Raw genomic sequence first — 57,671 nt, 5'->3', positions numbered from 1 at the left:
TCCAAGAACTCGTCGGAATCCTCCCATGCCCTTGCGCGCCAAACTTGCTCTGAGTTTCCTCTCGGTCGGCCTGATCCCCGTGCTGGTGATGGCCATCGTGGTCTATCTCCAGGCCAGCCGTGCCCTCGAAGAACAAAGCCTGAACGCCCTGGAGGCGGTCGCCAGCATCAAGCAGCGGCAGCTGATGGACGCCTGGAAGGCCCGTAACGACCAGCTCAGCAGCCTCGCCACCAACCTGGGCAGCAACTACGCGGGTCTGGACAGCGAGTCCCTGGTGACCACCGCCAACTACGACCGCCCGGTGTTCGAGAACTTCATCAAGACCTTCGGCTACCGCGAACTGCGTCTGGTGGCCGGCGACGGCAAGGTGGTGTTCAGCCTCGGCCGTGGCGTCGACTACCAGCAGAACATCGGCGATCCGCAGTGGCGCGACACGCCGTTCGGCCAGTTCATCCGCAAGGCGCTGGACAGCGGCAAGGCCAGCATCAGCGACCTGGAGCAGGCGCCCAACGACCAGCAGCCGGTGCAATGGCTGGCCGCGCCGATCAAGGACAATGGCAAGCTGCAACTGCTGCTGGTGCTGGAACTGCCGCTCGCCTCGATCAACGAAGTGATGCAGAACCGCCAGGGCCTGGGCGACGACGGCGAGACCTACCTGGTCGGCGGCGACGGCAGCCTGCGCTCGGACTCGGTGCGCTTTGCCGATCACCACGTACGCCGCGACAAGGAAAGCCCCACCGCCCTGCCCGGCCAGGCCATCGAGAAAGCCCTGGCCGGCGAGCAGGGTCGTCTTTCCGAGACGGGCCTGAGCAACGAGCCGGCGCTCAAGTCCTTCGTCCCGCTGAACCTGGACGGCCTGCACTGGGCGCTGGTGGCGGAAATGGACCAGGACCAGGCCTTCGCCCCGGTGCGCAAGCTGATGTGGCAGATCCTCGTGCTCGGCGTGCTGACCCTGTTCGGCGTCGCCGCCGGCACCTGGCTGGTCAGCCGCAGCGTGATGCGCCCGCTGGGTGGCGAGCCGGCCAGCATGGCCGCCCTGGCCCAGCGCCTGGCCAGCGGCGAGCTGCGCCTGAGCGACGACGCCAGCGCCAGCAGCGGCCTGATGCAGGCCCTGCGCGAGATGACCACGGCCTGGCGCCAGGTGGTCGAGCGTCTGCGCCAGGCCAGCGAGGCCGTGGGTGACGCCAGCGGCGACATCCTCGACGCCGCCGGGCGCACCAGCCATCACCTCGACCAGCAGCAGGAAGCGCTGGAAATGGTGGTCAGTGCCGTCGACCAGATGGCCGCCACCGTGCAGGAAATCGCCGGCAGCGCCAGCCGCAGTGCAGACGGCAGCGCCGCCGCGCGACAGGCCTTCGTCGCCATGCAGGGCACCCTGCAACACATGATTGGCCGCCAGGACCAACTGCTGGTCGGCCTGCGCCAGGCCGATGGCGTGGTGCAGACCCTGGCCGGCGAGAGCCAGCAGATCGGCTCGGTGCTGGACGTGATCCGCTCCATCGCCGAACAGACCAACCTGCTTGCCCTCAACGCCGCCATCGAAGCCGCCCGCGCCGGTGAGGCGGGTCGGGGGTTCGCCGTGGTCGCCGACGAGGTGCGCAGCCTGGCCCAGCGCACCCGCAGCGCTACCGACGAGATCGTCGCCATCGTCGGCAGCCTGGGCGACTCCTCCGTCCAGGCGCAGTCGAGCATGAGCGGCGCCAGCGAACAGGCCCATACCCTGGAGCAGGACACCCAGGCCGTGCTGGAAGCCCTCGGCGCGCTGGATGATTCGCTGCAGGGCGTGCATGCCATGGCCTTCCAGATCGCCGCCGCCGCCGAACAGCAGGCCGCCACGACCCAGGAAGTGAACCAGCACATGCACCGCCTGAGCGACATGACCGTGGAAAACCGCAAGACCGCCGCGCACACCCGCGACTGCGGCGAGCACCTGCGCCGCGTGGCCGGCAGCCAGGAAGAACTGGTGGCGCAGTTCAAGCTGTAAGTTGCGTCATTCCCTGTAGGAGCGGGCCCATGGGGCGCTCCTACAGGCCAGCACTACCGGTTTGAGCCCCGCGAAAACGCATACACCACCCGACCACCTACCCTTGCCGATCAAGACAATAGAGTCCAGAATGGAAAAATAAATCCACACCTGGAGTCTCACCATGTCCGCCGCCACGCCTTTCACCCTCAACCAGGCTGACGCCGAACGCCTGCTGGCACAGGTCGACGTGCTCCAGGCGATGCGCGACATGTTCGTCGAGCTGGCCGCTGGCAGCGCCGTGCAGCCGGCACAGCAACTGGTGGAGTTCCCCAACGGCGGTGGCGACTTCATCAACTACCTGGGCGTGCTGGCCTCGCAGAAGGTCTACGGCGTGAAGACATCGCCGTACATCGTGCGCCAGCCCAAGTCGCTGGTCACCGCATGGAGCCTGCTGATGTCCATGGACAGCGGCCAGCCGCTGCTGCTGTGCGACGCCGGCAGCCTGACCACCGCGCGCACCGCCGCCACCACCGCCCTGGCGGTGCAGGAGCTGGCCCGCCCGGACGCCAGGCGTCTGGCCATCGTCGGCAGCGGCCCGGTCGCCCGTGCACACCTGCGCTACGCGGCCGGCCTGCGTGACTGGCAGAGCATCCGCGTCTACTCGCCGAACCTGAGCGCTGGCGTGCTGGCCCAGTTCGGCGCCATCGATTCCCGCGCCGAACCGGCCACCAGTGTCGAAGCCGCCGTGGCCGACGCCGACGTGGTGCTGCTGTGCACCTCCTCCGGCACCCCGGTGCTCGATCCGGCGATCCTGACCAAGCCGGCGCTGATCACCTCCATCAGCACCAACGTCGCCCGCGCCCACGAAGTGCCACCGCAGTCGCTGGCGCAGATGGACGTGTACTGCGACTACCGCGCCACCACCCCGGCGTCCGCCGGCGAGATGCGCCTGGCCCGCGACGAGCACGGCTGGGACGGTGCCATCCGTGGCGACCTGCCGGAACTGGTCAGCGGCCAGGCCGGCAAACCGGACTACCAGCGCCACGCCTTCTTCCGCTCCATCGGCCTGGGCCTGGAAGACGTCGCCCTGGCCAATGCGCTCTACCATCTGCAACGCAAGAACGCCTGAGCCGGAGACGAACATGATCGAAGTCGACTTCCTCATCATTGGCGGCGGCATCGCCGGCGCCTCCACCGGTTATTTCCTCTCCCGTCACGGCAAGGTCGCCGTGCTGGAGCGCGAGTCCCACGCCGGCTACCACTCCACCGGCCGCTCGGCAGCGCTCTACACCGTCGCCTATGGCACGCCGCAGGTGCGCGCCCTCACCGCCGCCAGCCGCGCCTTCTTCGACAACCCGCCCGAGGGCTTCGCCGAACACCCGATCCTCACCCCGCGCGGGGAGATGACCGTGGACTTCGAAGGCAACCCGGAAGAGCTCCAGCGCCAGTTCGCCAGCGCCCGCGACAGCGTGCCGGAAATGCGCCTGCTGGATGCCGACGAAGCCTGCGCCATCGTCCCGGTGCTGCGCCGCGAGAAAGTCCACGGTGCGATGCTCGACCCCAGCGCCGCCGATATCGACACCGACGGCCTGCTGCAGGGCTATCTGCGCGGCATCCGCCGCAACGGCGGCAGCGTGCAGCTGGACAGCGAAGCCCTGGAGATCAGTCGCATCGACGACGCCTGGGAAGTGCGCTGCGCACAGCAGACCTACCGAGCGCCGGTGCTGGTCAACGCCGCTGGCAGCTGGTCCGACAAGATCGCCGAACTGGCCGGCGCCACTCCCCTTGGCCTCACGCCCAAGCGCCGCGCCGCCTTCCTGTTCAGCCCGCCGGAGGGTGTCGACAGCCACGCCTGGCCGGTGCTGGTGAGCCTGGATGAATCCTTCTACTTCAAGCCCGACGCCGGCATGCTGCTCGGCTCGCCGGCCAACGCCGACCCGGTGGAGCCCCACGACGTGCAGCCCGAAGAGCTGGACATCGCCCTGGGCATCTACCAGATCGAGGAGCACACCACCCTCAGCATCCGCCGCCCGAGCCACACCTGGGCGGGCCTGCGTTCGTTCTTCGCCGATGGCGACCTGGTGTCCGGCTATGACCCGGCCACGCCCGACCTGTACTGGGTCGCAGGGCAAGGCGGCTATGGCATCCAGACCTCGGCGGCGATGGGCGAGGCCAGCGCCGCGCTGATCCGCCGCGAGGCCCTGCCCGAGCACCTCACCCGCCATGGCCTCACCGCCGAAATGCTGTCCCCGGCGCGCCTGCTGGCCGAGTGAGCCGTCGTTCGTGACAGCCTGCGGGCGCTTGCGGCACACTCGCCAGCGCCCGTGCCATCGCCCGCCTAATCGCCCCGAGAGCCTTGCCCATGACCGCCGCTGATCCGCTGGACAACTACAAGGCCATCGCCGACGCCATCGCCGCGCTGTTCTTCCCCCACGCCGAAGTGGTCATCCACGACCTGCGCAACCAGCGCGTGGCCTACCTGGCGAACAACATCTCCAAACGCGAGATCGGCGACGACTCGGCGCTGGAAGACATGCTCGAAGGCGGCAGCGAGGAGCGCAACATCGGTCCCTACGAGAAACTCAACTGGGACGGCCAGAAGATCCGCTCCATCAGCACCGTGCTGCGCGACGGCAAGGGCGAACCACTGGCGGTGTTGTGCATCAACCTCAACATCACCCTGTTCGAGACCGCCAAGGCGGCGCTCGACCTGTTCCTCTCCTCCAGCAAGGTCATCCCGCAACCGGACGCGCTGTTCCGCGACGACTGGCAGGAGCGCATCAACACCTTCCTGCACGGCTGGCTGCAGCAGCGCCAGCTGAGCCTCTCCACCCTCAGCCGCGACCACAAGCGCGAACTGGTCCTGGCGCTGCATGCCGAGGGCGCGTTCAAGGGCAAGAGCGCGGCGAACTACGTGGCCAACGTCCTGAACATGGGCCGCGCGACGGTGTACAAGCACCTGAAGGAGTTGAAGGAGGAGGTCTGAGCGGCTTGCCTCTCAACCTGCAGGACGGGCGGGGGCGCCTAGCCCATGCCCGCGATGGGCCCCATGGGGCGCGCCTGCCAGTCGCTTTCGGTATTCCCCGCCATGATGTGAACCCGCCTGAAACGTCGGCTCTGCCGACGGATCGCGGGCATGTCCCGCTCATACAGGGGACGTCGCCGGCGACGCTTTCGTAGGATGGTGTGGAGCACAGCGATACCCATGCTGACGGTGCACGGGAAATGATGGGTATCGCTTCGCTCCACACCATCCTACGTTCGTGCTCCGCCGTGAGGTGGACGTGGGTGGGCGCTCGGATCGCGGGCATGGCCCGCTCCTACAGGAAGGCGCCGGCGCAACGAAAAAGGCCGCCCGAAGGCGGCCTTTTCCATGACTCGGCGGAGGATCAATCGCCGTAGATATCGCTCTTGAAGTACTTGCCCTCGATGGCCTTGTACTTGCCATTGGCGCGCAGCGCGTCGATGGCGGCGTTGAGCTGGCCGACCAGCTCGGTGTTGCCCTTGCGCACTGCAATACCAGCGCCCTCGCCGAAGTATTTCGGGTCCTTGAACTCCGGCCCGATGAAGGCGAAGCCCTTGCCGCGCGGGGTTTCCAGGAAACCGATCTCCAGTGGGATGGAGTCGGCGAAGGTACCGTCCAGGCGGCCCGCCAGCAGGTCCAGGTAGATCTCGTCCTGGCTGGTGTAGCGCACCACGTTGGCGCCGGCCTTGCCCAGTACCTCGGTGGCGAAGCGGTCAGCCGTGGAGCCGCGCTGCACGCCGATGTTCTTGCCCTTGAGCTGGCTGAACTGCTCGTCCAGCTGCGAGCCTTCCTTCATCACCAGGCGGCCCGGGGTGAAGTAGTACTTGTGGGTGAAGTCCACCGAGTGCTTGCGCTCTTCGGTGATGGTGATGGAGGACAGTGCGGCGTCGATCTTGCGCACTTTCAACGAGGGGATCAGGCCGTCGTATTCCTGCTCGACCCACTGGCACTTGCGCTTCATCTCTTCGCACAGCGCATTGCCTATGTCGTAGTCGAAGCCGGCGATGCCGCCTTCCGGGGTCTTGTAGGCGAAGGGCGGGTAGGCGGCTTCGATGCCGATGCGCAGCGGCTTGTCGTCGGCGTGGGAGAAGGTGGCGAAGGCGGCCAACATCAGGCCGCCCAGCAGGGCTTTGCGATTCATCGATGAACTCCGTTGTGTGGTCGCCGGGGCGAGCGCCGGCCGGTACATCCTGGCAGTGAGTACGGCATGTCTGGGTTCGTCCAGGGGCGCAACGCGGGAGGTTGCGGCGGCATTGCCTTGCCCTGACCCAGGCGAACGACTTCTTGTTCTGGCTTGTTCTGCTCCGTCCACGCGCGGGCGCGCGTAAACTTAAAATCCAATCTGGACTAAAAAGTACACAACGTCAATCGCCCCTGCCGCGGTCGCGACAGTAGGGCGCATAACGCCCCAAGCGTTATCCGCCGCGTTTGGCCATCGGCGCCGGGACGGCGGATACAGCGTTCCGCTTTATCCGCCCTGCGGGTGTGCGGAGGTCTACTGCGGCAGGGCGGCGCACTCTCCTTTGCGGCCGGGCCGCTACTCCTTCGGAGGGATGTGGCGCAGCGCACTGCAGCCTTAGTCTGGAAGCGTTCCGAAGCGATCCGAGGAGGATTCGAAACGATTCTTTCGCATGATTTACCGTAGCTTCCACGGTTATACATTTGGCAGATGCCCGAAGCCCCCGCGATACGCTCATGTCGCAGGGGCTTTTTTATGCCTGACTATTTTGGTGCCCAAGAAACCCGCGACCGACCTGTAGGAGCGCGCCGTGCGCGCGATCGCGGGCATGGCCCGCTCCTACGAGTGGGCGCTCGGAGTCGTTTATCCGCTCCGGGGGATGTTTAGGAACGCAAGGCAAGAGGCGGGCGCGAGGCCCGCCGAGGGAGGTCGGTTTCAGCCGCCGCTGAGGTTCATGAAGCGCAGCACCTGCACATCGCCGACGGTGAATTCGTGGCGCGCCGGCTTGCGCTGCAGGGCGCCGCGCAGGGCTTCGAGGATGGGTTCGTCGTGCAGCGGATGGCGGCGCAGCAGCCCGCGCAGGTCCAGGGAGTTCTCGTGGCCCAGGCACAGCAGCAGCCGGCCTTCGGCAGTCAGGCGCAGGCGATTGCAGGTGGAGCAGAAGTTGTGCGAGTGCGGCGAAATGAAGCCGATGCGCGTGCCCGGATGCTGCGCCAGGCGCACGTAGCGCGCCGGACCGCCACTGTGTTCGGCGCTATCCAGCAGCTCGTGCTGCTCGGCGATCAGCGCGCGGACCTCGTCGCTGGAGCAGAAGCTCTCCTCGCGCTCGCGGCCGACCTGGCCCAGCGGCATCTCCTCGATGAAGCTGATGTCCAGCCCGTGGGCGATGGCGTAATCCACCAGCGCCGGCACTTCGTCGGCGTTGCGCCCCTTCATCACCACGCAGTTCAGCTTGATGTGCTCGAACCCGGCTTGCTGGGCGGCGTCGATGCCACGCAGCACCTGCTCCAGGCGCCCGGTGCGGGTGATGGCGGCGAAGCGTTGTGCATCGAGGGTATCGAGACTGATGTTCAGGCGGGTCAGGCCGGCAGCATGCAGATCACCGGCCAGTTTGCTGAGCTGCGAGCCGTTGCTGGTCATGCACAGTTCGCGCAGGCCGGGCAACGCCGCGAGGCGTTCACAGAGATGGACGATGCCAGGGCGCACCAGCGGTTCGCCGCCGGTGAGGCGCAGCTTCTTCACGCCACGCTCGACGAAGAGGCGCGCTACCCGTTCGATCTCTTCCAGGGTGAGCACCTGCTGACGAGGCAGGAAGCGCATGTTCTCCGACATGCAGTAGACGCAGCGAAAGTCGCAGCGGTCGGTTACGGACAGGCGCAGGTAGTCGATCTTGCGACCCTGGCCGTCGATCCATTCGGACATGGTGTTTCACTCCGGCCGGCCTTCACTATCCACGGTGAAAGCCGAAATTCATGGCCGTTCCCGAAGCCCCTCTCTCCTCTGGGGGAGGAATTGGGAGAGAGGGGCCCGGAACCGGTTCACTGCACCAGCGGCGACTCTGCTCCGTCGAAGACGAAGCCGTCGATCTGCGCTTCGCCGGCCAGCACGCTGATGTACTGGCTGACCGCGCGCTGCAGCACCTGGGCGCGCAGGTAGGCGGCGATGCGCGGACGCGCCTGCGCGAAGTCCAGCGGCTCGCCGCCATCACGCTCGATCAGCTCGACCACGTGCAGGCCGTAGCGGCTTTCCAGCGGATGACCGAGCAGGCCGGGTTGCTGTTGCAGCAGGCGTTTCTCGAACTCGGGGACGGTCTGTCCCGGTTCGATCCAGCCCAGGTCACCGCCGTCGTCCTTGGACGGGCAGTCGGAGAAGCGCATCGCCTTCTCAGCGAAACGCTCGGGGTGTTCACGCAGTTCGGCCAGCAGCTCCTCGGCCTGTTCGCGGGCCTTGGCGCGGCCTTCCAGGTCGTCCGGCGCGCAGCCCAGCAGCACATGGCGCAGGCGCATGCGCCAGGGCGCGGTCAGGCGGGTGGGGTTGGCTTCGTACCATTGGCGGCAGCTGGCCTCGTCGGCTTCGGGCACGCCGACTTCACGGTCGATCAGGGCGCGGATGCGCGCTTCTTCCGGGGCCTCGCCCTCTTCCGCGTCGGCCGCCAGACCCAGCGCGTCAGCGCGCTGCACCAGCAACTGGCGAACCACCAGCGCACGGCAGGCGGAGTACAGCGCCTCGGCGTGGCTGGACGCGGGATGGTACTGCAGCTCGCGGGCCAGTTCGTCCTCGGCGATGGCGACGCCGTTGACGGAGATGGCAGGCAGGTCGACGTGTTCGACCTTGGATTCGTAGTGGGAGCAACTCATTTCGCTTACCTCCGGTAACCCTCTCCCCTGCCCTCTCCCTGAAGGGAGAGGGGGAAGAGCTTCAGGTGGGGCGGACGGCGCGCCAGCGCCATCCGCCGCTTCATCACGCTGCGCGACGCTTGGTGCGGACCACCTGGTAGCGGCGGCCGAAGTACCACACCGGGGCGCTGACGATGTGCACCAGACGGGTGAAGGGGAACAGCACGAACAGGGTCAGGCCGAGGGTCACGTGCAGCTTGTAGACCAGCGAGACCGGCGCGATCGCTTCGGCGGCGGCCAGCGGCTGGAAGGTGACGATGGACTGTGCCCAGTTGGCCAGCATGACCATCACCGAACCATCCAGGTGATGGGTGGAGGCGACGATGGTGGACAGGCCGAGGATCAGCTGGACATAGAGCACCAGCAGGATCATCAGGTCCGACGCGTTGCCTGTGGCGCGTACACGGTCATTGGTCAGGCGGCGCAGGATCAGGCCGGTCAGGCCGATGAAGCAGAGGATGCCGAAAAAGCCGCCGGAAACCATCGCCAGCAGTTGCTTCTGCTCGGTGCTGATCAGGTGCTCGTAGACCGAGTGCGGGGTCAGCAGGCCAACGAAGTGACCGGCGAGGATGAACAGCACACCGACGTGGAACAGGTTGCTGTAAACGCGCATGCCCTTCTTGCTCAGCATCTGGCTGGAGCCGGCTTTCCAGGTGTATTGCGAGAGGTCGAAGCGCGCCCAGCTGCCGATCAGGCAGATAGCGAGCGCGACGTAGGGATAGATCCCGAACGCTAGAAGATCGAGGGACATGTTCAGACTCCTTCTCTGGCCGCCCGGTACTGCATCTGCGGCACCGGCTGGGCGACCCACTGCATGGGTTGTTCTGCGGCGGAGGAAATCCGCCGGGCGCTGGTGGACGGGCAACCGACGGCGGGTTCGGTAAAGCTCACCGGGGTTTCCTCCCAGGCCTTGTCGATGGCTTCCAGGCTGTCGTCGCGCACTTCCTGCTCACGGTCGCGCTTGAGCGCGCCGAGGTCGGGCTGCTCGCCGGACAGCTCCAGCAGGCTGTTGAAGATCGCCGCGTAGCTGCTGCCGCGCTCTTCCAGGCGCAGGGCGATCAGCGCGAGGATGTGGGCGACTTCGGCGAGGCCCACACGGGCCGACTCGGCGTTCTGCAGGGCGAGGAACTCCAGGTACAGCGGCAGGTAGTCCGGCAGCTCGTTGACGTCGATGACCAGGCCCGCCTGGGTGTAGCGGTCCATCAGGTCGACCATCGCCTGGCCACGGTCACGGCTTTCGCCGTGCACGTGTTCGAACAGCAGCAGGGAGACCGAGCGACCGCGCTCGAACAGCCCGTCGTAACGGGCCTGGACGTCGAGGATGTCGCCCTTGCACAGCTCGTTGAGCAGCGCGGCGAGGCCGTCGCGCTGCTTTTCCGAGAGGTCGCAGGTGCGGATCAGGGCATGCAGCGCCAGGCTTTCCTCGCGCAGTTCGACGCGCGGGTAATCCAGCATCAGCGCGCTGAGCTTGAGCAGTTGGCTATGAGTGTCCATATCGATCACTCCTGTATCTGCACGGTCTGGATGACGTTGCGCTTGTCCACGGCCTTGCCGCCGAACAGGTTCACGCCGGAGTTGCTGGAGCAACCGTTGCCGAAGCTGAAGCCACAACCCGAACGCTCGGCGAAGGCATCCGACAGCGCTTCTTCACGGTGCGCAGTGGGGATGACGAAGCGGTCTTCGTAGTTGGCGATCGCCAGGTAGCGATACATCTCTTCCACCTGGTTCACGGTCAGGCCGACCTTCTTCAGCACTTCCAGGTCCTGCTTGCCTTCCACGTGCTCGGAGCGCTTGTAGGCACGCATGGCCAGCAGGCGCTTGAGCGCCAGCAGCACCGGGGCGGTGTCGCCAGCGGTCAGCAGGTTGGCCAGGTACTGCACGGGAATGCGCAGGGACTCGACGTCCGGGATCACGCCATCGTTGCCGATGTGGCCTTCGGAGGCGGCGTTCTGGATCGGCGACAGCGGCGGCACGTACCAGACCATCGGCAGCGTGCGGTATTCCGGGTGCAGCGGCAGGGCCAGCTTCCAGTCCATGGCCAGCTTGTACACCGGCGATTTCTGTGCGGACTCGATGACGCTGTCCGGTACGCCGTCCTTGCGGGCCTGCTCGATCACTTTCGGGTCGAACGGATCGAGGAAGATCTCCAGCTGCTTCTGGTACAGCTCGCGCTCGTTCTCGCAGGTGGCCACTTCGTGGATGCGGTCGGCGTCATACAGCAGCACGCCGAGGTAGCGGATGCGGCCCACGCAGGTTTCCGAGCAGACGGTCGGCTGGCCGGCCTCGATGCGGGGGTAGCAGAAGATGCACTTCTCGGATTTGCCGCTCTTCCAGTTGAAGTAGATCTTCTTGTACGGGCAGCCGCTGATGCACATGCGCCAGCCGCGGCACTTGTCCTGGTCGATCAGGACGATGCCGTCTTCCTCGCGCTTGTAGATCGCACCGCTCGGGCAGGAGGCCACGCACGCCGGGTTCAGGCAGTGCTCGCAAAGGCGCGGCAGGTACATCATGAAGGTGTTTTCGTACTCACCGTAGATGTCCGCCTGGACCTGGTCGAAGTTCTTGTCCTTGCGGCGCTTGGCGAACTCGGTACCGAGGATTTCCTCCCAGTTGGGGCCCCACTCGATCTTCTGCATGCGCTGGCCGGAAACCAGCGAGCGCGGACGGGCGACCGGCTGGTGCTGGGCCTTGGGTGCGGTGTGCAGGTGCTGGTAGTCGAAGTCGAAGGGCTCGTAGTAGTCATCGATTTCCGGCAGGTCCGGGTTGGCGAAGATGTTCGCCAGCACGCGGAACTTGCCGCCGATGCGCGGAACGATGGAGCCGTCGGCATTACGCTTCCAGCCTCCCTTCCACTTCTCCTGGTTCTCCCACTCTTTCGGGTAACCGATGCCGGGCTTGGTTTCGACGTTGTTGAACCAGGCGTACTCGACGCCTTCGCGGCTGGTCCAGACGTTCTTGCAGGTGATGGAGCAGGTGTGGCAACCGATGCATTTGTCGAGGTTCAGCACCATGCCGACTTGCGAACGAATTTTCATGGCAGTAATCCTCAAATGTCCTGGGGCAGCGGTTGCGGCAGAGCGTCACCGCCCAGTCCGCCCTGCTCCGGCTCGTCGAGCCAGTCGACCTTGTTCATCTTGCGCACCACGACGAACTCGTCGCGGTTGCAGCCGACGGTGCCGTAGTAGTTGAAGCCCCACGCCTGCTGGGCATAGCCGCCGATCATGTGGGTGGGCTTGAGGACCACGCGGGTCACCGAGTTGTGGTGGCCGCCGCGGGTGCCGGTGGTTTCGCTGCCCGGCAGGTTCACGATGCGTTCCTGGGCGTGGTACATCATCACCATGCCGTCCTTCACGCGCTGGCTGACCACGGCGCGGCAGGTCGCGGCACCGTTGGCGTTGAAGACCTCGACCCAGTCGTTGTCCTCGATGCCTACGCTTTTCGCGTCGTGCTCGCTCATCCAGATGATCGGGCCACCACGCGACAGGGTGAGCATCAGCAGGTTGTCGCTGTAGGTGGAGTGGATGCCCCACTTCTGGTGCGGGGTGATCCAGTTCAGGGTGATCTCGGCGTGGCCGTTGGGCTTCTTGTTGAACAGCTTGTCGGTGCTGCGGGTGTTGACCGGCGGCCGGTAGCTGACGAAGCCTTCGCCGAAGGCCTGCATCCAGGGGTGATCCTGGTAGAACTGCTGGCGACCGGTGATGGTGCGCCACGGGATCATTTCGTGGACGTTGGTGTAGCCGGCGTTGTAGCTCACGTGCTCATCTTCCAGGCCCGACCAGGTGGGGCTGGAGATGATCTTGCGCGGCTGCGCCTGGACATCGCGGAAGCGGATCTTCTCTTCTTCCTTGGGCAGCGCCAGGTGGGCGTGCTCGCGGCCGGTGAAGACCGACAGGGCCTCCCAGGCCTTCACCGCGACCTGGCCGTTGGTTTCCGGCGCCAGGGCGAGGATCACCTCGGCGGCGTCGATGGCGCTCTCGATGCGCGGACGGCCTTCGCTGATGCCAGTCTCGGTGACCTTGTGGTTCAGCTCGCCAAGCAGCTTGATTTCCTTGTCGGTGTTCCAGCCGATGCCCTTGCCGCCGTTGCCGAGCTTGTCCAGCAGCGGGCCGAGGGAGGTGAACTTCTTGTAGGTGTTGGGGTAGTCACGCTCGACCACGTGCAGGGTCGGCATGGTGCGGCCGGGAACCGGTTCGCACTCGCCCTTCTTCCAGTCGCTGCCGCCGAACGGCTGCGCGAGTTCGTTGGCGGTGTCGTGCAGCAGCGGCACGGTCACCAGGTCCTTCTCCACGCCCAGGTGGCCGACAGAAACCTCGGAGAACTTCTTGGCAATCGCCTTGTAGATCTCCCAGTCGCTCTTGGCTTCCCAGGCCGGGTCGGTGGCGGCCGACAGCGGGTGGATGAAGGGGTGCATGTCGGAGGTGTTGAGGTCGTCCTTCTCGTACCAGGTCGCGGTCGGCAGGACGATGTCCGAGTACATGCAGGTGGAGGACATGCGGAAGTCCAGGGCGGTGACCAGGTCCAGCTTGCCTTCGGCGCCTTCGTCGACCCAGTCGACTTCGCCCGGGCAGGGACCGCCGTCCTTGCCGAGGTCGGCGTTCATCACGCCGTTCTTCGCGCCCAGCAGGTACTTGAGCATGTACTCGTGGCCCTTGCCCGAGGAGCCGAGCAGGTTGGAGCGCCAGATGAACATGTTGCGCGGGAAGTTCTGCGGATCGTCCGGCTGTTCGCTGGCCACGCGCAGGTTGCCGGCCTTGAGTTCGCGGACGACGTAGTCCTGCACCGGGATGCCGGCGCGTTCGGCGTCAGCGGCGATGTGCAGCGGGTTGCGGTTGAGTTGCGGGGCGGACGGCAGCCAGCCCATGCGCTCGGCGCGGATGTTGTAGTCCAGCGCGTGCTCGGGGAACTGCTTGGTGTCGGCCAGCGGCGAGAGCACCTCGTGCATCGAGATCTTCTCGTGGCGCCACTGCGAGCTGTGCAGGTAGAAGAAGCTGGTGCCGTTCATCTGGCGCGGCGGGCGGCTCCAGTCGGTGCCGAAGGCCAGCGGGACCCAGCCGGTCTGCGGACGGAGTTTCTCCTGACCCACGTAGTGCGCCCAGCCGCCACCGCTCTGGCCGATGCAGCCGCACATCATCAGCATGTTGATGACCGCGCGGTAGTTCATGTCCATGTGGTACCAGTGGTTCATCGCCGCGCCGATGATCACCATGGCCTTGCCGTGGGTCTTGTCGGCGCTGTCGGCGAACTCGCGCGCCACCTGGATGGCGCGGGCAGCCGGAACACCGGTGATGCGGGCCTGCCAGGCCGGGGTGTAGGGCACGTCGGCGTCGGTGTAGGAGGCGGCGACGTTGCGACCACCCAGGCCACGGTCGACGCTGTAGTTGGCCATCTGCAGGTCGTACACGGTGGCGACGCGCAGGGTCTGGCCCTCGGCACCGGTCACTTCGCGGAAGGGTACGCGGCGCACCAGCACCTCGTCGTTTTCCACGCCCTTGAAGTGCGGGTGCTCCTGGCCGGCGAAGTATGGGAAGCCCACGTCGCAGGCTTTTTCCGGGCCGTCGATGAGGGTCAGGGCCAGACGGGTTTCACGCTTCTCGCCGCCTTCGGTTTCCTCGATGTTCCACTTGCCCGACTCGCCCCAGCGATAGCCGATGGCGCCTGTGGGCGAAACCAGCTCGCCGGAGATTTCGTCCAGGCCGATGGTCTTCCACTCGGGGTTGTTGTCCTGGCCGAGGTTGTTCGCCAGGTCCGCCGCGCGCAGGTAGCGGGTCGGCTTGAGTACGCCGTCGGTGTGCGGTTCGAGCAGCACCAGCATCGGCATGTCGGTGTACTGGCGGCAGTAGTCGACGAAGTAGGCGCTGGGTTTCTCGAGGTGGAATTCCTTGAGGATGACGTGACCAAAAGCCATACCCAGTGCAGCGTCGGTACCCTGCTTGGGGTTGAGCCAGAGGTCGGTGAGCTTGGCCACTTCGGAGTAGTCCGGGGTGACGGCCACGGTCTTGGTGCCCTTGTAGCGGACTTCGGTGAAGAAGTGCGCGTCGGGGGTGCGGGTCTGCGGGACGTTGGAGCCCCAGGCGATGATGTAGCTGGAGTTGTACCAGTCGGCCGACTCCGGCACGTCGGTCTGCTCGCCCCAGATTTGCGGGCTGGCCGGCGGCAGGTCGCAGTACCAGTCGTAGAAGGACAGGCACACGCCGCCGATCAGCGACAGGTAACGGGCGCCGGCGGCGTAGCTGACCATGGACATGGCCGGGATCGGCGAGAAGCCGACCACGCGGTCCGGGCCGTAGACCTTGGCGGTGTAGACGTTGGCCGCAGCGATGATCTCGGTGACTTCGCTCCAGCTCGAACGGATGAAACCGCCCAGACCGCGCTCGCTCTTGTAGCTCTTGGCCTTGGCCTTGTCCTCGACGATGCTGGCCCAGGCGTCCACCGGGTCGTTGTGGGTGGCGCGGGCTTCACGCCAGAGCTTGAGCAGCGGCTTGCGCACCTTGGGGTACTTCAGGCGGTTGGCGCTGTACATGTACCAGGAGTAGCTGGCGCCACGGGGGCAGCCGCGCGGCTCGTGGTTGGGCAGGTCCGGGCGGGTACGCGGGTAGTCGGTCTGCTGGGTTTCCCAGGTGATCAGGCCATTCTTCACGTAGATCTTCCAGGAGCACGAGCCGGTGCAGTTCACCCCGTGGGTAGAGCGAACGATCTTGTCGTGCTGCCAACGCTGCCGGTAGCTGTTTTCCCAAGCACGGCTTTCGTTGGTGACCTCGCCATGACCATCGGCGAATTCACCCTGCTTCTTCTTGAAGAATTGCAGGCGGTCGAGTAGGTAACTCATCTGTATCTCCTCACCCGGTCTGCGCCGGGCGTTCAAACGCTAATCAAGCTCGCGGAACGGTTTGGCGGCGGGCGCAGGCGCGCCCACCACGGCAATCAGCAGGGGCTCTCGGCCCCCTTGCGCGCATACCACCACCAGGTGGCGACGATGCAGCTCACGTAGTACGCGACGAACACATAGAGGGCGCCCTCGGCGCTGCCGGTCATGGCCAGCGAAGTGCCGAAAGCCTTGGGAATGAAGAAGCCGCCGAAGGCGCCGATGGCAGCGGAGAAACCGATCACCGCCGCTGATTCCATGCTGGCGCTCTTGGCTGCCTGAGCCTCGGTGCAGCTGCCCTGCTTCAGGCGCGCGGCCCACTCGTTGCGGAAGATCACCGGGATCATGCGGAAGGTGCTGCCGTTGCCGATGCCGGCGAAGAAGAACAGCCCGATGAAGGAGCCGAGGAAGCCAAAGAAGCTGCCCGCACCGTTGGCGTCCGGCAGGAAGCTGATCACCGCGAACACCCCGGCGACCATTGCCACGTAGTTCCACAGGGTGATGCGCGCGCCACCGAACTTGTCCGCCAGCCAGCCGCCCAGCGGCCGGCTCAGGGCGCCGACCAGCGGGCCGAGGAAGGCGTACTGCAGCGGGTTGATGTCCGGGAACTGGGTCTTGCTGAGCATGGCGAAGCCGGCGGAGAAGCCGATGAACGAGCCGAAGGTGGCCACGTACAGCCAGCACATCAGCCAGTTGTGCTTGCGCTTGAAGATCACCGCCTGGTCGCGGACGGACGCCTTGGCATCAGCGATGTCGTTCATGCCGAACCAGGCGGCCACGGCCACCACGGCGATGAAGGGCACCCAGATCCAGCCAGCGTTCTGCAGGAACAGGCGACCACCGTCGGACAGCTCCTGCGGCTCACCACCGAAGGCACCGAACAGGCCACCGGCCACGGCCAGCGGTACGGCGAACTGCATCACCGAGACGCCCAGGTTGCCCAGGCCGGCGTTCAGGCCCAGGGCAGTGCCCTGGGAGTTCTTCGGGTAGAAGAAACTGATGTTGGACATGCTCGAGGCGAAGTTGCCGCCGCCGAAACCGCACAGCAGGGCAATGGTCGCGAACACCCAGTACGGGGTGGTCGGGTCCTGCACGGCGAAGCCCAGCCACAGGCAGGGGATCAGCAGCGAGGCGGTGGACAGCGCAGTCCAGCGGCGGCCGCCGAACACCGGCACCATGAAGGAGTAGAACACCCGCAGGGTGGCGCCGGAGATCGATGGCAGCGCGGCGAGCATGAACAGCTGGTCGTTGCTGAAGCTGAAACCGGCGGCGTTCAGGCGCACGGTGACGGTGCTCCAGATCATCCAGACGGCGAAGGCAAGCAGCAGCGCGGGGATCGAGATCCACAGGTTGCGCGCGGCGATGCGCTTGCCGCTGCGCGCCCAGAACTCGGAGTCCTCGGGGCGCCAGTCGATCAGCAGCGGACCGCTGGCGGCTTTGAGTTGGGAGTTGATCATGCCCATGACGGCACTACCTCAGGATTGACGAGAAGGAATGGGAGTGGCGTCGACGTCGGCCGCGTGAGCCTGGCCATCGAGGCGTTGCTGCTGTTTGATCGCGTAGTGCATCCAGACCATGCAAATCACGGTCAGGCCGAACAGCAACATGAAGCAGGAGGAGCGCACGCCGATGTGGTCGGCGGCGTAGCCGAACAGGATGGGCAGGCAGAAGCCGCCGAGGCCGCCGATGACCCCGACCATGCCGCCGACGGTGCCCATGTTCTGCGGGTAGTAGTCGTGGATGATCCGGTACACGCTGGCCTTGCCGAAGCCCTGGGCGATGCCCACGACGAACACCAGGAAGGTGAACAGCCAGACGTTCAGGCCGATGCCGAGGCTGACGTCGCCCTTGATGCCGTGAATGGTCATGGTGGTCGGCGGGTACGAGAGGAAGAACAGGCAGACCAGGCAGATCCAGAACACGCCCCAGTTCACCGCACGGGCGCCGTAGTTGTCGCTGAACCAGCCGCCCAGGGCGCGGATCAGGCCCGACGGCAGGGTAAACAGCATGGTGATGAAGGAAGCGGTGCGCAGGTCCAGGCCGTATTCGGCGATGTAGTACTTGGGCAGCCACAGGGCCAGGGCGACGAAGCCGCCGAAGACGAAGAAGTAGTACAGGCCGAAGCGCCACACGCGCAGCTCGCCCAGCGGCGCCAGTTGCTTGGCCAGGGTCGGGCGCGGACGGCTCGGGTCCGCGTCGCCGCCCTTGGTGTGGGCGGGGTCGGTCCAGGTGCAGAACCAGAACAGCAGCGCGGTCACCAGCATGGCCACCGAGTAGATCTGCGGGACCATGCGCCAGCCGAAGGCGACCACGATCATCGGCGCCACCAGGTTGGTGATCGCCGCACCGGCGTTGCCGGCGCCGAAGATGCCCATGGCGGTGCCCTGGCGTTCCTTCTCGAACCACGAGGAGGTGTAGGCGATGCCCACGGCGAAGGAGCCACCGGCCAGGCCGACGAACAGGCCCAGCACCAGGTAGTGCCAGTAGAGGGTGGCGAAGGCCAGGCCGTAGATCGGGATGGCCACCAGCAGCATGTGGATGAAGAACACGATGCGCCCGCCGAAGCGGTCGGTGATCAAGCCCAGCGGCAGGCGCACCAGCGAACCGGTAAGAATCGGCAGCGCCACCATCAGGCCGAACTGTGCCTCGGACAGGCCCAGCTCTTCCTTGATGCGGATACCGATGATCGAAAACATCGTCCAGACCGCGAAGTTCACGGCGAACGCCAGTGTGCTCATGCCGAGCACGGAGTACTGTTTCTGACGGTGGGACAACATGGCTAAGCTCACTTCCTGACAGCCTTTGCCCGCACGTTAGGTAAGGACTAGCCGCCTTCTCTTGATCGCCATCAATGAGCCAAACGGCGATTCGTGAGCAGATGCGCGCCGCTACCTCCTTGTGGGTATCACTGAAATGAATGCTTAACTCATTGTTTTAAAAGGCATTTCTTATGAATACGGCACACACTGCCGACCCTGCCGGCCACGACCGACTCTTTGTGGGTAGTCCCCCCGCCGGGCGCCCTTCCCTGCGCAAATCCATCGTCGTGCGCTTCGGCTGCTACCTCACGCTGCTGGTATCACTGGCCCTGGCCGGGATGTTCAGCGCCCTGCTGTTCGCCGACTATTCGCACCAGGATGCGGCGGTGATCAACCAGGCCGGCTCGCTGCGGATGCTCACCTACCGCCTGGCGCTGGACCCGTCGCCGATCAACCGCCAGGCCCTGCAATCGACCCTCGCCGCGCGCCTGGACAACGACGAGATCACCCGCCTGTTGCGCCGCTCCGATGCCGACGCGCCGATCCGTCAGCAGCACGACCGGTTGCGCGAGGAACTGCAGAACCTCGACCTCTCCGAAGCCCCGGCCCTGGCCACGCTGGACACCTTCGTCGGGCACATCGACGGCTTCGTCGGCACCCTGCAGCGCAATGCCGAGTACCGCTCGCAGATGCTCAGTACGGTGCAGGGCCTGTGCCTGTTCCTCAGCCTGCTGGTGGTGTTCATCAGCCTCTACGACCTGAGCTACCATGTGGTCGGCCCGCTGCGCGAACTGACCACCACCGCGCGCCGCCTGGGCGAAGGCGACCTCGACGCGCGCGTCAGCAGCAGCGGCGAAGACGAGCTGAGCCAGCTTGGCGAACGCTTCAACCAGATGGCCGCGGAACTGCAGGCCAGCTACCGCGAACTGGAAGCGCGAGTGGAGGACAAGACCCGCGACCTGTCCAACAGCCACCAGCGCCTGGAGCTGCTCTACGACAGCGCCCGCCGCCTGGGCCAGGACCCGTACGACGAGCGCTCGCTGCAGCCGCTGCTGAACCAGCTCGAACGCGTGCTGCAGGCCGGCAAGGTGACGCTGTGCCTGAACAAGGACGGCGTCGAACGCGCCTACTCCTCGCTGACCGCCGACGGCATCACCGGCAGTTTCTGCCTGCAGGGCAACTGCGGCGAGTGCCGCGCCCAGGCCGACCACTGCAACAATCCGATCCGCGGCATCAATCCGCTGCTGATGCAGCCGCTGTCCATCGGCGAGCACCGCTTCGGCGAGCTGTTCATCGAGACCCCCGACGGCCACCTGGAAGACTGGCAACAGCAGTTCGTCGAAGGCTTCTGCGACAACATCGCGCGCACCTTCGCCCTGTCGCTGCAGCAGGAACAGGAGAACCGCCTGGCGCTGTTTGCCGAACGCAGCACCATCGCCCGCGAACTGCACGACTCGCTGGCGCAGTCGCTGTCCTACCTGAAGATCCAGGTCAGCCGCCTGGCCACCCTGCTCAAGCGCGACGTGCCGGTGGAGAAGATCGACGAGACCCTCGACGAGCTGCGCGAGGGCCTCAACAGCGCCTACCGCCAGCTGCGCGAGCTGCTCACCACCTTCCGCCTGAGCCTGGAGCAGTCCAGCCTGGAGGCGGCGCTGGTGAAGACCGTGGAGGAGTTCGGCGAACGCGGAGGCCTGGCCATCGAACTGGACAACCGCCTGGCGCACATTCCGCTCAACCCCAACGAGGAAATCCACATCCTGCAGATCGTCCGCGAGGCGCTGTCCAACGTGGTGCGTCACGCCCAGGCGAAGCAGGCGAAGGTCACCCTCTTCGAGGATGCCGAGGACCAGGTATGCATTACCGTGGACGATGATGGCGTGGGCTTTGACCCAGCGCAGAGCCGCAATGGGCACTATGGGCTTAGCATCATGCGGGAGCGCAGTCAGACCCTGGAAGCCACCTTCAACATCGCCCCGCGCGAGCCTCAGGGCACCCGCGTCAGCGTGCGCTTCGCCCACAAACCCCTGTCGCAATACCCGGAGACCCACCCATGACGGCCACCCCCACCGATGACCGCGCACGCATCCTGCTCGTCGACGACCACCCGATGATGCGCAAGGGCGTCGTCCAGTTGCTGGAGTTCGAAGAGGACCTGCAGGTGGTGGGCGAAGCCGGCAGCGGTGAGGAAGCGCTGCGCATGGCCGCGGAGCTGGAACCGGACATGATCCTGCTCGACCTCAACATGAAGGGCATGACCGGCCTGGATACCCTGCGCGCCATGCGCGAGAACGGCGAAGATGCGCGCATCGTGGTGTTCACCGTCTCCGACGACCGCAACGACGTGATCAACGTGTTGCGCGCCGGCGCCGACGGCTACCTGCTCAAGGACATGGAGCCCGAGCGCCTGCTCGAGCACATCCGCCAGGCCGCCACCGGCCAGCTCACCATCAGCCCGCAGCTGACCCAGGTACTGGCCCAGGCCCTGCGCGGCGACGACCGCCCCAAGGGTATCGATGAGCTCACCGATCGCGAGCGGCAGATCCTCCGCCAGCTCGCCCACGGCTACAGCAACAAGATGATCGCGCGAAAGCTCGACATCACCGAAGGCACGGTGAAGGTCCACGTCAAGCGCGTGCTGCACAAGCTGGGCATGCGCTCGCGCGTCGAGGCGGCGGTGTGGGCGGTGGAGAACCACCTCGTCTGACCGCACTTCCCCCCCCCTACGCAAAGCTGATCCCGTACGTAGGGCGGATAACGCCCCAGGCGTTATCCGCCAACTGCCTGCGACGGCGAATAAAGCGTTCCGCTTTATTCGCCCTACCTACCAGGTAGTAGTCCACTCGCCGACTTGATTCAGATCATGTCGCGACAAGGCGTCGCGGCAGGACACTGCGGGACTCACCCTGGAGGTCCCCATGCCGCCCTCGCCGCACCTGCCCCTCGTCTATTCCTGTTCCGGCTGCTCGAACCTCGCGCAGCTGGCCAACGACCTCGCCCTGCGCCTGGACCGTGACGGCCTGGCGGAGATGTCCTGCATCGCGGGAGTCGGCGGCGACGTGCCGGCACTGGTGAAGAAGGCCTGCTCCGGCCGGCCGATCATCGCCGTGGATGGCTGCCACCTGCACTGCGTGCAGAACTGCCTGGCGCGCCACGGGGTGAAGGCCGAGCACGAGATCACCCTGACCGAGTACGGCCTGAAGAAGCGCTATGGCCAGGACGCACCGGTGCAGGACTTCGAGATGCTCTACGAGGAACTGCAGTTCCTCGTGCGCGTCCCGGCCTGAGCCTTAGTCAGTCGCCCAGACCCGGCTCAAAACCGAAGGACGGCTCCAGCGTAGGATGGCGTGGAGCGAAGCGATACCCATCGATTGGCGCACCAAAACAGCATGGGTATCGCAGAGGGTGAGCGACTCAGGCGTTCTCCTGCACCACCCGGCTGGCGCGGCGCATGGCGCTCCACAGCCACGCCGGCAGGCTGTCCGGGTCGAGGCTGTCGATCAGGTTCTTCACCGCCAGGCCCAGCTCGGTATCGCCCTCGATCACCAGACGGCGGCGGAAGAACAGCGTGTCCGGGTCCTCCTGCCGCCCCGCCAGCAGCAGGAAATCGCGCCAGCTGCCACGGATGGTCACGCTGGGCGAGCAGGCATCGGCGAAGCGCAGGCCGTTACGGTCGTGGGTGAAGCTCCAGGCCAGACCGAGATCGCTCACTTCCAGGCGCAGCCAGTGGCCGTCGAGGATGTCGAAAGCACCGTCCGCCAGCGGCTCGGCGAACAGGCGATTGGCGGCTCGCTGCAGCACCGCGCGCTGCAGCCCCGAAGGGACGCGCGCGGCCAGTGGCAGCAGGCGGTCGGCGGCGCGCAGGGCTCCAGTTTCGAGTGTCAGCACAGGTTCACCTCATCGCTGCGCAGCATGCCCGGACGGCCATGCCAGTATCCGTTGCAACCCTCCACCGCCAGGGGCGGCGTCGCGCCCTTGCGCACGCGGTCGAAGGCCTGCACGACCTCCACCATGCCTTCCGCACGCGGGCTCAGGCGCAGCAGGTCGGCGCCGCAATCACGCAGCGAGGCGTAGTCCGCCAGCAGGTTGCTGGCCTCGCCGGACATGGTCTGGATGCCGTTGAGGGTGAACAACGGCATGCCTTCCTGACTGAGCATCGACATGCCTTCGGGGTAGTTCATGCAGCAGAACTGGCAGTCGTCCTTGGGCCGGTTCTCCGCCCGGGCGGTGAAGCAACGTGCCGAGTAGGCCAGCGGCAGATGACCGTAGGCGAACACCTCGGTCTCCACGTCGTTGATGCCCAGCTCGCGCGCCTGCTCGATCACCGCGTGGATCTGCTCGCCGGAGCATTCCACCGGCGGCACCCAGCGGCGCAAGCCGGCGGCGTGCAGCTCAGCCAGCGTGTGGCCGTTGTAGACGTTGAGCGCCGGGCCGCCGACGAATTCGACGCCCAGAGTGCCGAGAATCTGCACCGCGCCCATGTCACTGGCTTCGACCTGCAGCTCGCCATTGGCGCAGAGGCGACGCAACGACGACAGCTCGGAGGCCGCCTCGATCAGCGCGAGGCCCGAGATGAGTATCTGCGCCCCGCTCTGCTGCTGCAGCTCGCGCCCCAGGCCTAGCCAGTTGTCCAGCGACATGGCGCGGCGCTTGGAGCAGACGGTCTCGCCGATGTAGATGGCGTCCAGCGGCTGTTCGGCCATCTGCGCATAAAAATCCAGGAGTGTCCGGCGGTCCCAGTAGAACAGCACCGGTCCCAGGCTGAGTTTCATCACGAGGTCCTCACTGCCAGGAGCGATGGTAGGCGCCCAGGGTCGTCTGGTGGCCTTCGGAAAGCTTGTCCAGGGCGTCCTGCCACTGCGTCAGCGCGCGGTAGTTCTCGGGTGCGCGCTGCCACGCATCCAGCGCCTGGCGCCAGACGCGGGTGACCTGCTCGACATAGGCCGGGCTGCGTTGCCGGCCTTCGATCTTCACTGCCGCCACGCCGATTTCCGCCAGCTGCGGGATCAGGTCGATGGTGTTCAGGCTGGTGGGTTCTTCCAGGGCATGAAAGCGCTCGCCATTGACCACGAAGCGGCCCTTGCACAGGGTCGGGTAGCCTGCCGGCTCATCCGGCGCGTAACGGTCGATCAGCACGTCATTGAGGCGCGAGGTCAGGCCCTCGGGCTCCTCGCTCCAGCGCACCGCCTTGGCCGGCGAACAGACGCCACAGAGGTTGGGCGACTCGCCGGTGACATAGGACGACAGGTGGCAGCGCCCCTCGGCCATGATGCACAGGCTGCCGAAGGCGAAGACTTCGATGGGCACCGGGCTGTTCGCCGCCACCTGGCGCACCTGCGCCAGCGAAAGCACGCGCGGCAGCACGGCGCGGCGGATACCGTAGCGCTCGTGATAGAACGCCAGCGCCGCCACGTTGGTGGCCGAGCCCTGCACCGAGAGGTGCAGCGCGAGCTTCGGATGGCGCCTGGCGGCGTAGCCGAGCACCGCGCAATCGGCGGCGATCAGTGCATCCACGCCGAGATCGGCGGCGTGGTCCACCGCGCGTTGCCAGCGGGCCCAGCCGGCCGCGCCGGGATAGGTGTTGACCGCCACATACATCTGCTTGCCGGCGCTGTGGATAAGCTCCACACCCTGGCGCAGCTGGCGGTCATCGAGGTTGAGGCCGGCAAAGTGCCGGGCGTTGGTGTCATCGCGAAAGCCGACGTAGATCGCGTCGGCGCCCTCGCGCAGGGCCGATTTCAGGGCGGGCAGACTCCCCGCCGGACAGACCAGTTGCATGCTTCCCCCGGGCATTGCGGTGGCCGCCGGCCCCCGCCGGCAGCCGGGAACGGCGTCAGGCGCCGAGTTCGCTGAAAGACAGGAAGGGCAGCGGCTCGCCGGCGTGCAGGGTGCGCCCGGCCTCCACCACCGCCAGGCCATCGGCCCAGCTCGCCGCGCGCAGCATGGCCGAGCCCTGCTGCGGATGTAGGCAGATGCGAGCGACGCCGCTGCTGTCCAGTTCCAGACGCGCACGCAGGTACTGGCGGCGCGAGTTGGCCGTGGGCCAGTCGAACCCCGCCGGCAGCGTCACCGGCAAGGTATCGGCCGAGCTGCGCCCCTGGGCACGCCAGAGGAACGGCCGCGCCACCACCAGTGCAGTCACCAGCGCGGCGGCCGGGTTGCCCGGCAGGCCGATCCACGGCTTGCCGGCGATGCTGCCGAACGCCAGCGGCTTGCCCGGCTGCATCTTCAGCTTCCACAGGTGCAGCTCGCCCAGTTCGCGAATCGCCTGCTTGAGGTAGTCGCGGTCGCCCACCGACACGCCGCCACTGGTAATCAGCACGTCCCATTCGGAGGCGGCGAGGCTCAGCGCATCGCGGCTGGCCGCCAGGGTGTCGGCGAGCACGCCGTAGTCGTGGACTTCGATGCCCCAACCGCGCAGCAACGCGCCGACGCTGAAGCGGTTGGCGTTGTAAATCTGCCCCGGAGCCAGGGGCTCACCGGGCTCGCGCAGCTCGTCGCCGCTGCTCAGCAGACAGACACGCAGCGGGCGATAGACGCTGACGCGGTCCAGGCCGACACTGGCGAGCAGGCCGAGGTCCTGGGCGCGCAGTTTCTTCCCGGCACTGAGCAAGGCATCGCCTTCGCACAGCTCTTCACCGCGGCGACGCACATGGCTGCCATGCCCGACCACGGGCACCTGCAACCAGTCACCATCGACCTCGCAGTCTTCCTGGGCGATCACGCTGTCCGCCCCCGGCGGCAACGGCGCGCCGGTGAAGATGCGCATGGCCTGGCCAGGTTGCAGTTCGACCTGGGCGGCATCGCCGGCGGCGATGTAGCCGGCGATTCGCAACCGTGCGCCTGCCGGCCCCATGTCGGCGCTGCGCAGGGCGTAGCCGTCCATCGCGCTGTTGTCCCACAGGGGCAGGTCGATAGGTGAGTGGATGTCCTCGGCGAGGATGCGGCCCAGGGCGCTTTCAAGGTCGACGCGCACGGTCGGCGGCGCCAGCGGAACGAAGTCCATCAGCGCGGCGATGGCCTCGTCCACCGGACGCAGACCGGTGCCGGAACAGCCGCAGGCGCTCACGAACGTGTACCGCAGGCCAGCACCGGGCGCTCGGGCAGGCGCTTGAGATGAGGGACGAAATTGCAGGGTTTGGTGCGGCTGTCGAGCTGTTGCAGGAGGATCTTCTCCCAGGCGGTGAGGCAGGCGCCGGTGGAACCGGGCAGGCAGCAGATCAGCGTGCCGTTGGTGATGCCGGCGATGGCGCGGGACTGGATGGTGGAGGTGCCGATTTCCTCGCGGGAAATCTGCCGGAACAGCTCACCGAAGCCATCCACGGTGCGCTCGAGCAACGGAGCGACGGCTTGCGGGGTGTTGTCGCGGGCGGTGAAGCCGGTGCCGCCGGTGATCAGGCCGACCTGGACCTTGGGGTCGGCGATCCAGGCCGAAACCACGGCGCGGATCTGGTAGATGTCGTCGATCACCAGCTGGCGTTCGGCGAGGGCATGGCCGGCGCGTTGCAGCGAGGTCACCAGGGCTTGGCCGGAAGTGTCGTTGTGCAGGCTGCGGGTATCGCTGACGGTGAGGACAGCGATCTCCAGCGGCAGGAATTCCGGGGTGCTGAGATGGCTCATGAGGGGCTCTCCGATTCGGAGCAAAAAGGGCTGGCGCCAGCCTGCGCCCCTTCCCTTCTACCGCCCATTCCTCCTAGGAGGTACTGCCCCGGCGCGAGCGGGGCAGTACCTGCCGTCGGCGCACTAGAGGTGCTTGATCTTCTCCAGCTCCTCAGCGCTGTAATTCTGCTCGGTGGACTTGGTCAGGTCGGTGAGGATGTTGGCGCGCAGCACGCCGGCCTGGTCCAGGGCCCACAGCGCGGTGCCGTTGCTGAAGCGTTCGGCGGCGGCGCGGGCGACTTCACCGTCCTTCTGCGCAAGGGTCTTGAGCATGTCGTCCTGCGCCGGTTGCGCAGCGCGCAGGCTGCCTTCCAGACGATCGCGCCAGCCGTGCAGCAGTGGCATGTACTGCTTGTCGTTGGCATGGGCCAGGGAGGTCAGGCTGCGGAAGGTCCACCAGGCCGAGTGCTCGTCGAAATCGTCGCTGCCCTGCTGGAACACCCGCGGCGTGCTGCGCAGGCTTTCCAGGTAATACGGCAGCAGCAGGCCGTCGCGCACGTTGCCCAGGGACTGCCAGGACAGCACCTGCAAGCCCTTGGGCATTTGCGGGCGGACCTGCAGGATGTGCGCCTCGACGTTGCGCTCCATGGCGATAGGCCGCTGCTTCTGGTCACCGGCCGGCTTCTTGCCGTCCAGCGGGGTGCCGGCGTAGTTGTCGATGCGCAGGATGGCCGCCACCTGCTCGACGCTGATGGGCTTCTCCGGCTGGGTATAGAAGGGATACTGCTGCTGGCGGATGTCCTGCTTGCGGCCCGGCTCCAGCTTGCTCTGCACCAGCCATTCACGGTCGACGTTGTAGGCGTCGCCGACGATGCCGAAGGCCTTGGCGAAGTTGAATTTCGCCGGGTCGACCTTGTCCAGCAACTGGTGCTTCTCGGCGAACTCGGCGATGCCTGCGCTGCTCAGGACATTGGCCTTGTCGTTGAGGTCGGCGTCGTGCACACGCATGCCGTTGGCCATGACCACGTACCCGTCGTCCGGCACGCGCACGGCGATCCAGTGGTGCCCGGAGCCGATCTCGAACAGCCAGGCCTCCTTGTCGTCGGCGATCTGGATACCGTTGGTTTCCCCGGCGCCGAGGGCCTCGACGTACTTGCCCAACAGCTCCACGCCTTCGCGGGCAGTCTTCGCCTGGGGCAGGATCAGGTCCGGCAGAATGGCCTCGATCACCCCGCCCTCGTCCGCCACCAGCGGGTCGGCCTTGGCTGCCTTGTCATTGGGCTCGGTGCTGTTGGTGGCGGAGAGGATCACGCCTGCCTCGTTGGCGCCGAACTCACTCCACGGGCCAAGGGCGCCAAGCTGATCGCCGTTCCAGTCGCGCATGGCGGTGTAGCGCAGGCCTGCCTTGGGCGCGGGCACGCTGACACCGTTGTCGAAGCTGAGTTTGTCGCCGTCCTTGTAGGTCTGCGGCGGCACCACGACGAAGCGCTTGGCGTGGTTGTTGTAGGTGTAGTCCTCCAGCCGCGCGACCAGCACGGAGCCGTCGGCGGTGGCGTTGCGCCCGGCGATGATGGTGGTGCAGGCCAGCGCGCCCTGGCAGAAGCCGCCCGCCAGCAGGGCGGCGGCGAGGGTCTTGAGCGCAAAGTTGGGCTTGGTCATGGAAATCTCCTCGGCTTGCGATTCGCCGCGCGGCCAAGGCAGGCACGGCGGCGGAGCCAGGAGATGTACAACATGGCGAGGAACGCGTCCTTGGCGTAGCGCAACGACACCTCCCTGGCATCGCCCCTGAGCATAGACAAGCTCCGCGAATGCGCCCCCGCAGGGACGCAGGCGCGACGAAAGGACTCAGCCCTTCCAGCGCTCGGCAGCGGCCTTGTCGCTGCAGCGCCCTTCGACCCAGCGCGGGCCGTCGGTGGTGTCTTCCTTCTTCCAGAACGGCGCGCGGGTCTTCAGGTAGTCCATGACGAAATTGCAGGCGTCGAACGCGGCCTGGCGGTGCGCACTGGCGGCGCCGACGAAGACGATAGGCTCGCCCGGTTCCAGGCGGCCGATGCGGTGGAGGATTTCCAGGCGCAGCAGCGGCCAGCGCTCATTGGCCTCGACTTCGATCTTCGCCAGCGCCTTTTCGGTCATGCCGGCGTAGTGCTCGAGGAACATGCCGCCCACCTCGCGGCCGTCGTTGAAATCACGCACGTAGCCGACGAAGCCGACCACCGCGCCGACGCCGACGTTGGCGGCGTGCATCGCATTGAGTTCGGCGCCCGGATCGAACGCCGCCGGCTGGACGCGGATCGCCATGGGCTCAGCCTCCGGTAACGGTGGGGAAGAACGCCACCTCGTCGCCATCGGCGAGGGGCTCGTCCAGGGAGCACAGCTCCTGGTTGCGCGCGCACATCAGGTTCTGCTCGCCGAGCACATCCCAGGCGCCACCGCGCTCCAGCAGCAGGCGCCGCAGGTCGTCCAGGCTGGCCAGGGACTGGCTCCAGTTCAGCTGCTCGCCATCCAGGCCGAGGGCTTCACGGTAGCGGGCGAAGTACTGCACGCGGATCATGGGGTGTCTCCCGCAACGCTTTCTGTAGCAACGTAATGACCGCTCTTGCCGCCGAGCTTCTCCAGCACGCGCACGCTGTCGATGGTCATGCCACGGTCCACGGCCTTGCACATGTCGTAGATGGTCAGCGCGGCGACGCTGGCGGCGGTCAGCGCTTCCATCTCCACACCGGTCTGCCCGGCCAGTTTGCAACGGGCGACGATGTGCACGGTGTCTTCACCCTCGGCGGCCAGCTCGACCTTCACGCTGGTCAGCAGCAACGGGTGGCACAGCGGGATCAGGTCGTGGGTCTTCTTCGCCGCCTGGATACCGGCAATGCGCGCCACGGCGAACACGTCGCCCTTGGGATGGCCGCCGTCCTGGATCAGCTGCAGGGTGGACGGGAGCATGCGCACCCGGGCTTCGGCCACGGCCTCACGGGACGTCACCGCTTTTTCGGTGACATCGACCATGTTGGCGCGGCCCTGGGAATCGAGATGGGTCAGCACGGTGGGAACTCTCCGGTGAATCAGGGGAACAGTGTACTCCCGGTGGACGCGGCCTGCGGAGCGGAGGGCGGCGCGTTGGGGGGAGGATTGTATACAAGAAGAGGTATGAGCGGGATGGTCGCCGGCACCAGCGCTGGGCGGGTTCGCCACCAGGCTCACTTCTGCGAGGAGAGCAAGCGTCCGGACCTGTAGAACCGAGGGGAACGCCCAGTCCTCGCTCGCGAACAGCCTCGAACAGAAAGAAAAGGCCCGCCGGACGGCGGGCCTTGGTTGCCTTACATGTGGGCTTCGGCGAATTCCGCCAGCACCGAGCGCGGCACCCCTTGCAGGGTCACGTGCACGCCGTGGGGGAAGTCCTTGAAGCGTTCGGTCAGGTAGGTCAGGCCGGAGCTGGTGGCCGACAGGTAGGGGGTATCGATCTGCGCCAGGTTGCCCAGGCAGACCACCTTCGAACCGTTGCCCGCGCGGGTGATGATGGTCTTCATCTGGTGCGGGGTGAGGTTCTGGCACTCGTCGATCAGGATCAGGCTCTGCTGGAAGCTGCGGCCACGGATGTAGTTCAGCGATTTGAACTGCAGCGGTACCTTGCTGAGGATGTAGTCGACGCTGCCATGGGTGCACTCATCATCCGAATGCAGCGCTTCGAGGTTGTCGGTGATCGCGCCGAGCCAGGGCTCCATCTTCTCCGCCTCGGTGCCGGGCAGGAAGCCGATGTCCTCGTCCAGGCCCTGTACGCTGCGGGTGGCGATGATGCGTTTGTAGCGTTTGGTGACCATGGTCTGCTCGATGGCGGCAGCCAGGGCGAGGATGGTTTTGCCCGAGCCGGCGGCGCCGGACAGGTTGACCAGGTGGATGTCCGGGTCCAGCAGCGCGTACAGCGCCAGGGACTGGTACACGTCACGCGGACGCAAGCCCCAGGCTTCCTGGTGCAGCAGCGGTTCCTGGTGCAGGTCGAGGATGGTCAGCTCGTCCTGGTCGATGCCCTTGATCCAGCCGACGAAACCCTGCTCATCGACGATGAACTCGTTGATGTGCACCGCCGGCAGGTTGTCGGTGAGTTGCACGCGGTGCCAGGTGCGACCGCGGTCCTGGCGGGTCTCCACCTTGCTGACGCGGTCCCAGAACGATCCGCTCAGCGAGTGATAACCACGCGAAAGCAGGTTGATGTCATCGACCAGCTGGTCGGTGTGGTAATCCTCGGCGAATACCCCGCAGGCACGCGCCTTCAGGCGCATGTTGATGTCCTTGGTGACCAGCACCACGCGCTTGCTGCTATGGCGACTCTTCAGCTCCACCAGCTGGTTGATGATCTTGTTGTCGTTGAGGTGCTCGGGCAGCCAGGTGATCGGCTCGGCGCGCTTGCTCATGAGGATCGACAGGCTGCCGCACGGCCCGCTCTTGCCGCGCTGGATGGGCACACCATCCTCTACCTGCTCGGGCGAGGCCTCGCCCAGCACCGAATCGATCAGGCGGATTGCCTGGCGGCATTCCGCGGCCACGGTGTGTTTTCCGGTCTTGAGCTTGTCCAGTTCCTCCAGCACCGTCATCGGAATCGCGACGTGGTGCTCCTGGAAGTTCAGCAAGGCGTTGGGATCGTGGATCAGGACGTTGGTGTCGAGGACGTACAGGGTGGGCTGGGTGGGGCGGGAGCGTCCGTGGTCATCCATACGCAGGTCACCTCTTGTAGGAGCGTTACGACGGAATGCCTTTACAGCGCTCCGCCGTGCGGTGAGCCACCGGCTCTCGGGTTCCTGGGATCGGCAGGATTCGAGAGCACTGCATACAAGGGACTGGCCGGGCCGGGGCCGCCACCTGTCTGCAGGGTTCGGCGGTCTACGACTCAACAAATACAGGAAAAAACATGACGATAAAAAGTCTTTTTCCTTCCTACGAAAGTTTTTTTCGTCGTACGACGAAATACCTTGGCGGGGGCTCCGGACAGCGCTAGTTTTAGGAGTCCTACCCCTCGTAACGCCCTCCGCTTTTTTCGCCGGATCAGTCCCTTAGCCCGCCGAAAAAGGCCTGCGCATTGGCCTCCAGCGTCTGCAGGTGATAGCCGCCTTCCTGCACGATGACCTGCGGCAGCCCCAGCGACGCTACCTCGCGTCCGAGCCGCGCGAAGCCCTCGGTGGTCACTGCCACTTTCGACTGTGGGTCATCCTTGTAGATGTCGAAGCCCAGGGACAGCACCAACGCCTGCGCACCGAATTCGCGGACCGCCCGCAGCGCTGTCTCGACCTGCGCGAAGAAGTCCTCCTCACTGGCGCCATGGACCATCGGCAGGTTGAGGTTGAAGCCTTCGCCCTGCCCCGCCCCGCGCTCGTCGTCGAAACCGGCGACCACCGGGTAGAAGTTGGTCGGGTCGCCATGCACCGAGACATAGAGCACGTCGTCGCGGCCATAGAAGATTTCCTGGATGCCCTGGCCGTGGTGCATGTCGGTGTCGAGGATGGCGACCTTACCGAAGCGCGCACGCAGCTCCGCGGCGGCAATAGCGGCATTGTTCAGGTAGCAGAAGCCACCGGCCCCCTCCTCCCGTGCGTGGTGGCCTGGCGGGCGACACAAGGCGTAAGCCGATGGGGCACCGTCGCGCACCACCCGCGCCGCCGCCACCGCGCTCTGCGCCGACCAGTACGCCGCGCGCCAGGTATGCTCGCCCACCGGGCAGCTGCCGTCAGCGAGGTAGCGCGCCGCCTGGGCGAGGATGCCTCGCAGCGGGTTGCCCTCGCGGATGAAGACGTTGGACATCACCTCGTCGCCCCAGTCTTCCGGCACTTCGTGCCAGCGCTCGTAGGCGTGCTCGAGAAACTCCAGGTACGCCGCGCTGTGCGCGCCCAACAGCGGCTCACGACCGAAGTCCTGCGGTTCGGCGAGCGGGAAGCCCAGTGCGCGCACGGCGTCCAGCAGGTGCTCGGCGCGCTGTGGCACTTCCTGTGGGGTACGCATCTGGCCACGGGAGAAGTAGCTGCGCGGGACGTGCAGCAACTGGTCGGGGTGGAAGAAGGTCTGCATCGGTGTCTCCTTCAGTCGATCCGGCCGGCTCGGGCCAGCACAGCGTTGAGCAGTACGTCGGCGCCCTGGGTCGCCTGTTCGGGGATCACGTCTTCGGCCTCGTTGTGGCTCAGGCCGCCGATACAGGGAATGAACACCATGGCAGTCGGACACCTGCGCGCCAGGTGGATAGCGTCGTGACCGGCACCGCTGACAATATCCTGGTACGAGTAGCCCAGCGCCTTCACGGCCTCGCGCACATGGCCCACACAGTCGGCATCGAAGGGCGTGGCCGGGCTGATCCAGTGCAGGCCGATCTCCAGTGCCAGTTCACGGCGCGCGGCGATGGCTTCGAGCAGTGCACGGGCTTCCTGCTCCATGGCGGCGATCACATCGTCGCGGTGGTGGCGCAGGTCGATGGTGAAGTCCACCACGCCGGCAATGGTGTTACGCGAGGACTTGGCGATGTCCAGCTGTCCGACAGTCACCAGTCCGTGGGGCGAGAAGCGCTGCGCCAGCGCTTCGAGGGCCTGGATCATCTCAGCAGCGCCGAACAGCGCATCGTGGCGCAGCGGCATCGGCGTGGTGCCAGCGTGGGCGGCCTGGCCGCCCACGCACACATCCAGCCAGCGGATCGCCTGGCCGCCGGTAACCACACCGACGTCGATGGCGTTGTCCTCCAGGATCGGACCCTGCTCGATGTGCGCCTCGAAATAGGAGTCCAGGCGCCGGCCCAGCGGCAGGTCGCCCTGCCAGCCGAGCGCTTGCAGCGCATCGCCCACACTCACGCCTTCGGCATCCCGCGAGGCCAGCGCGGCCTCCAGCGGCATGGCGCCGGTAAAAGCCGCCGAGCCGAGCATGGCCGGGGTGAAGCGCGCGCCCTCTTCGTTGGTCCAGACCGCCACTTCCAGCGGGCGGCGGGTGCCGATGTCATGATCGTTCAGGCTGCGCAGCACTTCCAACCCCGCCAGCACACCGTACACGCCGTCGAAGCGGCCGCCCTCGGGCTGGGTATCCAGATGGCTGCCCATCACGACCGGGTCGAGACTGTCATCCTCCCCGGCGCGGCGGGCGAACAGGTTGCCCACCGGGTCCCGGCGCAGGCTGAGGCCAGCTTCGCGGCACCAGCCTTCGAACAGCTCGCGGCCGGCGCGATCCTCTTCCGAGAGCGCCAGACGGCGCGAGCCGCCACGGGCGGTGGCACCAATCCGGGCCATCTCCATCAGGCTCGCCCACAGGCGAGCGCCGTCGATCTTCAGCATTGCAGTCTCCTGGAAATCACGTGGCGGCCGACGCTACGCGCACACGCAATCGGCGGTCGAGACCGATGATGCACAGCAGCGAGAGGCTGGCCAGAAGGGAATAGAAAAGCGCCAGCGGTAGCCATTGGCCATCGAAGCGGTGCGCCAGCCAGGTACCGATCAGAGGCGTAAGACCGCCGGCGATAGCGCCGCAGACCTGGTAGGCGATGGAGATCGCCGAGTAACGCACACGGGTGTCGAACACCTCGCTGACATAGCCGGCGATCACCGAATAGAAGCTGGACATGCACACCACGGCGGTGGCGATACCCAGCACGATGGCCAATGCGTGGCCCTGGCTGACCAGCAGGAACATCGGGTAGGGCGAGGCCACAGCCAGCAGCGCCGCCAGCTTGAGGAAGCGCGCCGAGCCGATGACCTCGGCCAGCCGCGCGGCCAGCGGCTGCACACAGAACTGGATGAGCGCCACATAGAACAGGCAATCGAGGATCAGCTTGCGGTCGATGGCCAGATTCTGCGTGGTGTAGGAGATCATGAAGGTATTGGTGAAATAGACCCCGGCGATGCCGATGGTATTGGCGCCGATGCACAGCAGCAGCGGCCGCCAGGCCGTGCGCACAACCTCCAGCGCCGGCAGCTTGTGCTGGCGGGCCTGCTGCTTCACGCGGGCGAACTCGGGGGATTCGTTCACCCCCAGGCGAATCGCTAGACCGACGATCAACAGCGCCGCGCTGGCGAGGAAGGGCAGGCGCCAGCCCCAGTCGAGGAAAGTCTGGCTGTCCATGCTGGTCACGGCCTTGAACGCCAGCAGCGAGAGGATCAGTCCGGCCGGGCTGCCCAATTGGGCGAAAGAAGCGAAGAAGGTGCGCCGGCCGCTGGGTGCATGCTCGCCGGCCATCAGCACGGCGCCGCCCCATTCGCCGCCGACGGCGATACCCTGGACGATGCGCAGCAGCACCAACAGCACCGGCGCGAGCAGGCCGATCTGTCCGTAAGTAGGCAGCAGGCCGATGCATACCGTGGCCACACCCATCATCACCAGCGTGACCAGCAGCGCCTTCTTGCGCCCGATACGGTCGCCCAGGTGGCCGAAGATCAGCCCACCCAGTGGCCGCGCGAAGAAGCCGACGGCAAAGGTGCCGAAGGCAGCCATGGTGCTGAGGAATTGACTATCGGAAGGGAAAAACAGCGTGCCGAACACCAAGGCGGCGGCAGTCGCGTAGATATAGAAGTCGTACCACTCGATCATGGTACCGATGAACGCGGCCGTGGCGGCGCGGACCGGCTGCGGTGCGGGCTGTGACATCTCAGGCTCCCGGATCTTGTCGATTGTTTTTGGGCAGCTAGCGAATAAGGCTCGACGCTCTCCGGCGCCTGCGGACGTTATCGCCCCCGGCCCGATAATCAGTCAATTTTCTAATCGTTATTCAAAGAATAATTACTGCTTATAATCGGAGGATTCCCCCAACGGAGCCCCGTCATGGAGCTTGGCCGCTTCCTCAATGACCGCCTGGACTGGAACCTGCTGCGCACCTGGCTGGTGATCGGCCAGGAACGCAGCATCAGCCGCGCCGCTGCGCGCCTGCACCTGACCCAGCCGGCGGTCAGCCAGGCCCTGCGCCGGCTTGAGGAGCAACTGGGCGCCGCCCTGGTGCAACGTCGCGGGCCGCGCTTCGAGATCACCGCGCTGGGCGAGGAAATCCTGCGCATCGCCGGCGACATCAATGGCAACGTCTCGCGCCTGGCCGCCGCCCTGGAGCAGCCGGCCGATCAGGTAGTAGGCAAGGTCCGCCTGCTGAGCATCAGCCGCATCCAGTCGGACTTCTATGACGACTTCCTCACCGACTTCCACCGCGCCCACCCCGGCGTCGAGCTGGATATAGAAGTGATGCGCAGCGCCGACGTGCTCAGCTCGCTGCAACAGAAGACCGCCACCCTCGGCCTGGCCCTGTGCCGCCAGCCTTCGCCGCGCCTGGAGCAGCGCGCTTTCCTGCGCCAGCGCTACGTATTCCTCTGCGGCCGCCATCATGCCCTCTATGGCCGCCGTGACCTGCGCCTGGCCGACCTGCAGGGCGAGGACTACGTCACCTTCACCAGCGACCAGATCGGCGAAGTGCTCTCGCCGCTGACCATCTTCCGCGACCAGCAGGGCTTCACCGGCAAGCTGGTGGCCTCCTCCCCGAGCCTCGAGGAAATCCGCCGGCTGGTCAGCTGCGGTTTCGGCATCGGCTGCCTGCCGCAACACATAGTCGCCGACGACCTCGCCCAGGGCCGGCTCTGGGCGCTGCCGCCGGTAGAGGGCGTGGCCGACGTGGACATCCACCTGCTGTGGAACCGCGAGCAGAAGCACACCCAGGCCGAGCGCTGCTTCCTCGGCGAATTGCTCAAGCGCATGGAACAGGTACCGGTCGAGCAGCGGCTCCTATCGTCCCCATAGGTGGAGCCAGGCGCCGCAACTCCTTACAATCGCGCCTCGATTGCAGGAGCGCGCTTGTAGGAGACCGCACGATGCTGATGGTGATTTCCCCCGCCAAGACCCTGGACTACGACACCACGCCGGTGACGCAGCGCTTCACCCTGCCCGAGCACCTGGACGACGCCCAGGAGCTGATCGGCATCCTGCGGGAACTGGCCCCGGCGCAGATCGCCGAGCTGATGCACCTGTCGGACAAGCTGGCCGGCCTCAACGCCGCGCGCTTCGGCAGCTGGCACCCGGACTTTACCCCCGCCAACGCCAAGCAGGCGCTGCTGGCCTTCAAGGGCGACGTCTACACCGGCATGCAGGCCGAGGATTTTGGCGAAGACGACTTCGATTTCGCCCAGCGCCACCTGCGCATGCTCTCCGGCCTCTACGGCGTACTGCGCCCGCTGGACCTGATGCAGCCCTACCGCCTGGAAATGGGCACCAAGCTGGCCAACTCCCGTGGCAAGGACCTCTATGCCTTCTGGGGCGAGCGCATCAGCGCCTGGCTGAACGAATCCCTGGCCGAGCAGGGCGACGACGTACTGCTGAACCTGGCCTCGAACGAGTACTTCGGCGCGGTGAAACGCAAGGCCCTGAACGCACGGGTGATCGACACCGAGTTCAAGGACCTGAAGAACGGCCAGTACAAGATCATCAGCTTCTACGCCAAGAAGGCCCGCGGGATGATGGCGCGCTACGTGATCAAGGAGCGCCTGACCAACCCCGAAGGCCTGAAGGACTTCAACTACGCGGGCTACGCCTACAGCGCCGAGCACTCCAAGGCCGACCAGCTGGTGTTCCTGCGCGACCACACCGAAGACTGAAGCGCCTTTTCTGCTGCACCAAACGGGAGCCCTGAGGGCTCCCGTTTTCGTTTCCGCGCAGAACCTGCGGGAACGCCCCATGGGTGCGGTTGCGGGCATGGGCCAGGCGCCCCGCTCGTCCTGCCGGGACGTCCGGCGTTGGGCAGTTCGCAAGCAAGCTCGCTCCTACGAAAGCCCCTGCAAGACCGAAGCTGGTGCAACCGCCAGCCCTGCCGACGGTTCGCGGGCGCGGCCCGCTCCTACAGGGGGCGATTAGCCGCACCGCTTCGCCTCTGTTTCACCCCGAAAATAACCGCTGATTCCAAGTGGCCTGTAAGCCATTGACCATGGAACTGCCCGGTCACGGGTGGCGGATCTGTACGTTTCCTGCCCAAAACACCCCCTGAAGACCACACTGGTAAAAGGGGCAAAATGACCGTTCGTCTGCTTCAGGATTAATCGTGAGAAAATTTTTCGACCGCCCGGACCGGTCGGAAGGATGGAAATCGTCCTGATTCGCCCTCTCCGTTGTAATCCATTGGCCATTAACAGCCTTTGGCCATGACATGCATTTCACGATTGCACTTTGCAATAGAGAAAGCTGAACGGCAGCTGAACGAATGTCTTGACGACGATACACGGTCGTTTTTAACGAAAATTTCAATGGAACTTTCCCCGACCTTGCACTTTGCATTGACGGAAATGACCTGTGTTTTGCCATTAGCGCAGCATCAGGTGATATCAATTGGATATTTCACATTCTTTCAGGGACGGGATGGGCGGAAGGAACTAACCGCATTTCGGATAAATCCTATTTGCGCAACGACCATCGTTGGCGAAACAGAAATGCCCCGATGGAAATTGGAGTTTTGCTTCCAAGGTTATTTCGATCAGCTCTTGTCGATTCATCCTTGAAACGCAACCCAATGAAATAACTGAACTTTTCAGATGACGAGGCAATCATCTAACCAGACTGGAGCACGCCAGGCAGACATTGCACCAACTTTGCAATCTGCCTGAAACATAACAGGGCAAACATCCAAAGTTTGCGCCAATACCGTGCTCGAAAGTTTAGCACTCGATTCCCATGCCTGCCTGAAAGGAAGTACGGAGAACACTTTGACAGTGAACTCCGGGGATTCACTCAACCTGAATAAATCGCCCTACCGGGCAACTTTAAACAGTTCGACCATTGAAGAGGTGAATGCGATGCGTATCAGCATCTTTGGTCTTGGGTATGTTGGCGCAGTATGTGCCGGCTGCCTGTCCGCACGGGGCCATGAAGTCGTTGGGGTGGATGTGTCCACCACCAAGATCGATCTGATCAACAACGGGAAATCGCCCATCGTCGAGCCGGGCCTGGAGCCTCTGCTGCAGCAGGGCATCCGCACCGGTCGCCTGTCGGGCACCACCGACTTCAAGAAGGCCGTACTGGACACCGACGTGTCGTTCATCTGCGTCGGCACCCCGAGCAAGAAGAACGGCGACCTGGACCTGGGCTACATCGAGTCCGTCTGCCGCGAGATCGGCTACGCCATCCGCGAGAAGAAAGAGCGCCACACCGTGGTCGTGCGCAGCACCGTGCTGCCGGGCACCGTGAACAACGTGGTGATCCCGATCATCGAAGACTGCTCGGGCAAGAAAGCCGGCGCCGACTTCGGCGTGGGCACCAACCCCGAGTTCCTGCGCGAATCCACCGCGATCAAGGACTACGACTTCCCGCCGATGACCGTCATCGGTGAGCTGGACGCCCAGACCGGCGACCTGCTGGAAGAGATCTACCGCGAGCTGGACGCGCCGATCATCCGCAAGACCATCGAGGTCGCCGAGATGATCAAGTACACCTGCAACGTCTGGCACGCTGCCAAGGTCACCTTCGCCAACGAGATCGGCAACATCGCCAAGGCCGTCGGCGTCGACGGCCGCGAAGTGATGGACGTGATCTGCCAGGACCGCAAGCTGAACCTGTCGCGCTACTACATGAAGCCCGGCTTCGCCTTCGGCGGCTCCTGCCTGCCCAAGGACGTGCGCGCCCTCACCTACCGCGCCAGCCAGCTGGACATCGAGCACCCGATGCTTGGCTCGATCATGCGCAGCAACCAGCACCAGGTGCAGAAGGCCTTCGACATCATCGCCGCCCACGGCAGCCGCAAGGTCGGCCTGCTCGGCCTGTCGTTCAAGTCCGGCACCGACGACCTGCGCGAAAGCCCGCTGGTGGAACTGGCCGAGATGCTCATCGGCAAGGGCTACGAGCTGCAGATCTTCGACCGCAACGTCGAGTACGCCCGCGTCCATGGCGCGAACAAGGAGTACATCGAATCGAAGATCCCGCACGTCTCCTCGCTGCTGGTCTCGGACCTGGACGCCGTCGTGAAGTCCTCCGATGTCCTGGTCCTGGGCAACGGTGACGAGCTGTTCGTCGACGTGGTGAAGCAGGCGCCCGAAGGCAAGAAGGTCGTCGACCTGATCGGTTTCATGCCGAGCGTCACAGACGAGCGCGCCGAAGGCATCTGCTGGTAATTGGGTTTCGATTGGCTGCGCGTCGGCCCGGTGTCGTTGGAGAGGAACTCGGAAATGCTCATTCACTTCAGTGAACTCCGCTTCCTCGTCCCTCTCCGCCTAACCGGACTCTAGCTCGCTCAATCGAGTCCATGCCTTCAGACCCTAAAAGCGCCGGTCACCGGCCCGCCCAGGCGGGCCGATGACCAAGCCCAACCAGACGGATAGACGACGATGGAAACCTACAAACGAATCATCGGTGAGGCCACCGGCTGGCTGGTCTTTCTCAGCCTGCTGATGCTGCTGGCACTGCTCGTGCCGCCGACCGTATTCGACGCCGAATCCAAGGACTTCCTGCTGCTCATCGGCGCGGTCGGCATCTGGCGCTATTCCATGGGCGGCCTGCACTTCCTGCGCGGCATGCTGTTCCTCTACGTGGTCTACCCGCACTACCGCCGCAGGATGCGCAAGCTCGGCGAGGCTGCAGACCCGTCCCACGTGTACCTGATGGTCACCAGTTTCCGTATCGACGCGCTGACCACCTCGATGGTCTATCGCTCGGTCATCGAAGAAGCCATTGCCTGCGGCTACCCCACCACCGTGGTGTGCTCCATCGTCGAGATGTCCGATGAGGTGCTGATCAAGCAGCAGTGGCAGAAGCTCAACCCGCCGGAGCACGTCGAACTCGACTTCGTGCGCATCCCCGGCACCGGCAAGCGCGACGGCCTGGCCCACGGCTTCCGCGCCATCTCCCGCCACCTGCCGGACGAAGACGCCGTGGTCGCGGTGATCGATGGCGATACCGTGCTCGAACCGGGCGTGGTGAGAAAGACCGTGCCCTGGTTCAAGCTCTTCCCCAACGTCGGCGGCCTGACCACCAACGAATTCTGCGAAGTGCAGGGCAGCTACGTGATGAGCGAGTGGCACAAGCTGCGCTTCGCCCAGCGCCACATCAACATGTGCTCCATGGCCCTGTCCAAGCGCGTGCTGACCATGACCGGGCGCATGTCGGTGTTCCGCGCCGCCGTGGTCACCGACCCGGACTTCATCACCGACGTGGAAAGCGATCACCTGGACCACTGGCGCCTGGGCCGCTTCCAGTTCCTCACCGGTGACGACAAGTCCAGCTGGTACAGCCTGATGCGCCTGGGCTACGACACCTTCTACGTGCCGGACGCGGCGATCAACACGGTCGAGCACCCGCCGGAGAAGAGCTTCATCAAGGCCAGCCGCAAGCTGATGTTCCGCTGGTACGGCAACAACCTGCGGCAGAACTCCCGCGCCCTGGCCCTGGGTCCGCAACGCCTGGGCTGGTTCACCAGCGTGGTGCTGTTCGACCAGCGCCTGTCGATGTGGACCTGCCTGCTTGGCCTGGTGGCCGCGATCATCGCCAGCATCAAGTACAGCATTGCCTTCCTGCTCATCTACCTGCTGTGGATCGGCATCACCCGCTTCGTGCTGACCCTGCTGCTGTCGCTGTCGGGCCACCACATCGGGCCGGCCTACCCCGCGATCCTCTATTACAACCAGATCGTCGGTGCCCTGGTGAAGATCTACGTGTTCTTCCGCCTCGACCAGCAGTCGTGGACCCGCCAGAACACCAAGCTCGACCGCGGCCTGGCCAGCTTCCAGCGCTGGTTCAACACCTGGTCCTCACGAGCCATGACCTTTTCCGCGGCCAGCGTTTTCGTCGCCGTACTGCTGACCATCGTCTGACCCGACTTCTATCTACGAACAGGACTCGACCTCATGAATACCGCCGTCAACGTCAATGTCGTGCATGAATCCGAAGCCCAGCGCCAGCACGCCCGGGTCAAGCTGCCGGCACGCATCCGCTACATCGCCACCAATCGAGAAGGCGCAGAGGCACGCCTGCTGGACCTGTCCGCCGGCGGCTTCGCGTTCACTTCCGCGAACAACACCCCGGTGCAGGTCGGCGACCTGCACAAGGGCAAGCTGCTGTTCCAGATCGACAGCATCAGCTTCTCCCTGGAAGTGGAATTCCAGGTGCGCTCCTATGACCGCGAAAGCGCCCGCGTCGGTTGCGAATTCCAGCACCTGAAGCCGCGCGAGATCGCCGCCCTGCGCTACCTGATCACCTCCTACCTGGCCGGTGAAGTGGTGAGCGTCGGCGACATGCTCAACACCCTGCAGCGCGAGAACTTCACCAAGGCCCGCAAGCACGGTGCAGGCTCGGGCGGCATGGGCTTCTTCGGCCGCTTCCGCGCGGTCACCGTGAGCACCGCGATCTTCGTGGTCGGCGTCGGCGCCTTCGCGGTGATCCTCAACCAGATCTACAACCTGTACTTCGTCACCCATGCCGACTCGGGCGTGGTCAGCGTGGCCAACCAGCAGATCACCATGCCCCGTGAGGGCACCGTGGAAAGCCTGGTGGAGCCGGGCGCGGAAGTCGCCAAGGGCGCGCCGATCGCTTCCTTCTCCGCCAACCTGCTGGACCTGCTCAAGGGCAACCTGACCGAAGAACAGCTCAACCCGAGCAACATCGAGAAGCTCTTCGGCCACCAGATGAAGGGCACCCTGACCAGCCCGTGCGACTGCCGCGTGGTCGAGCAGCGCGTCGCCAACGGCCAGTTCGCCAACAAGGGCGACGTGATCTTCACCCTGACCCCGCGCGACAGCCTGGCCACCGTCGAGGCGCGCTTCCCCTACCGCAACGCCGCCGAGCTCTCGCCCGGCACCCACGTGAACTTCCAGGTCGCCGGCGACAGCGAAGTGCGCGGCGGCCGCATCCTGCGCACCGCGCCGGTGGACGGAGACCTGTCCTCGGAAATCCGTGTGCAGATCACTCCCGACCAGCCGCTCGACAGCCAGATGGCTGGTCGCCCGACTGAAGTCAGCATCGGCGGCCTGCCGGGCCGCACCCTGCTGAACAAGGCGATGGCCCTGGCCACCGCCCGCTAAGAGGACCGCCCGCATGAATCGACCTGTCTTCCGACACGCCCCGCACCTGGCACTGGCGCTGGCCATCGCTGCAGCGGCCGGTTGCGCCGGCCTGCCTGACCAGCGCCTGGCCCAGGAGGCCCTGGACCGCGGTGACATCGCCACCGCCCAGGCCAACTTCCAGGCTCTGGCCACCATGGGTTACGCCGACGCACAGGTCGGACTGGCCGACATGCAGGCCGCCACCGGCGACCCCGATGAACAGGCCCGCGCCGAGAAGCTCTACCGCGAAGCAGCCGAGAGCTCCCCGCGCGCCCGCGCCCGCCTGGGCAAATGGCTGGCGGCCAAGCCCGGCGGCACCGACGCCGAGCACCGCGAAGCCGAGCAGCTGCTGACCCGCGCCTTCGACGAAGGCGAGGACAGCGCGCTGGTTCCGCTGATCGTCCTCTACCTGCAGTACCCGCAGGCCTGGCCGAACGTGAACCCGCAGCAGCGCATCGACCAGTGGCGCGCCCAGGGTCTGCCGCAGGCGGACCTGGCGCAGATCATCCTGTACCGCACCCAGGGCACCTACGACCAGCACCTCAGCGAAGTCGAGCAGGTCTGCCAGCGCTGGCTGAACCGCATGGACGTGTGCTGGATGGAACTGGCCACCGTGTACCAGAAGCAGGGCAATGCGGATAAGCAGAAGGCCCACCTCGAAGCGCTCAAGGCAGGCTGGAAGGCCGGCCGCGTACCGTCCGAGCGCGTCGAATCGGTGGCTGGCGTGCTGGCCGATCCGAATATCGGCACCGCCGACCCGCAGGCCGCGCAGGCATTGCTCACCGAGATCGCGCCGACCTACCCGGCCGCCTGGGTCAGCCTCGCCAAGCTGCAGTACGACAACCCCGACCTGGGCGACCTCGACCAGATGCTCGACTACCTGAAGAAAGCCCAGGACGCCGCCCAGCCGCGCGCCGAGCTGCTGCTCGGACGCCTCTACTACGACGGCAAGTGGGCCCCGCAGGAGCCGCAGAAGGCCGAGCAGCACCTGCTCAAGGCCGCCGCCACCGAACCCCAGGCGCACTACTACCTGGGCCAGATCTACCGCCGTGGCTTCCTCGGCCAGGTCTACCCGCAGAAGGCCGTGGACCACCTCATCATCGCCGCCCGCGCCGGCCAGGCCAGCGCCGACATGGCCCTCGCCCAGCTCTATTCGCAGGGTCGCGGCATTCGCCCGAACCTGGTCAACGCCTACGTCTTCGGCGAGCTCGCGCAGCGCCAGCAGGTGCCCACCGCCAGCGACCTGATGGCGCAGATCGAACCGCAGATCCAGCCGGCCGACCGCAGTGCGGCCCAGCAGTTGCTCAAGCGTGAAGAACAGGCTCGCGGCGCCAACTGGCAAGCCACCGTCAGCCTTCTGCAGAACAACCAGGAACAAGAAAATCTATGAAGCGCACCGACCCGATGACCACCCCGCTGTTTGCTCTCGTCGATGGAGTTCAGCCGCGCGCTCTGGCTTCCGCTGTCCGCCGCGCCCGCCTGTTCCCCGCCATGCTCGGCGTCGGCCTGAGCCTCGCCGGCACCCTGTTCGGCAGCCTCGCCCATGCGGCAGAAGAGCCACCGAAGAACTTCGGCATCGACATCAAGGTGACCGCCGAATCCGAGGACGACCGTGACCTGGGCACCGCCCACGGCGGCGACCTCAATGGCCTCGGCCTGGACGTGCGCCCCTGGGCCTTCGGCCAGTGGGGCGACTGGAGCGCCTACACCATGGGCCAGGCGGTGACCGCCACCGACACCATCCAGACCGATACCCTGCAGGAGGACAACAGCGCCTCCAACGACTCCGACAACCAGGACGACGGCCGCGAGCGCGACGACAGCTACCTGGCCCTGCGCGAGTTCTGGGTCGACTACGCCGGCCTCACCCAGTATCCGGGCGAGCACCTGCGCTTCGGCCGCCAGCGCCTGCGCGATGACAGCGGAATGTGGCAGGACACCAACATCGAAGCGCTGAACTGGACCTTCGACACCACCCTGCTGCGCGCCCACGCCGGCGTCGCCCAGCGCTTCTCCGAGTACCGCACCGACCTCACCGAGCTGGCCCCCGAAGACAAGGACCGCACCCACTTCTTCGGCGACATCTCCACGCAATGGCTGCCCAACCACTGGGTCGGCCTGCGCCTGCACCACGCCGACGACAGCGGCCACCTGAAGGACCCGGGCGAAGAAGTCGATTCCCTTGACAAGACCTACACCGGCGACCTCACCTGGGTCGGCATCGAGGCCAACGGCGACGGCTACAACTACCGCTCGCAGATGCCGCTCAACTACTGGGCGAGCGCCACCTGGCTGACCGGCAACCGCGACCGCCTGACCAGCACCACCGTGGGTGACGACCGCATCGCCACCGGCAAGCAGAGCGGCGACGTCAACGCCTACGGCGTCGACCTCGGCCTGCGCTGGAACATCGACGAGCAGTGGAAGACCGGTATCGGCTACGCCCGTGGCAGCGGCGGCGGCAAGGATGGCGAAGACCAGTTCCAGCAGACCGGCCTTGAGAGCAACCGCTCCAACTTCACCGGCACCCGCTCGCGCGTGCACCGCTTCGGTGAGGCCTTCCGCGGCGAGCTCTCCAACCTCCAGGACGCCACCCTGTTCGGCGCCTGGCAGCTGCGCGACGACTACGACGCCAGCCTCGTGTACCACAAGTTCTGGCGCGTGGACGGCGACTCGGATATCGGCAACAGCGGCATCAGCGCGCCGATGGTCAACAACTCCAAGGACGTCGGCCAGGAAGTCGATCTGGTCGTCACCAAGTACTTCAAGCAGGGCCTGCTGCCGGCTTCCATGAGCCAGGCGATCGACGAGCCGTCGGCGCTGATCCGCTTCCGCGGCGGCGTATTCAAGCCCGGCGACGCCTACGGCAGCCACGTCGACTCGACCATGCACCACGCCTTCGTCGACGTGATCTGGCGCTTCTGAGGACTGTAGCGATGACCCTCCACCCGATTCCCAGACTTGCCCTGCACCGCCCCCGCGGCGCGGCCGGGTATCCGGTGGAGGTCCGCGCGCAAGGAGACACGGCCATGAACCGCCACCCGATACACGCCCTGCCGCTGACCGCATTGCTGCTCGGCGGCCTGCTCAGCGCCGGCGCACCGGCCTGGGCGGCGCAGCCCGCGGCCAAGGCCCAAGCCAGCGCCGCCCACGCGAAGAAAGCCGAAGCCGGCAAGACCACCGAGGGTGAGAAGGCCCCGGAAGAACAGGCAGGCAGCGAGCCCGGCCATACCCAGACGCTGAAGGAATCCGGCAACTACACCGTGACCGCCGCTCCCATCGAGCCGCTGCACCTGGAGCCGCCCAAGCTGCCCGACCTCACCGGCTACACCGCCGAGGCGGTGGAGAAGAAGATCGAGCGCAACAAGCGCGGCAAGGCGCAGGTCCAGCGCATGGTCCAGCAGCAGCCGCTGAAGGAATTCACCGGCGGCAAGAACCGTCTCGCCGAGTGGGTGAAGCGCCAGCGCCAGATGCCCCAGGCAATCTTCATCGACGGCGGCTACGTCAATCTCGCGGAGCTGGCCGGCAAGCTGCCCAAGACCGCGCTGGAGCAGGTCGAACCGGGCGTCTACATCGCCCGCCTGCCCATCGTCGTCAGCCAGGGCGCGACCCTGGAGATCGACGGCAAGGTCAAGGAACTGCGCCTGTCCCAGGACCGCGGCGCGTTCCTGGTCAACGACGGCAAGCTGTTCGTGCGTGACACCAAGGTCACCGCGTGGAACGAGGCGAAGAAGGAACCGGCCTGGTACAAGACACCCAACGAGTTCCGCCCCTTCCTGATCTCCTGGGGCGGCGCCGAGGCCTACCTGGTGAACAGCCACTTCACCAGCTTCGGTTACAACGCCTCCAAGGCCTACGGCATTTCCATCTCGCAGTACAGCCCGGGCATGGACAAGACCATGAAGCGCCCGCGCCCCAAAGGCTGGGTCATCGGCTCGACCTTCGAGGACGCCTGGTACGGCTTCTACTGCTACGAGGCCGACGACCTGGTGGTACGCGGCAACACCTACAAGAACAACATCGTCTACGGCATCGACCCGCATGACCGTTCGCATCGCCTGATCATTGCCGAGAACACCGTCTACGGGACCAAGAAGAAGCACGGCATCATCGTTTCCCGTGAGGTCAACGACAGCTGGATCATCCACAACAAGACCTACGACAACCACCTCTCCGGGATCGTCCTCGACCGTAATTCCGAGCGCAACCTGGTGGCCTACAACGAGGTGTACCGCAACCACTCCGACGGCATCACCCTCTACGAGTCGGGCGACAACCTCATCTACGGCAACCAGGTGCTGGCCAACCTGCGCCACGGCATCCGCATCCGTAACAGCGTGAACATCCGCCTGTACGAGAACCTCGCGGCCGGCAACAAGCTGATCGGCGTCTACGGCCACATCAAGGACCTGTCCGACACCGACCGCAACATCGACCTCGACCCCTTCGACACCAAGGTCTCGCTGATCGTGGTCGGCGGCAAGCTGGCCGGCAACGGCTCGGGCCCGCTGTCGGTGGATTCACCGCTGTCGCTGGAGCTCTACAAGGTGGCCATGCTCGGCCCGACCAAGTCCTCCGGCATCTCCTTCAACGGCGTGCTCGGCGAGAAGCAGGACCAGATCCTGGACCTGCTGGTGCGCCAGCAACGCGCGGTGCTGATCGACCCCGTCGAAAGCCAGGCCGAACTGCAGAATTGAGGACCGACACATGAACAAACTGACCATCAACCTGCTGCGCCTGTCGGGCCTCACCGCCGCCCTGCTGCTCGCCCACCAGGCCAGCGCCGCCGATGCGCCGAGCTACTCCGCGCAGCCGGCTGCCGGGCTGTGCCCCACTGCCGCCAACAACGCGGCGTACAACACCAAGTACCTGGGCTTCTTCACCCACCTGGTGCCGGCCCAGGAAGACTGGCTGTTCCGTACCACCTACGACCTGCGCACCGACTTCGGCACCAGCGCCGAAGGCTGGCGCGAGCTCAAGCAACTGCGCGACGAACTCAAGCGCAAGGGCATCGACCTGGTCGTCGTCTACCAGCCCACCCGTGGCCTGGTGAACCGCGAGAAGCTCAACCCGCAGGAGAAGGCCAGCTTCAACTTTGACCTGGCCAGGCAGAACTACCAGGCGACCATCGCCCAGTTCCGCAAGGCCGGTATCTACACCCCGGACTTCTCGCCGCTGTTCGACGAGAAGGAAGAGCACCCGTACTACTTCAAGGGCGACCACCACTGGACCCCGTACGGCGCCATGCGCAGCGCGAAGATCGTCGCCGAGACCCTGAAGGAAATCCCCGCCTACAACGACATTCCCAAGAAGGAATTCGAGAGCAAGCGCGTCGGCCTGCTGTCCAAGCTGGGCACCTTCCACAAGGCCGCCGCGCAACTGTGCGGCAGCAGCTACGCGCCCCAGTACGTCGACCGCTTCGAGACCGAGCCGGTGGGCGACTCCGGCGGCGGCGACCTGTTCGGTGAAGGCGGCGATGCCCAGGTCGCGCTGGTGGGCACCTCCAACAGCGGCCCGGCGTACAACTTCGCCGGCTTCCTGGAGCAGTACGGCAAGGTCGACATCCTCAACAACGCCGTGTCCGGCGGCGGCTTCGACAGCTCCCTGCTGGCGTACATGACCAGCAAGGAATTCCACAACAAGCCGCCGAAGATCCTCATCTGGGAATTCGCCACCCACTACGACATGGCGCAGAAGAGTTTCTACCGCCAGGCCATGCCGCTGGTGGACAACGGCTGCGCCGACGGCAAGCCGGCGATCAGCCGCAAGGTCAAGCTGCACGCGGGCAGCAACGAGGTGCTGCTCAACAGCGGCGCCCTGCCGATCCGCTCGGGCAGCTACACCGCCGACGTCACCTACTCCGACCCCGGCGTGCACGAACTCAAGAACACCATCTGGTACATGAACGGTCGTCGCGAGCAGCTGAAGATCGAGCAGTCCAAGGCCGTGGATACCGGCGGACGCTACGTCTTCGAACTGCGCAACGACGAGGACTGGTCGAACCAGCAGTTCCTCTCCCTGGAGATCGAGGCGCCGGACGACATGCCGGCGGGCCTGGAAGTCGAGGCCAAGCTCTGTCAGACGCCCAAAGCCAAGTCGGCCGACGTGGCCGCCAACTGACGCGAGGGAGTGAATTCCATGCCCAGCCTACGCAAGATCAAGACCCCCGTGGTCGCCCGCATCGGCCTGACCATCGCCGTGCTCGGCGCCCTGTTCGGTGGCGAGAGCGCCACCTACGCGGCCGACCTGATGCCGCCACCGGGATACTTCTCCGCCGTCGGCGACAAGGGCAGCAAGAAGGACGCCGACCGCTGCCCCACCGCGCCGACGCCGTACACCGGCAGCCTGCAGTTCACCAGCAAGTACAAGGGCTCGGACTCGGCACGCTCCACCCTGAATGCGGATGCGGAGAAAGAGTTCCGCAGCCAGATCAAGGACATCACCGACATGGAGCGCGGCGCCACCAAGCTCATCACCCAGTACATGCGCAGCGGCAACAAGGGCGACCTGGACTGCGCCATGAGCTGGCTGGATAGCTGGGCCAAGGCCGGTGCGCTGGAAAGCAGCGACTACAACCACACCGGCAAGTCCATGCGCAAATGGGCGCTGGGCAGCCTGTCGTCCTCCTACATGCGCCTGAAGTTCTCCAGCAGCCGCCCACTGGCCTCCTACTCCGAGCAGTCGAAGGAGATCGAGAACTGGTTCAGCACCCTGGGCAGCCAGGTGGTGCGCGACTGGAGCGACCTGCCGCTGAAGAAGATCAACAACCACTCCTACTGGGCCGCCTGGTCGGTGATGTCCACCGCCGTGGTGACCAACCGCCGCGACCTGTTCGACTGGTCCGTGCAGGAGTTCAAGGTCGCCGCCAACCAGGTGGACAACGACGGCTACCTGCCCAACGAACTCAAGCGCCGCCAGCGTGCCCTGTCGTACCACAACTACTCGCTACCGCCGCTGACCATGATCGCCGCCTTCGCCCAGGTGAACGGCGTCGACCTGCGCCAGGAAAACAACGGCGCCCTGCAGCGCCTGGCCAACCGCGTGATGCAAGGCGTGGACGACCAGGACGCATTCGACGAGAAGACCGGCAACGACCAGGACATGGGCGACCTGAAGGAGAACAGCAAGTTCGCCTGGCTGGAACCCTACTGCGCGCTCTACAGCTGCGCGCCGAAGACCCAGGACTGGAAGAAGAAGATGGAGCCGTTCAACAGCTTCCGCCTGGGGGGTGAAGTGACCAAGGTTTTCAACCGCCAGGGGGCGGGGAGCTGAAGCAGCGCCCGTCTCCTTGAAAGCGGAACTCCCGTAGGGCGGATAACGCTTCGCGTTATTCGCCCTACCAGAGCGGAGCGGCAACACCGAGCCATCCGACAACACCGGACGGCCCCCTCTCCCACTGGGAGAGGGCTGGGGTGAGGGCAAGCCCTCGCTCCGAAGCAACGGCAACACCACCCGACCCACGCAATAAAGACGCGGGCGGGCGCAACAGATTGAGCACCACATGGGGAGGAATTGGCGGGTTGCCCCGGCCTTTCCTCAGGGCGTCGCGAAGACGCCGGAAGGTCCGGAGCCACTCAAGGTTTGAAGCTCCAGAGAGAGACGCGGAATGGTCTTTTCTTCCAACGTGTTCCTGTTCCTGTTCCTGCCGGTCTTCCTCGGCCTGTACTACCTGAGCGGGAACCGCTACCGGAACCTCCTGTTGCTGGTCGCCAGCTACATCTTCTACGCCTGGTGGCGGGTGGACTTCCTCCTGCTGTTCGCCGGCGTGACCGTCTTCAACTACTGGATCGGCCTGCGCATCGGCGCCGCCGGTGTCCGGACCAAGGCTGCCCAGCGCTGGCTGCTGCTCGGCGTGGTGGTCGACCTGTGTGTGCTGGGCTACTTCAAGTACGCCAACTTCGGCGTGGAAAGCCTCAACGAGATCATCACCTCGTTCGGCATGCAGCCCTTCGTGCTGACCCACATCCTGCTGCCCATCGGCATCAGCTTCTACACCTTCGAATCGATCAGCTACATCATCGACGTGTACCGCGGCGACACGCCGGCCACGCACAACCTGATCGACTTCGCGGCGTTCGTGGCGATCTTCCCGCACCTGATCGCCGGCCCCGTGCTGCGCTTCAAGGACCTGGTCGACCAGTTCAACCACCGCACCCACACCGTCGACAAGTTCGCCGAAGGCTGCACCCGCTTCATGCAGGGCTTCGTCAAGAAGGTGTTCATCGCCGACACCCTGGCCGCGGTGGCCGACCACTGCTTCGCCCTGCAGGACCCGACCACCGGCGATGCCTGGCTCGGCGCGCTGGCCTACACCGCGCAGCTGTACTTCGACTTCTCCGGCTACAGCGACATGGCCATCGGCCTCGGCCTGATGATGGGCTTCCGCTTCATGGAGAACTTCAACCAGCCCTACATCAGCCAGTCCATCACCGAGTTCTGGCGGCGCTGGCACATCAGCCTGTCCACCTGGCTGCGCGACTACCTGTACATCAGCCTGGGCGGTAACCGCGGCACCACCTTCCAGACCTACCGCAACCTGATCCTCACCATGCTGCTGGGCGGCCTGTGGCACGGCGCCAACGTCACCTACATCATCTGGGGCGCCTGGCATGGCGTGTGGCTGGCCATCGAGCGCGCCCTGGGCGTGAACGCCGCGCCACGCGTGCTCAATCCGCTGAAGTGGGTGTTCACCTTCCTGCTGGTGATCGTCGGCTGGGTGATCTTCCGCGCCGAGAACCTGCACGTGGCCTGGCGCATGTACGAAGCCATGTTCAGCTTCGGCGACTGGAAGCTCTCCGAGCTCAACCGCGCCAGCCTCACCGGCCTGCAAGTCGGCACCCTGGTGATCGCCTACCTAGTGCTCGCCTTCTTCGGCCTGCGCCAGTTCTACAACCAGCCGATGCAGAGCAAGGCGCCCAAGGCCGCCGCGAAGACCGAACAGGTCGACGCCGACGGCCCGGCCAGCGCCCAGCCGCGCACTCCGGCCATGGCCCAGCAGGACCCGGCGGCGATCGCCTACTCGCCCAGCGGCGCCGCCGTCTACCAGCAGCACTGGATGACCCAGCTGCCGGTACTGGCCACCCGCGTCGCCCTGCTCCTGCTGTTCGCCGCCTCGGTGCTCAAGCTCTCGGCGCAGAGCTACTCGCCGTTCCTCTACTTCCAGTTCTGAGCGAGGCAATCATGTCAGTAGAAACCAAGAGAATCGCCAGGCCCCTCCAGTACGCCTACATCGCCGCCTTCGGCGGGATGCTGCTGGGCCTCGCCGGCTGGTCGCTGAAGGCCTTCCCCAGCTTCTCCGCCGCCGAGGGCACCACGGTACTCAACGGCAAGCTGGCCCACGCCTTCGAAGGCCACTACGACGACGAATTCCCCATCAAGCGCCTGGGCACCAACCTCTGGGCCGCACTGGACTACACCGTCTTCGACGAAGGCCGCCCCGGCGTGGTGATCGGCAAGGACGGCTGGCTGTTCACCGATGAAGAGTTCAAGCCCGCGCCCACCCAGCAGCAACTGGAAGACAACTGGGCGCTGGTGCGCGGCGTGCAGCAGGAGCTGGAGCGCCGTGGCGTGAAGCTGGTGCTGGCGATCATCCCGGCCAAGACCCGTCTGTATCCCGAGTACGTCGGCAAGGAGCAGCCGGCTGCCCTGCACGCCTCGCTCTACACCGACTTCCTGCAGCGCGCCCGCCAGGCCGGCATCGCCGCGCCCGAGCTGCTGGAGACGATGGAAAAGGCCAAGGACAACGGTCAGGTCTTCCTGCGCACCGACACCCACTGGACCCCGCTGGGCGCCGAAGCCGTGGCCCAGCGCCTGGGCGAAAGCATCCGCGCCGGCCAGGGTGCCGACCTGCCGACCCAGAGCTTCGTCACCGAGGCCGGCAAGAGCGGAGCGCACAAGGGCGACCTGCTGACCTTCCTGCCGCTGGACCCGCTGTTCACCAACCTGCTGCCCGAAGAAGACCAGTTGCAGCAGCGCCAGACCCATCCGGCCGAGGACGCCGCCGGCTCTGCCGATTCCAGCGGAAGCGGCGGCGGCGACCTCTTCGGCGACAGCGCCCAGCCGCAGGTCGCCCTGGTCGGCACCAGCTACAGCGCCAATGCGCGCTGGAACTTCGCCGGCGCCCTCAAGCAGGCGCTCTCGGCGGATGTCATCAACTACGCCAAGGAGGGCAAGGGCCCCCTGGAACCGATGCTCGAACTCCTGCAGGACGAAGGCTTCAAGCAGAAGCCGGCGCAACTGCTGGTCTGGGAATTCCCCGAACGCTACCTGCCGATGCACAGCGACCTGAGCCAGTTCAACCCGGACTGGGTGGCGCAATTGCGGGCAGCGGGCAGCCGCGACGAACGCCTGGCTTCCAACCAGGCCGCAGCACACTGATCCAACGAACCCACGGCGCACCGAGCGCTGAACGGGGCACCACCCGTGCCCACAAGAGAAAGTAGACGGAGGTACACCCCATGAACCGACTGAGCATGAACCGACTGAGCATTCGCACCCTGAAGTCGTCCGCCCTCGCACTGGCCCTGGGCGCCGCATCCTTCGGCGCCTTCGCCGGCGGTGAAGGCGCGCTGTACGGCCCGCAGGCTCCCAAGGGCTCCACCTTCGTGCGGGCCTACAACGCCGGCAGCGGCGAGCTGTCCGTCAGCGTCGGCAACGCCACCCTCAACGACATCTCGCCGCTGGGCTCCAGCGACTTCAAGTTCCTCCCGCCGGGCAATTACACCGCCAAGGTCGGCTCCCAGAGCCTGCCGGTGAAGCTCGACCCGGACGCCTACTACACCCTCGTCAGCCAGCCCGGCGGCCAGCCGCGCCTGGTGCCCGAGCCGCCGTTCAAGAACAAGCAGAAGGCCCTCGTCCGCGTACAGAACCTCAGCGGCAAGGCCCTCACCCTGAAGACAGCCGACGGCAAGACCGAAGTGGTCAGTAACGTCGCCCCGCAAAGCCACGGCGACCGCGAGATCAACCCGGTGAAAGTGAACCTGGCGCTGTTCGACGGCGCGAAGAAGGTCAGCGACCTCAAGCCCGTCACCCTCGAGCGCGGCGAAGTGGTCTGCCTCTACGTCACCGGCGACAGCGGCAAGCTGAACCCGGTGTGGGTCAAGCGCCCGGTCAAGGCGGACTGATCCATGCGCCGGCGGATGCTGCACTGCCACTCCCATCCGGAGTGCGGACGAGGCGCCACACCTCCCGCCGGCACGAACTGCCTGCCCTTCCCTCGGGGAGGGTCCTGGGGCGCACCGGCAACTGACGCGCCCCGCTCCACCCAGAACAACAAGACCGGCCCAGCACCGGCAGAAGAACCCGTGCGCCGCAACGACGGCAAGCACAGGAGAGGTCACCCAAACCGCACGCCGGCCCGCATGACGTGGTCCGGCCAACAGAACGCAAACGCTTTAGGAGAAAACCGATGATCCCAGTAATCCTTTCCGGTGGCAGCGGCTCGCGACTCTGGCCTCTTTCGCGCAAACAGTATCCCAAGCAGTTCCTGGCCCTGACCGGCGAGCACACCCTGTTCCAGCAGACCCTGGAACGCCTGGTGTTCGAAGGCATGGAGCCGCCGGTGGTGGTGAGCAACCAGGAACACCGTTTCATCGTCCAGGAGCAGCTCGAAGCGCTGGACCTGAAGACCCAGTCGATCCTCCTCGAACCTTTCGGCCGCAACACCGCCCCGGCGGTCGCCATCGCCGCCATGAAGCTCATGGCCGAAGGCCGTGACGAACTGCTGCTGATCCTCCCGGCCGACCATGTGATCGAAGACCAGCGCGCCTTCCAGCGCGCCCTGGCACTGGCCACCAACGCCGCCGAAAAAGGCGAAATGGTGCTCTTCGGCGTCCCCGCCGATCGCCCGGAAACCGGCTACGGCTACATCAAGTCCGGCGACGAGCGCGGCCTGCCGGACGGCGTCATCCGCGTCGAGCGCTTCGTCGAGAAACCCGATGAGGCCCGTGCCCAGCAGTTCGTCGAGGAAGGCGGCTACTTCTGGAACAGCGGCATGTTCCTGTTCCGCGCCAGCCGCTTCCTGGAAGAACTGAAGAAACACGACGCCGACATCTACGACACCTGCCTGCTCGCCCTCGAGCGCAGCCAGCACGACGGCGACCTGATCAACATCGACGCAGCCACCTTCGAATGCTGCCCGGACAACTCCATCGACTACGCCGTGATGGAAAAGACCCGCCGCGCCTGCGTGGTGCCCCTGGCCGCCGGATGGAACGACGTGGGCAGCTGGTCGTCGATCTGGGAAGTCCACGACAAGGACGCCGACGGCAACGTCACCATGGGCGACGTGGTGGTGCACGACAGCCACAACTGCCTGGTGCACGGCAACGGCAAGCTGGTCTCGGTGGTCGGCCTGGAAGACATCGTGGTGGTCGAAACCAAGGACGCCATGATGATCGCCCACAAGGACCGCGTGCAGGACGTCAAGAAGGTGGTCAACCAGCTCGACGCCGCCGGCCGCAGCGAGACCCAGAACCACTGCCAGGTCTACCGTCCGTGGGGCTCCTACGACTCGGTGGACATGGGCGGCCGCTTCCAGGTCAAGCACATCACCGTCAAGCCGGGCGCGCGCCTGTCGCTGCAGATGCACCACCACCGCGCCGAGCACTGGATCGTCGTCTCCGGCACCGCCCAGGTGACCTGTGACGACAACACCTTCCTGCTCACCGAGAACCAGTCCACCTACATCCCGATCGCCTCGGTCCACCGCCTGGCCAACCCCGGCAAGATCCCGCTGGAGATCATCGAAGTGCAATCGGGCAGCTACCTGGGCGAAGACGACATCGAGCGTCTGGAAGACGTCTACGGCCGTACCACCGAGAACGTGGAGCTGCGCGCGGTCGTGCGCTGATTCCACGCGAGGATCCGGCGCTTCCCCCCATCAGCGCCAATGCCCCCGCACCTTTCGGTGCGGGGGCTTTTTTATGGGCGCCTGCCGAGGTACCTGCGTAGGGCGCATAACGCCTGCGGCGTTATGCGCCCTACACGATGCCCGGACCCTCGGGGTATTCCAGCTGGCCAATCACCGGCAGATCATCGAACGGCACCCACAACCGGCCGTGCCACTCCAGCACGCCCAGTTGCTGATCGGTCCAGTACAGCTGCCGCTCCCTGGGCCGCAACGCCGGATGCTCCGCGCTACGCAAAGCCGGCACCACCTGGCGATTGAGCCAGTGGCGGATGCTGCGGTTCTCCGGATGGAAGTGAAAGATCAGCGCGGCATAGGCGCCGGACTCGCTGACCAGCAGGGCCTTTTCGTAGTCGCCGCAGCTGTCGCGTATCCAGCAGCTCTGCAGTTGATCGGCATCGAGGCTGTTGTGCAGGCGCTCGTCCAGCGGCCGGTTGATCAACCTTCCCAGGTCGCTGACGCAAAACCAGGGCTCGTCATCGAGCAGAAACGCCCGCAACTGGCGGCGGTGACGGATGAAGGTGGTGGGGATGAGGATTTCGTTATCTGAAACAGAAGTGCTGCAGACGGAGTTTGTCGAAGGCTGTTCCATTTTTCAGTTTCCAACAAAGCAGAAACCGCAATTTCCAACGGAAGCGGTAAACCGCCTACTGGGTGTGTTCAGCACCGAGCGCAAAGGTACTGTCTCCCAACAGGCTGCGTTAGCCCGCCCGGAACGCTTGGGGATGATACGGAAGTTTCACACGCGAAACTGCGGCACCAATTCATAGGAACGTACATAGGACGCCAGCACTTATCCCCACCTCGCCGTTACCGGTATCTGTAGGAGCGAGCTTGCTCGCTCCTACAAGAGCCGCGCCACATCAACCCTCCCGACCCCGCCGCCTGCTAAGGTAATGCTCGATACCCCGCGCGGAGCGCTCCATGCTGTACGGCATCCTGCTGATCGTCACCTGGATCATCCTGCTGATCCGCTACCCCTCACGCGCCCTGCCGATCTCCGGCGCCGGGCTGGTCGGGCTGGCCTCGGTGATCGCCATCGCCATCTGGCAGGACAACAGCGACACCCGCCAGCTCCAGCACCTGGAACTGCGCATCGCCTACCAGCCCGAGCAGTGCCAGCCCGGCCGCCCGCTGGCCGTCAGCCTGAAGAACGGCGCCTCGCGCCCACTGCTGGAACTGCGCTGGAAAGTCGCCGCCTACCGCCCCGGCGACACCACCGACCTTGCCGAAAACCTCTACGAAGCCCCGCGCTACCGTGGCCCCGGCGCGCTGCTCGCCGGCGACAGCTGGAGCGACTGCCTGCCGCTGCCGCCGCTGCGCCCCGGCTACCGCGCCAGCACGCTGGAGTTCCGCGCCGAGCGGGTGAGCGGCCGCTTCGGTAACTGATTCACCTGCCCCGCACATTCCGGTACGGTAGTCCCGCCCACAGACAAGGACCGCCAGACCATGCCCCAACCCGTCGCCCTCATCACCGGATGCTCCAGCGGTATCGGCCGCGCCCTCGCCGATGCCTTCCAGGCCGCCGGCTACCAGGTCTGGGCTACCGCCCGCCGCGATGAAGACGTCGCCGCACTCGGACAGGCGGGATTGCGTGGCGTGCTGCTGGACGTCAACGACGAGCCCGCCGTCGAGCGACTCGCCGAGCTGCTGCAGCGCGAAACCGGCGGCCTCGATGTGCTGATCAACAACGCCGGCTACGGCGCCATGGGCCCGCTGCTGGACGGCGGCAGCCAGGCAATCCGCCGGCAGTTCGAAACCAACGTGTTCGCCGTGGTCGGCGTCACCCGCGCACTGTTCCCGGCGCTGCGGGCGCGGCGCGGGCTGGTGGTGAATATCGGCAGTGTGTCCGGTGTGCTGGTCACGCCCTTCGCCGGTGCCTACTGCGCATCGAAGGCGGCGGTGCACGCGCTCAACGACGCTCTGCGCCTGGAGCTGGCGCCCTTCGGCATCGAGGTGATGGAAGTGCAGCCCGGCGCCATCGCCTCCAACTTCGGCGCCAACGCCAGCCGCGAGATGGCCGCGGTGGTCAGCGAAAACTCCGCCTGGTGGCCGTTGCGCCAATTCATCCAGGCGCGCGCCGCGGCCTCCCAGGACAAACCCACGCCGGCCAGCGACTTCGCCCGCGAGCTGCTGGCCGCCGCGCAGAAGTCCCCGCGCCCGCGCCTGCTGCGCATCGGCAACGGCAGCCGGGCCCTGCCGCTGCTCTCGCGCTGGCTGCCCACCGGCCTGCTGGACAAGGTGCTGAAGAAGCGCTTCGGCCTCGACGGGCAACTCTGATGACTTATCAGGTACGCTACCTCGCCCTCGCCGGCATCCTCGCCGCCTTCTTCCTCAACGTCGTGGCGCGCGGGCTGCTGCGGGTTGGTGGTGTGCCGGCGACCTTGCTGGTGGCTGCGGTGATCGCTGCCGCCATGGCCTTCTGGTTCGCCCGCCGGCACAAGCGGCTGGCGCAGACCGGCGAGCGCTGGCGGCTGACCGCGCTGTACGGCGGTGGGTTGGCAGTGCTCTACGCCATCCTCGTCGGCATGGCGGCGTGGAAGAACACACCCAGCCCGGCGGCGCTGCTGATCTACGCGCTGAACTACCTGTGCTATCCGCTGTGCGTCTGGTGGTTCTTCCGCCCCGGCGTGCTGGTGCGCTTCCTGCCCGCCGAACGACGCTGAGCAGGCTTCACGCTTTCTTCACCTGCTTTTCATC

47 protein-coding genes are annotated in these 57,671 nt (G+C 65.8%); 24 read left to right on the top strand and 23 right to left on the bottom strand.

The window, feature by feature from the left end; genetic code table 11:
• Positions 1-25: 25 nt before the first annotated feature.
• From IB273_RS09790 to IB273_RS09775, 4 genes are all read left to right on the top strand, one after another.
• Complete coding sequence (locus IB273_RS09790) at positions 26-1,984, top strand: methyl-accepting chemotaxis protein (RefSeq protein ID WP_192223968.1); 1,959 nt, start codon at positions 26-28, stop codon at positions 1,982-1,984.
• Between the two features lie 163 nt (positions 1,985-2,147).
• On the top strand, positions 2,148-3,095 hold the full coding sequence (locus tag IB273_RS09785; protein ID WP_192223967.1) for an ornithine cyclodeaminase family protein: 948 nt from the start codon (positions 2,148-2,150) through the stop codon (positions 3,093-3,095).
• A gap of 13 nt (positions 3,096-3,108) precedes the next feature.
• Positions 3,109-4,239, top strand: coding sequence for an NAD(P)/FAD-dependent oxidoreductase (locus IB273_RS09780; protein ID WP_192223966.1), 1,131 nt, complete (start codon positions 3,109-3,111; stop codon positions 4,237-4,239).
• 89 nt (positions 4,240-4,328) lie between these two features.
• The gene (locus IB273_RS09775) at positions 4,329-4,952 is read left to right on the top strand and encodes a transcriptional regulator (RefSeq protein ID WP_081516125.1); all 624 of its coding nucleotides are present in this window, start codon (positions 4,329-4,331) and stop codon (positions 4,950-4,952) included.
• A 403-nt stretch (positions 4,953-5,355) separates the two neighbouring features.
• Here the strand turns inward: IB273_RS09775 and IB273_RS09770 are convergent, their stop codons facing one another.
• The 9 genes from IB273_RS09770 to IB273_RS09730 form a co-directional block, all read right to left on the bottom strand.
• Complete coding sequence (locus tag IB273_RS09770; protein ID WP_081516127.1) at positions 5,356-6,132, bottom strand: ABC transporter substrate-binding protein; 777 nt, start codon at positions 6,130-6,132, stop codon at positions 5,356-5,358.
• 753 nt (positions 6,133-6,885) lie between these two features.
• Positions 6,886-7,872, bottom strand: a complete 987-nt coding sequence (gene moaA / locus IB273_RS09765) for a GTP 3',8-cyclase MoaA (protein WP_151188176.1) — start codon at positions 7,870-7,872, stop codon at positions 6,886-6,888.
• A gap of 116 nt (positions 7,873-7,988) precedes the next feature.
• Positions 7,989-8,807, bottom strand: coding sequence for a peptidylprolyl isomerase (locus IB273_RS09760; protein ID WP_192223965.1), 819 nt, complete (start codon positions 8,805-8,807; stop codon positions 7,989-7,991).
• Between the two features lie 103 nt (positions 8,808-8,910).
• Positions 8,911-9,597: a respiratory nitrate reductase subunit gamma gene (gene narI / locus IB273_RS09755; RefSeq protein WP_081516133.1), complete on the bottom strand. Its 687-nt coding sequence runs from the start codon at positions 9,595-9,597 to the stop codon at positions 8,911-8,913.
• Positions 9,598-9,599: 2 nt separating this feature from the next.
• Positions 9,600-10,340 (bottom strand): nitrate reductase molybdenum cofactor assembly chaperone, encoded by a 741-nt coding sequence (gene narJ, locus IB273_RS09750; protein WP_192223964.1) that lies wholly within the window; start codon positions 10,338-10,340, stop codon positions 9,600-9,602.
• 5 nt (positions 10,341-10,345) lie between these two features.
• Entirely contained in the window at positions 10,346-11,881 is a 1,536-nt protein-coding gene (gene narH / locus IB273_RS09745; RefSeq protein WP_151188179.1) for a nitrate reductase subunit beta, read from the bottom strand.
• 11 nt (positions 11,882-11,892) lie between these two features.
• Positions 11,893-15,672 (bottom strand): nitrate reductase subunit alpha, encoded by a 3,780-nt coding sequence (locus IB273_RS09740; protein ID WP_192223963.1) that lies wholly within the window; start codon positions 15,670-15,672, stop codon positions 11,893-11,895.
• Between the two features lie 95 nt (positions 15,673-15,767).
• Positions 15,768-17,171: a NarK family nitrate/nitrite MFS transporter gene (locus IB273_RS09735; protein ID WP_192223962.1), complete on the bottom strand. Its 1,404-nt coding sequence runs from the start codon at positions 17,169-17,171 to the stop codon at positions 15,768-15,770.
• A gap of 12 nt (positions 17,172-17,183) precedes the next feature.
• On the bottom strand, positions 17,184-18,485 hold the full coding sequence (locus IB273_RS09730; protein ID WP_081516141.1) for a nitrate/nitrite transporter: 1,302 nt from the start codon (positions 18,483-18,485) through the stop codon (positions 17,184-17,186).
• 173 nt (positions 18,486-18,658) lie between these two features.
• Here IB273_RS09730 and IB273_RS09725 point away from each other — a divergent pair, with 173 nt between their 5' ends.
• From IB273_RS09725 to IB273_RS09715, 3 genes are all read left to right on the top strand, one after another.
• Positions 18,659-20,521, top strand: a complete 1,863-nt coding sequence (locus IB273_RS09725) for a histidine kinase (RefSeq protein ID WP_192223961.1) — start codon at positions 18,659-18,661, stop codon at positions 20,519-20,521.
• Positions 20,518-21,171: a two-component system response regulator NarL gene (narL, locus tag IB273_RS09720; RefSeq protein WP_192223960.1), complete on the top strand. Its 654-nt coding sequence runs from the start codon at positions 20,518-20,520 to the stop codon at positions 21,169-21,171. Before IB273_RS09725 ends, narL begins: the two co-directional genes overlap by 4 nt.
• Positions 21,172-21,382: 211 nt before the next feature.
• The gene (locus IB273_RS09715) at positions 21,383-21,751 is read left to right on the top strand and encodes a putative zinc-binding protein (protein WP_015478588.1); all 369 of its coding nucleotides are present in this window, start codon (positions 21,383-21,385) and stop codon (positions 21,749-21,751) included.
• A 127-nt stretch (positions 21,752-21,878) separates the two neighbouring features.
• On the opposite strand, the gene ubiT is transcribed toward IB273_RS09715, so the two are convergent.
• The 13 genes from ubiT to IB273_RS09650 all read right to left on the bottom strand — a co-directional run bounded on the left by ubiT (position 21,879) and on the right by IB273_RS09650 (position 34,661).
• Positions 21,879-22,352, bottom strand: coding sequence for a ubiquinone anaerobic biosynthesis accessory factor UbiT (gene ubiT, locus IB273_RS09710; RefSeq protein WP_081516147.1), 474 nt, complete (start codon positions 22,350-22,352; stop codon positions 21,879-21,881).
• The gene (locus IB273_RS09705; RefSeq protein WP_151188181.1) at positions 22,346-23,236 is read right to left on the bottom strand and encodes a U32 family peptidase; all 891 of its coding nucleotides are present in this window, start codon (positions 23,234-23,236) and stop codon (positions 22,346-22,348) included. Before IB273_RS09705 ends, ubiT begins: the two co-directional genes overlap by 7 nt.
• A 10-nt stretch (positions 23,237-23,246) precedes the next feature.
• On the bottom strand, positions 23,247-24,242 hold the full coding sequence (gene ubiU / locus IB273_RS09700; RefSeq protein WP_081516151.1) for a ubiquinone anaerobic biosynthesis protein UbiU: 996 nt from the start codon (positions 24,240-24,242) through the stop codon (positions 23,247-23,249).
• 55 nt (positions 24,243-24,297) lie between these two features.
• The gene (glp, locus tag IB273_RS09695) at positions 24,298-25,533 is read right to left on the bottom strand and encodes a gephyrin-like molybdotransferase Glp (RefSeq protein WP_081516153.1); all 1,236 of its coding nucleotides are present in this window, start codon (positions 25,531-25,533) and stop codon (positions 24,298-24,300) included.
• The gene (gene moaB / locus IB273_RS09690) at positions 25,530-26,084 is read right to left on the bottom strand and encodes a molybdenum cofactor biosynthesis protein B (RefSeq protein WP_081516155.1); all 555 of its coding nucleotides are present in this window, start codon (positions 26,082-26,084) and stop codon (positions 25,530-25,532) included. Before moaB ends, glp begins: the two co-directional genes overlap by 4 nt.
• A 123-nt stretch (positions 26,085-26,207) precedes the next feature.
• Positions 26,208-27,722, bottom strand: coding sequence for a C69 family dipeptidase (locus IB273_RS09685; RefSeq protein WP_192223959.1), 1,515 nt, complete (start codon positions 27,720-27,722; stop codon positions 26,208-26,210).
• 186 nt (positions 27,723-27,908) lie between these two features.
• Entirely contained in the window at positions 27,909-28,361 is a 453-nt protein-coding gene (gene moaE, locus IB273_RS09680; protein ID WP_151188183.1) for a molybdopterin synthase catalytic subunit MoaE, read from the bottom strand.
• A gap of 4 nt (positions 28,362-28,365) precedes the next feature.
• Complete coding sequence (locus IB273_RS09675; RefSeq protein ID WP_045210719.1) at positions 28,366-28,614, bottom strand: MoaD/ThiS family protein; 249 nt, start codon at positions 28,612-28,614, stop codon at positions 28,366-28,368.
• Positions 28,611-29,102: a cyclic pyranopterin monophosphate synthase MoaC gene (gene moaC / locus IB273_RS09670; RefSeq protein WP_081516160.1), complete on the bottom strand. Its 492-nt coding sequence runs from the start codon at positions 29,100-29,102 to the stop codon at positions 28,611-28,613. Before moaC ends, IB273_RS09675 begins: the two co-directional genes overlap by 4 nt.
• 275 nt (positions 29,103-29,377) lie before the next feature.
• On the bottom strand, positions 29,378-30,769 hold the full coding sequence (locus IB273_RS09665) for a PhoH family protein (protein ID WP_017519020.1): 1,392 nt from the start codon (positions 30,767-30,769) through the stop codon (positions 29,378-29,380).
• Between the two features lie 328 nt (positions 30,770-31,097).
• The gene (locus IB273_RS09660) at positions 31,098-32,114 is read right to left on the bottom strand and encodes a histone deacetylase family protein (RefSeq protein ID WP_192223958.1); all 1,017 of its coding nucleotides are present in this window, start codon (positions 32,112-32,114) and stop codon (positions 31,098-31,100) included.
• An 11-nt stretch (positions 32,115-32,125) separates the two neighbouring features.
• Positions 32,126-33,355, bottom strand: a complete 1,230-nt coding sequence (locus IB273_RS09655) for a Zn-dependent hydrolase (RefSeq protein ID WP_192223957.1) — start codon at positions 33,353-33,355, stop codon at positions 32,126-32,128.
• A 16-nt stretch (positions 33,356-33,371) separates the two neighbouring features.
• On the bottom strand, positions 33,372-34,661 hold the full coding sequence (locus IB273_RS09650; protein WP_192223956.1) for an MFS transporter: 1,290 nt from the start codon (positions 34,659-34,661) through the stop codon (positions 33,372-33,374).
• Positions 34,662-34,835: 174 nt separating this feature from the next.
• Here IB273_RS09650 and IB273_RS09645 point away from each other — a divergent pair, with 174 nt between their 5' ends.
• The 14 genes from IB273_RS09645 (at position 34,836) to IB273_RS09580 (ending at position 54,914) form a co-directional block, all read left to right on the top strand.
• Positions 34,836-35,792, top strand: a complete 957-nt coding sequence (locus tag IB273_RS09645; RefSeq protein ID WP_151188188.1) for a LysR family transcriptional regulator — start codon at positions 34,836-34,838, stop codon at positions 35,790-35,792.
• A gap of 71 nt (positions 35,793-35,863) precedes the next feature.
• Entirely contained in the window at positions 35,864-36,643 is a 780-nt protein-coding gene (gene yaaA / locus IB273_RS09640; protein WP_192223955.1) for a peroxide stress protein YaaA, read from the top strand.
• A 1,188-nt stretch (positions 36,644-37,831) separates the two neighbouring features.
• Positions 37,832-39,142 carry a GDP-mannose 6-dehydrogenase gene (gene algD / locus IB273_RS09635; RefSeq protein ID WP_081516164.1) on the top strand — a complete coding sequence of 437 codons (1,311 nt, stop codon included), beginning with the start codon at positions 37,832-37,834 and terminating at the stop codon, positions 39,140-39,142.
• A 213-nt stretch (positions 39,143-39,355) separates the two neighbouring features.
• Positions 39,356-40,837 (top strand): mannuronan synthase, encoded by a 1,482-nt coding sequence (alg8, locus tag IB273_RS09630; RefSeq protein WP_151188190.1) that lies wholly within the window; start codon positions 39,356-39,358, stop codon positions 40,835-40,837.
• Between the two features lie 33 nt (positions 40,838-40,870).
• Complete coding sequence (locus IB273_RS09625) at positions 40,871-42,043, top strand: HlyD family efflux transporter periplasmic adaptor subunit (protein ID WP_192223954.1); 1,173 nt, start codon at positions 40,871-40,873, stop codon at positions 42,041-42,043.
• A gap of 13 nt (positions 42,044-42,056) precedes the next feature.
• Positions 42,057-43,454: an alginate biosynthesis TPR repeat lipoprotein AlgK gene (algK, locus tag IB273_RS09620; protein ID WP_192223953.1), complete on the top strand. Its 1,398-nt coding sequence runs from the start codon at positions 42,057-42,059 to the stop codon at positions 43,452-43,454.
• 101 nt (positions 43,455-43,555) lie between these two features.
• Positions 43,556-44,989, top strand: coding sequence for an alginate export family protein (locus tag IB273_RS09615; RefSeq protein WP_139791480.1), 1,434 nt, complete (start codon positions 43,556-43,558; stop codon positions 44,987-44,989).
• Positions 44,990-45,093: 104 nt separating this feature from the next.
• On the top strand, positions 45,094-46,761 hold the full coding sequence (algG, locus tag IB273_RS09610) for a mannuronan 5-epimerase AlgG (protein WP_192223952.1): 1,668 nt from the start codon (positions 45,094-45,096) through the stop codon (positions 46,759-46,761).
• 10 nt (positions 46,762-46,771) lie between these two features.
• On the top strand, positions 46,772-48,184 hold the full coding sequence (locus tag IB273_RS09605; RefSeq protein ID WP_192223951.1) for an alginate O-acetyltransferase: 1,413 nt from the start codon (positions 46,772-46,774) through the stop codon (positions 48,182-48,184).
• Positions 48,185-48,220: 36 nt separating this feature from the next.
• A complete protein-coding gene (locus IB273_RS09600; RefSeq protein ID WP_192224501.1) occupies positions 48,221-49,336 on the top strand; it encodes a mannuronate-specific alginate lyase in 1,116 nt (371 codons plus the stop codon).
• Between the two features lie 334 nt (positions 49,337-49,670).
• Entirely contained in the window at positions 49,671-51,233 is a 1,563-nt protein-coding gene (locus tag IB273_RS09595) for an MBOAT family O-acyltransferase (protein ID WP_192223950.1), read from the top strand.
• An 11-nt stretch (positions 51,234-51,244) separates the two neighbouring features.
• Positions 51,245-52,441 (top strand): alginate O-acetyltransferase, encoded by a 1,197-nt coding sequence (locus IB273_RS09590; protein ID WP_192223949.1) that lies wholly within the window; start codon positions 51,245-51,247, stop codon positions 52,439-52,441.
• Between the two features lie 95 nt (positions 52,442-52,536).
• Complete coding sequence (locus IB273_RS09585) at positions 52,537-53,187, top strand: alginate O-acetyltransferase AlgF (protein WP_045211319.1); 651 nt, start codon at positions 52,537-52,539, stop codon at positions 53,185-53,187.
• Between the two features lie 284 nt (positions 53,188-53,471).
• A complete protein-coding gene (locus IB273_RS09580; RefSeq protein ID WP_081516182.1) occupies positions 53,472-54,914 on the top strand; it encodes a mannose-1-phosphate guanylyltransferase/mannose-6-phosphate isomerase in 1,443 nt (480 codons plus the stop codon).
• Between the two features lie 130 nt (positions 54,915-55,044).
• On the opposite strand, the gene IB273_RS09575 is transcribed toward IB273_RS09580, so the two are convergent.
• A complete protein-coding gene (locus IB273_RS09575) occupies positions 55,045-55,563 on the bottom strand; it encodes a Bro-N domain-containing protein (protein WP_192223948.1) in 519 nt (172 codons plus the stop codon).
• A 332-nt stretch (positions 55,564-55,895) separates the two neighbouring features.
• On the opposite strand from IB273_RS09575, the gene IB273_RS09570 reads away from it, so the two are divergent.
• Genes IB273_RS09570 through IB273_RS09560 form a run of 3 tightly spaced genes read left to right on the top strand, consistent with a single transcriptional unit; the run spans position 55,896 to position 57,637 of the window.
• Entirely contained in the window at positions 55,896-56,360 is a 465-nt protein-coding gene (locus IB273_RS09570) for a multidrug transporter (RefSeq protein WP_192223947.1), read from the top strand.
• Between the two features lie 60 nt (positions 56,361-56,420).
• Positions 56,421-57,251: an SDR family oxidoreductase gene (locus IB273_RS09565; RefSeq protein ID WP_192223946.1), complete on the top strand. Its 831-nt coding sequence runs from the start codon at positions 56,421-56,423 to the stop codon at positions 57,249-57,251.
• A complete protein-coding gene (locus IB273_RS09560; RefSeq protein WP_192223945.1) occupies positions 57,251-57,637 on the top strand; it encodes a hypothetical protein in 387 nt (128 codons plus the stop codon). Before IB273_RS09565 ends, IB273_RS09560 begins: the two co-directional genes overlap by 1 nt.
• Positions 57,638-57,671: the final 34 nt, after the last annotated feature.

The sequence above is a fragment of the Pseudomonas sp. PDM19 genome (assembly GCF_014852215.1).
Lineage (GTDB): Bacteria > Pseudomonadota > Gammaproteobacteria > Pseudomonadales > Pseudomonadaceae > Pseudomonas.
This window is presented reverse-complemented; position numbering and strand designations above follow the sequence as displayed.

What these genes read in the sequence shown, in the direction of transcription:
- algD (WP_081516164.1), top strand. Translation starts at nt 37,832, where the DNA reads ATGCGTATCAGCATCTTTGGTCTTGGGTATGTTGGCGCAGTATGTGCC.
- IB273_RS09685 (WP_192223959.1), bottom strand. Translation starts at nt 27,722, where the DNA reads ATGACCAAGCCCAACTTTGCGCTCAAGACCCTCGCCGCCGCCCTGCTG.
- IB273_RS09580 (WP_081516182.1), top strand. Translation starts at nt 53,472, where the DNA reads ATGATCCCAGTAATCCTTTCCGGTGGCAGCGGCTCGCGACTCTGGCCT.
- IB273_RS09585 (WP_045211319.1), top strand. Translation starts at nt 52,537, where the DNA reads ATGAACCGACTGAGCATTCGCACCCTGAAGTCGTCCGCCCTCGCACTG.
- IB273_RS09575 (WP_192223948.1), bottom strand. Translation starts at nt 55,563, where the DNA reads ATGGAACAGCCTTCGACAAACTCCGTCTGCAGCACTTCTGTTTCAGAT.
- IB273_RS09730 (WP_081516141.1), bottom strand. Translation starts at nt 18,485, where the DNA reads ATGTTGTCCCACCGTCAGAAACAGTACTCCGTGCTCGGCATGAGCACA.
- IB273_RS09735 (WP_192223962.1), bottom strand. Translation starts at nt 17,171, where the DNA reads ATGGGCATGATCAACTCCCAACTCAAAGCCGCCAGCGGTCCGCTGCTG.
- IB273_RS09560 (WP_192223945.1), top strand. Translation starts at nt 57,251, where the DNA reads ATGACTTATCAGGTACGCTACCTCGCCCTCGCCGGCATCCTCGCCGCC.
- IB273_RS09665 (WP_017519020.1), bottom strand. Translation starts at nt 30,769, where the DNA reads ATGGATGACCACGGACGCTCCCGCCCCACCCAGCCCACCCTGTACGTC.
- IB273_RS09625 (WP_192223954.1), top strand. Translation starts at nt 40,871, where the DNA reads ATGAATACCGCCGTCAACGTCAATGTCGTGCATGAATCCGAAGCCCAG.
- narI (WP_081516133.1), bottom strand. Translation starts at nt 9,597, where the DNA reads ATGTCCCTCGATCTTCTAGCGTTCGGGATCTATCCCTACGTCGCGCTC.
- IB273_RS09570 (WP_192223947.1), top strand. Translation starts at nt 55,896, where the DNA reads ATGCTGTACGGCATCCTGCTGATCGTCACCTGGATCATCCTGCTGATC.
- narH (WP_151188179.1), bottom strand. Translation starts at nt 11,881, where the DNA reads ATGAAAATTCGTTCGCAAGTCGGCATGGTGCTGAACCTCGACAAATGC.
- yaaA (WP_192223955.1), top strand. Translation starts at nt 35,864, where the DNA reads ATGCTGATGGTGATTTCCCCCGCCAAGACCCTGGACTACGACACCACG.
- IB273_RS09675 (WP_045210719.1), bottom strand. Translation starts at nt 28,614, where the DNA reads ATGATCCGCGTGCAGTACTTCGCCCGCTACCGTGAAGCCCTCGGCCTG.
- narJ (WP_192223964.1), bottom strand. Translation starts at nt 10,340, where the DNA reads ATGGACACTCATAGCCAACTGCTCAAGCTCAGCGCGCTGATGCTGGAT.
- IB273_RS09595 (WP_192223950.1), top strand. Translation starts at nt 49,671, where the DNA reads ATGGTCTTTTCTTCCAACGTGTTCCTGTTCCTGTTCCTGCCGGTCTTC.
- IB273_RS09655 (WP_192223957.1), bottom strand. Translation starts at nt 33,355, where the DNA reads ATGCTGAAGATCGACGGCGCTCGCCTGTGGGCGAGCCTGATGGAGATG.
- narL (WP_192223960.1), top strand. Translation starts at nt 20,518, where the DNA reads ATGACGGCCACCCCCACCGATGACCGCGCACGCATCCTGCTCGTCGAC.
- moaA (WP_151188176.1), bottom strand. Translation starts at nt 7,872, where the DNA reads ATGTCCGAATGGATCGACGGCCAGGGTCGCAAGATCGACTACCTGCGC.
- IB273_RS09725 (WP_192223961.1), top strand. Translation starts at nt 18,659, where the DNA reads ATGAATACGGCACACACTGCCGACCCTGCCGGCCACGACCGACTCTTT.
- moaE (WP_151188183.1), bottom strand. Translation starts at nt 28,361, where the DNA reads ATGGCGATCCGCGTCCAGCCGGCGGCGTTCGATCCGGGCGCCGAACTC.
- IB273_RS09645 (WP_151188188.1), top strand. Translation starts at nt 34,836, where the DNA reads ATGGAGCTTGGCCGCTTCCTCAATGACCGCCTGGACTGGAACCTGCTG.
- IB273_RS09780 (WP_192223966.1), top strand. Translation starts at nt 3,109, where the DNA reads ATGATCGAAGTCGACTTCCTCATCATTGGCGGCGGCATCGCCGGCGCC.
- ubiU (WP_081516151.1), bottom strand. Translation starts at nt 24,242, where the DNA reads ATGCAACTGGTCTGTCCGGCGGGGAGTCTGCCCGCCCTGAAATCGGCC.
- algK (WP_192223953.1), top strand. Translation starts at nt 42,057, where the DNA reads ATGAATCGACCTGTCTTCCGACACGCCCCGCACCTGGCACTGGCGCTG.
- IB273_RS09760 (WP_192223965.1), bottom strand. Translation starts at nt 8,807, where the DNA reads ATGAGTTGCTCCCACTACGAATCCAAGGTCGAACACGTCGACCTGCCT.
- IB273_RS09790 (WP_192223968.1), top strand. Translation starts at nt 26, where the DNA reads ATGCCCTTGCGCGCCAAACTTGCTCTGAGTTTCCTCTCGGTCGGCCTG.
- moaB (WP_081516155.1), bottom strand. Translation starts at nt 26,084, where the DNA reads ATGAGCCATCTCAGCACCCCGGAATTCCTGCCGCTGGAGATCGCTGTC.
- IB273_RS09650 (WP_192223956.1), bottom strand. Translation starts at nt 34,661, where the DNA reads ATGTCACAGCCCGCACCGCAGCCGGTCCGCGCCGCCACGGCCGCGTTC.
- IB273_RS09565 (WP_192223946.1), top strand. Translation starts at nt 56,421, where the DNA reads ATGCCCCAACCCGTCGCCCTCATCACCGGATGCTCCAGCGGTATCGGC.
- IB273_RS09715 (WP_015478588.1), top strand. Translation starts at nt 21,383, where the DNA reads ATGCCGCCCTCGCCGCACCTGCCCCTCGTCTATTCCTGTTCCGGCTGC.
- IB273_RS09705 (WP_151188181.1), bottom strand. Translation starts at nt 23,236, where the DNA reads ATGAAACTCAGCCTGGGACCGGTGCTGTTCTACTGGGACCGCCGGACA.
- IB273_RS09590 (WP_192223949.1), top strand. Translation starts at nt 51,245, where the DNA reads ATGTCAGTAGAAACCAAGAGAATCGCCAGGCCCCTCCAGTACGCCTAC.
- IB273_RS09775 (WP_081516125.1), top strand. Translation starts at nt 4,329, where the DNA reads ATGACCGCCGCTGATCCGCTGGACAACTACAAGGCCATCGCCGACGCC.
- IB273_RS09605 (WP_192223951.1), top strand. Translation starts at nt 46,772, where the DNA reads ATGAACAAACTGACCATCAACCTGCTGCGCCTGTCGGGCCTCACCGCC.
- IB273_RS09785 (WP_192223967.1), top strand. Translation starts at nt 2,148, where the DNA reads ATGTCCGCCGCCACGCCTTTCACCCTCAACCAGGCTGACGCCGAACGC.
- alg8 (WP_151188190.1), top strand. Translation starts at nt 39,356, where the DNA reads ATGGAAACCTACAAACGAATCATCGGTGAGGCCACCGGCTGGCTGGTC.
- IB273_RS09615 (WP_139791480.1), top strand. Translation starts at nt 43,556, where the DNA reads ATGCTCGGCGTCGGCCTGAGCCTCGCCGGCACCCTGTTCGGCAGCCTC.
- algG (WP_192223952.1), top strand. Translation starts at nt 45,094, where the DNA reads ATGAACCGCCACCCGATACACGCCCTGCCGCTGACCGCATTGCTGCTC.
- IB273_RS09770 (WP_081516127.1), bottom strand. Translation starts at nt 6,132, where the DNA reads ATGAATCGCAAAGCCCTGCTGGGCGGCCTGATGTTGGCCGCCTTCGCC.
- IB273_RS09740 (WP_192223963.1), bottom strand. Translation starts at nt 15,672, where the DNA reads ATGAGTTACCTACTCGACCGCCTGCAATTCTTCAAGAAGAAGCAGGGT.
- IB273_RS09660 (WP_192223958.1), bottom strand. Translation starts at nt 32,114, where the DNA reads ATGCAGACCTTCTTCCACCCCGACCAGTTGCTGCACGTCCCGCGCAGC.